This window comes from Spirillospora sp. NPDC052242 (genome assembly GCF_040679555.1).
GTDB lineage: Bacteria > Actinomycetota > Actinomycetes > Streptosporangiales > Streptosporangiaceae > Spirillospora.
Genome location: NZ_JBFAUZ010000031.1, coordinates 1 through 57,546, shown reverse-complemented (window position 1 = coordinate 57,546; position 57,546 = coordinate 1). Strand labels below are relative to the sequence as shown.

Below are 57,546 nucleotides of genomic sequence, written 5' to 3'. Positions count from 1 at the left end.
GAATCGGTCGGCCATGAACTCTGCGTGCTTGATGCTGACGCAGAAGCCCACCGCTTTCATGCTGTCTAGCTCGCCGAGCTTTTCCTGCAGTGCTTGGACGATTACGTCGACGCGGGTATCAAGCCCAGTGTACAGGTTTTCTAGCTCTTTCATGTCGTAGCCGGTGCGGCGATTCCAAGTCACGGAGGATACATCGACGCCATCATGAATGCCGAAATAGTGGAACGGTGTGAGCATGCCGCGTTCAAGAGCTTCCCACAGCCGAAGTTCTGCCGTTGGGCGCTGATTATCGAACCAGTGCAAGATATCTGCACCGTCGGTTCGTTCGGGCGTGGCGGTAAGTCCTAGCAGTGCGACAGGTTCGATGTGATCCAGAAGTGCGCTATAAGACTTGGCCGCTGCGTGGTGGAATTCGTCGATGATGACCATGTCGAAATGGTCAGGATTCAGGTGAGGCAACTTGAGGGACTGGACGGAAGCAAACACGTGCCGCCAGGTAGCGGGTCGCTGGCCGTCCACGAGGAGGTCACCGAACGTGCGGTCCTTTAGCGCGAGACGGAACGTTGCCAAGCTCTGCGTCAGGATATCTTTCCGGTGTGCGACGAAAAGAAGCGATTCGACCTTTCCTGCCTCACGCAGGCGCTTGTAGTCGAGTGCTGCGACGATCGTCTTTCCAGTGCCAGTGGCCATCACCACCAGGTTGCGCCAATGGTTATGGTTATCTCGGGCGACCTGCAGCGTTTCGAGTACTTCCTGCTGATACGGCCACGGGATAATATCGACATTCGCGATTTCGATGGGCAGGGCCGTGGCGCCGGTGCGCTCAGACGTGAGCGCCTTCTCTAGGCGCTCACGATCACGTTCCGGAACGTAGCGTTCGAAGCTGGGGTCATTCCAGTAGTCTTCAAAAGTTGCAGCGATCGTATCCACGAGATGTGGCTGCTCCGCTCGCGCCAGCCGCACGTTCCATTCAACGCCGTCGAGCATGGCAGTCCGGGACAGGTTCGACGACCCAACGTAGGCCGTGTCCAGCCCAGAGCGGCGATGAAACAGCCAAGCCTTGGCGTGCAGTCGAGTTCGGTAGGTGTCGTACGAGATCGCAACTTCAGCGCCAAGACTCACGAGCCGATCGACGGCCCGCAGGTCCGTTGCGCCCATGTAGGTCGTCGTAATGACGCGTAGGGTTCCGCCGCGGTGGATGAAGTCCGCCAGGGCGGGCTCAATCAACCGAAGGCCATGCCACTTCACGAAGGCGATCAGCAGATCGACCCGGTCTGCGGAGTGCAACTCCTTGATGACTTCGGGACCGATCTGCGGCTGGTCGCGCCCATTGACGAGCAGTGCACTTGACGACAGCGGGATGTCGGGACGCTGGGGGAAGGTGACCGTCCCATCAGGCAGGCGTCCGGCGGCCAGGCTGAGGAGTACGTCCTGATGCTCACCGATCAGGTCGTCGTTGTCCGCAGCATCTTGGGAGATCTGAGCGATTGTCTTGCTGATCTCGTCCGCTACGGCCACCTGCGCGGCAACGCTACCGGAACTACCTGCCGCGATTTTAAGAGCACGGCGAGTGAGGGACGTTACATGCTGGACGAGGAGCTCGGTGGTGTCGGCCTTCTCGAGCTCAACACGTTGGACGAGGTCGTCGTCCACTCCCTGGAGACGGCGGTGGAGTGCTGCAGTTACGAGGTTCTCGTAGACCCCAGGCGGAAGCTCAGGCTCGGGCACGGAGCAACCATATGGCTCACCTCTGACAGGCGGAAGGTAAAGCTGCGCATCCCTGTGTTGAGAGCGTTGGCGGAGGCCGCTGAGCACCTACAGCTGTCCACTACGAGCAGCAGGTTGATACTGCCTGTAGTGGTGACTCGGCTTACGGAAGGTCGAGTCTGCCGGCCTTGATGTCGTCGAACAGCCTCGCCCACTCGGCCCGGGCGAAGGCGAGCACAGGCCCGTCTGGATCCCTGGAGTCCCGAGCGAGACTCGTGGCCCCGAGGGGGGCAACTTCTATGCAGCTTCCGCCGTTGTTGCTTCGGCTGCTCTTGCGCCAGCGTGCGGCTGGTGCGGTCGGATGCTGTGAGGAGGTCATGTGGTCTCCCGAAGTATCCGCGTGATCAGGCCGCGTGACTCGTCGGGGTCGAGGGCCTTCGCGCGCAGTTGGTCAAAGATCGCGGTGTAGCGAGCGACTTGGGGCTTTTCTTCCAGGTACAGTGCGCCAGTCTGAGACTCAAGGTAGACCACGTCAAGGTCTAGGGACTCGGGGAACCCGAGGATCTCGAACGGACCGTCCATCGCTGGGTGCATACCCGCAGTGAATGGGAGCACCTGGACGGTTACGTTTGGAAGCTCCATCCGTTCAATAACGTACTCGAGTTGGGTTCGCTTCATCTCCATATTGGAAGGCATTCGACGCAGGACCGCCTCGTTCATGATTGTCCAGTAACTTGGTGCATTAGGGCTTTCGATCCGTGCCTGCCGCTTGGCGCGTACCGCGATCTTGTGCTCGATGTCCTTGTCAATGCTGATTGCCGTGGACTTACTGACGAAACATCGGTAATAGTCGGCTGTCTGAAGCAAGCCGTGGACGAGTTCTGCCTGATAGGTACGGATGTTGGTGGCTTCTGTTTCCAAGCCCAAGAAGGGCTCAAACCAAGCGGGCACAGCGTCTCCGTAGCTGTGCCACCAGCCCTTCTGTCGGGCGTCGCGGGCGAGTTGCAGGATCGCGTCGGCCTCCTCCTTTCTGTCTGGTAGGAGAACCCCGTAGTGAGCGAGTAGCGCGCGTACGTCGGGCACCCGTACGGGGATGTTGCCCCTTTCGATCTTGATCTGCTTGGACTCGGACCAGTCCATATCGCGGGCGACCTCGGCTTGGGTGAAGCCTGCTTCCTCGCGCAGGCGACGGAGCTTCTGCACGAGCAAGCGATGTCGCACGGTGGCTGGGCTTGGTGCCGTCATCTATCCGCCCTTCATGCCTGATTTGTCGGTCAATGTGCCACGCAACTTGCGACTCGCGACAACTTTCCACCTGGAAAAGATTGCGATCATGAAGTCTCTGGGGTGAAAGTGTCTCGTGACGCAGAGGTACATGCCGAACTCTAACCGTGATCGTTGTCGAGCTTGAGGTGGATGGCGAAGACGGTCCGGGCTCAGTGCGGACCTTCGGCAAGGGTGGCAAGGCGCCGAGACAATCAACGATCCACAGAAGGGGCCAATCAGTGAGAACAAACCGGACTCTCTGCTCCGCGGGGGAGTGGTTGTGGAGCTCAGAGCCGATGCGCTGGCGTCGAGTCTTCTCCGGACGCGTCGATCAGGTACACGCAGCGCGAACCTTCGCGGCGTTCATGTTCGCAGGGACCGATCGGGAGGACGACGTGGCCGTCGTGGTTGCCGAACTAGCGACCAATGCCGTCCTGCACTCGAAGTCGGGGGAGCCTCACGGCTGGTTCGGCCTGGAACTGACCCTGGCCGACGTCTCGTACGTTGCCGTCACCGACCAAGGGGGAGGTGCTGTCCCCACGGTGCGGTTTGCACGCTTCGAGGACGAACCTGCCGAGGGCGGACGTGGGCTGTTCATGGTCTCGGAACTCGCGATCGCCACGGGCATCTACGGGAGTCGCCAGGTCGGTCACACGGTCTGGGCTGACATGGACCTCCGCAGCAGTAGCAACGCCAGCAACGTGAGGCGGAGCGCAACACTGGTGAGTTGAGGAGGGCCCAGCCTGCCTGTAACAGGCTGGCCCCTCGCGAGCACAGGGTAGACGACCCGCCTGCTGCCGATCCGTCCGGAGTTCCCCTCGGCGAACTCCGGACGGATCGCTTCAAAGCTCGAGCGGAAGAGACAACCTGGTGAACGCTGCGGGAGACTCAGTGAGAGCCGAGCGCGGCCGCAACCTTCTCCGGGTCGGCGGGGTCGGTGATGTGCCAGTGACGGCGAGCCGCGTTGATCTTTGCGGTGAGGGTGTCGACGAGCTGCTCTTCGGGATACGGGTAGGGGCCGCCCTGGGCGAAGAGCTGCGAGTATCGGACCGAGTCGACGATCGCGGATTTGATCTGTTCGTGGACGAGGTAGGCCTCCAGGTCGCGCTCCCAACCGGTCAGGTGGGTCGGCGGCATGGTGCTGGCCCATCGGGCCTTGACGGTGTCCTGCTCCAGCGGCAGGTAGCCCATTTTGTGGAAGTGGACGGCGAGGTCGTAGACGGGGTCGCCCCAGAGCGCGAGCTCCCAGTCCAGGAAGATCGTCCTCTCGGCATCGACGATCATGTTGCGGCGGTGGACGTCCGCGTGGACGCAGGCAAACGGGCGAGAAGCGAGGCCGCGCCACAGGTCGTCCACCGGTGCCAGCGGATCCTCGGGGATCGCCAGCTCGGTGAACAGGTCACCGTACTCATCACGAAAGGTGTCGTAGACCCGCTGCGTGAGCGTGGAGAGGAGGCCCGCGAAGGCTGGGGTGTCACCGTCAGCAGGCCAGGATGCAGGGACGTCCGGGAGCCGCGGCACATTCGTGAGCTGGACGAACAGGCTTGGGACGTCCTCGAGGACATGCGTGGGGACCGGGACGCCGCGCGGTGCAACCTCATTGAGGACGGCGCCCGTCACGAACTCGTGTACCTGGAAAGCCGGAGCGGTGGACGTGTGCAGCACGCGCGGGGCGTTCAGGACGTGCGGGGCTATTGCGGTGAGGACGCGTTCCTCGCGCCAAGGGCGCAAGTCCATCATGTCGGCGCCGTGTATTGGGATCCGGATGTTGACGGGGCCGTCGGGCGTGTCGATGCGGATGTTGTCGTTGTAGTACCCGGTGGCGGGTTCGCCGTGCGCACGCGCCTGCTCGTAGAGGTCCAACCAGTTCATGCGCCCTCCAGCAGCGATGTAACGAGTGCTCGCGCCCGATCGTCGATCGTGGGCATGAGGTGCGTTGGTCGGATCTGTGCACGGGCTTGCGCCGCTACAGCAGCGATGCGGTCATCACCGGCGCCGAGGGCGTCCAGGAGGTGGGTGGCGACCATGATGAGTGTCGGGTAAACGTCAGCGCCGAGCAGTTCCGCGATGGCCCATTGTGCGCACCCAACGGACTGAGCGTGGTGGCCGGCTTGAGCGTAGAGGAACGCGCGGAAGAGTTCGGCGCGGGCGCGGCCTGACCGGTAGCGAGCTCGTTCGAGTGCTTCGGCGGCATTCTGGAATGAGGCGGCCGCGGGGTCGTGCCGGGCAAGGCGAAGCTGAGCAATCGCTAGTGCGGTGAACGCTTTGCCGATCTCGTGGTGAGCGCCGAGCCTGGTCTGCGTCTCGATTGCCTCCGTGGCCGAGGCGAGGGCGCGTAGCGGGTCGGACCAGGCAAGCAGCTCCGCGCGGTTCGTGAGAATGTTGGCCTGCTCGACGATCGCGCCAGCCCGCGCGTAGAGCGAGGCTGCGACCTCCAGCGCCTGGCCGGAGGCTTCCAGGTCAAACGCGAACCGGTGCCCGAGGTGCTGGAGCCGGACGGCGTCACCCCGTAGTACGAGGTCGCTCTCGGGAGCGTCTGTGAGGATCTGTTCCGTTGTAGCCAGTGCGTCGTCGAATCGCCCCTGGCACATGTCAAGGTCGGCCATGCAGAATCCGGCCCGGAGCCGGACAGGGCCGGAATGGCGGTCCCAGATCTGGCGGAAGATGTCCTGTGCCTCGCTGGTAGCCCCGGCAATGCGACGGCCGTGCGCGCCCGCGAGCGCCAGCCGCGCACCTGGTGTGTCGTGCAGGGGCCAGTCGATATGTGGGGTGAGTCGTGTCGCCGCCTCCGCATCCCCGAGCAGGACGGCGGACTCGGCGTCCAGGCAGCGGGCGGTCTGCGCCAGGTCGTAGTCTCCGGAGCCAGCGTCCAGGTAAGCGCGGAGGTCTTGGGCGACGCCGTCGACACCTTGCTTACCGCCGTACCGCATTGCACGGTCGGCGTACTCAAGGACGTCCTCGCCATGCAGCGCACCGCTGTGCAGGCCGCAGAATGCCGCCTCCCGCACTGCCCGGACCCTGGTGGCGAGCCCGTTCTCGGTCTCGTGCTCCCGCGCCGCGCGTTCGTCCCATACCTGTCTGAGCAGGACTTGGACGTCCCAGATGGTCTCCTGCGACAAGCGCTGGTGCAGGGCGGCACGCATGAGTTGATGCAGGCGGCGCCCGTGCAGTCCAGCGGGGTAGACGAACGAGTACGCCGTGAGCGACTCCCACGCGGGACGGTGCCTCGGCAGGTCGAACGCGTCCGCGATCGCCTGGAAGATCTCGAAATCGAAGATGCGGGCGATACTGAGCAGTTCGAGGCTGCGGATCTCGTCGGGGGCAACGTGATTCAGGAAGCGTTCAAGGATCTCCTCGGACGACACGGCAGCTGCCTGGCGCGCGGTCGTTCGAGTGTCAACGGCCAGGTGCAGGTAGAAGGGGAGCCCTTGGCTGGCGATCGCGATGGCGTTCCGGACGGCACCGTCGTCGATCCCGCCGCCGGCGAGGAGTTCCAACCGGGCCTGCATCGGCAATCCGTCCACCTGCTGGTGGCGGATGACCTCCGCCCATCCGGGATCGTGCGTGGCCCAGGTGAGGGATTCGCGGCTGGCAACGACGACCACGCCGCGGTCGAGTTGGGCGATGAGGTCGCGCAGCCATACATCCTGTGCGTGCCCGGACCGTCCCCCTGCCGGGACGAGCGCCTCGTAGGCATCGACGAAGATCGAGTAGGGGCGGTCGGAGCCGTCCCGTAGGTCTTCGGCGAACAGATAGGTGACGGCGTCAGCGAGTTCGGCGTTCGTGAGGTCGTCGAGTCGGCTCAGCGTGTCGTCGTTCTTGATGCGCTGCCGCTGACGTATGCCGATCGTCGCCTTACCGAGGAGGCGCATCAGCCCGACTCCGGTGCCGAACACAGGGACACCGGACGCGCCGTCGAGGATCTGGGTGAGGGTCTCGCTCTCGTTGACGAACGGCAGTTCTTTGGACGACAGCCGCAGATGTGGGTGCAGGCGCTGCCAAAGCACCGCGTAGGCGATGTCGAACCGGTCGAACCGAACGCCTTGCCGTCCAAGTTCGACGCGGAGCACCGCAAGGGCGTCCTCCTGCTGTCGCATGGCAGGGACCTGGAGATCCAGGACGGCCGTTCGGTGGGTGCGCGAGCTACGCCGCCGCAGTTCCTGCAACAGCCGTGACTTGCCGATGCCGCCGACTCCGACGAGGCTGAACACGCGCGGCGAGCCCAGTGGCGCGTCCAGAATTTCGGTGAATGCGGCGATTACCGACTCCCGGTCCACGAACGGCCGGTGTAGTGCGGCCACCCGTCGGTAGCGGGGTTCGAGGGGCATCTCATCTCCGGGCGCGATGGTTACTGGCGTCCGGTGGGGACGCGACGGCAACGTGTTACACACCGACGATAGAGGTGCCGTCCGGTGGCGTAAGGGTTCCGGCCCAAATCGGCCTGAGGGCGGAGGTCACTGCGGTGGCTTGGGGCGCTTCAGTGGAGCGGCCTTCCCCTCTGCGACGAACCGCTCGTGCTGTTGCCAGCCTTGGAGCCATTTCCATCCGGACCCGAGCGCTGCCGTGGTCGCGGCCACCATGAACGTGGTCACCTGCGCTTCATCGAGGTCGGCGCCAGGGACGAGTTGGGCGACGACACCCGCGAGCCATCCTGCGAACACGGCGAACACCGGCGTGAAAAGCGCTACGCCACGCCCGAGCCAGGACGCTTCGCTTTCGGACCCTTGTTCCTGCGCGGCCTCGTGGGTCTCTGACACGGCCAATCACCCCAACCTGTAGATCGGTTGCTTCCGTCTCTGGACTACAGGTTGGTTCCGCCGCTCGCTGCCGGGCTGGTGGTGGCCCATATCGGCCACTTTGAGGGGGCGTGGGGAGGGGAGGGTCGGTACGCTCGCGGCATGAACGAGCCGCCTTATGGGTCGCCGGTTCCGGGGCAGGTGCCGCCTGGGGGGACTTATCGGGGTGGGCCTACGCCAGGTGGGCAGCCCTATGGGGGTGGAGTGCCGCCTGGGGCGGGGTACTGGGCGGGGTTGCCGCCTTATCGGCCGCGGCGGCGGAAGAGTGCTGTGGTCGTGCCGCTGGTGCTGGTGGGGCTTGTGGTGCTGTTGGTGAGTGGCGTTGGTGGTGCGTACTACTTCAGCGAGTACCGGCCTCGGCAGTACCTTGAGGACTGGAGTTGGGAGCCGGGTTACGCGGACACGCTTGTGCGTACGCAGGGGTTCGCGAACAGCGACGAGGCTTACGTGCGTCTTGAGCAGGCGTGTGCTCCCGGGTACGGCGGGTGTGCGGTGTCACCGGCCGAGGACATCGTGAACTGGCTGGGGCGCGGTGTGGGGAGCATGACCGAGAGGGAGGCCGCCGAGTGCTTCCGGGACGGGTGCGAGCGGATCTTCTATCGGGAAGGGCACAAGGCTGTTGTTCGGTTCCAGCAGGTGACCAGCGCCGGTTGGAATTTTGTGGTCGAGGTTCATTTTTACTGGTGACGGCGCAGGCCGGTGTTACTTGGTGGTGGCTTGGCGCATTAGGGCGAGGACGCCGGATTCGCGGTCTTGGGCGGTGGCGCCGTAGTCGAAGCTGTAGGTGAATTCGGCGTTCGGGAATCGCTTGAGCCACATCGCGCAGTAGTTGCCGGGCATGAAGCAGGGTTCGAGTTCGGTGTAGACGCGGGTGATCTGTTCCGGACGGACGCCTTCGGCCTGCAGGCGGTCCCAGAGCAGGTGCTCGGGGTGCTGGACGCCGACGCGGGTGGGTTCGGTCTCGATGCGGCGGCGGCCGCCGATGCCTTCGACCTCGAAGGCGACGGACGCGGGGAAGCTGAGTGCGTGCCGGATGAGTTCGAGGACGCGCGACCACCAGGACTCGTCGTCGTCGAGGGCGGCGGCGTCGATCTGGAGGAGGCGGGCGCGGAGTTCGCGGAAGACGTCGACGGGGTCCTTGCGGCCGGGGGAGCGGAGGACGGGGAGCGCGCGGTCGAGGGCGATGAGGGAGTCGAGGAAGGCTTCGACGGTGTCGTTGACGTGCAGGGGGGCGGCGTCGGTGACGATGAAGATCGCCTGGACGGCGCCGGAGGGGCCGACGCAGAGTTCGGCGCCCTGGTCGGTGCCGAGGCGGCACCAGGTGGAGAGCGTGGGGGAGAGGCGGCGGGCGCCGGTGGCGGCGGCGTGGTCGCCGAGGGCGAGCGTCTCCCCGTCGGTCGCGGTGAAGTACGGGCCGACCTGGAGGGGGACGCCCGCGGCGAGGGGCGCGGCGGCGGCGGGCGGGGCGGCCGTGCCGGCGAGGGACTGCGGGGTGAGGGGCCGCAGGCCCTTCGGGCCGAACTGCTTCTGCAAACGGGGTCCCAGGTCTTCCGTCATGCCGCCAGTCTCTCAGTTCGCGGGGACGGTCGCGGCGGGACGTCCGCGGAGCGCGACGACGCCGAAGGCGCCGCCGGTGTAGAGCGTCCCGTCGGGGTCCAGGGCGAGGGTGCGGACGGGGCGCCCGAAGGGGGTGAGCAGCATCTCCTCCTGGGACGAGCGCCAGAACCAGATCCAGCCGTCGACCCATGCGGCGGCGAAGGCGGGGCCGTCGGGGAGGAGCGCGGAGGTCACGGCGGAGACGGCCGTGGGGCGCCGGGCGGCCGGCTGGTCGAGGAGGTCGGCGCCGATGTTCCACATGCGGACGGCGCCGTCCGAGCCGGCGAACACGGCGAGGCGGGCGCCGGGGGTGGTGAGGCAGGTGACGGCCTGGATGGGGCCGAACGGGGTGTCGCACCGGTCGGCGGGCTCGTCGGTGCCGGGGCGGACGGCGTGCAGGGCGCCGGAGCGGTCGCCGAGGACGATCGTGGAGGCGGCGGGGTCGGCGCCGAGGGCGCTGAGGGGCGCGTTCCCGGTGAGGCGGGCGAGGAGGCCGTCGTCCGGGTCCGGGCCGAGCCGGGTGAGGGCGCCGGACGAGTCGAGGCGGAGGAGGGTGCCGTCGGGGAGGGGGACGAGGCCGCGCGCGGTCCCGGCGTTCGCGGGCGTCCGGCCGAGGACGGCGCCGTCCGTGGTGGAGAACGTGTGGACGGGGCCGTCGATGCTCGCGCCGTGGAGGACGCCCGGCTCGGTGCCGAGGGCGAGGCAGGCGACGGCGCCCGGCCAGGTGTCGCCGGGACGGACGTTGCCCCATGCGGGCATCCATGTGGCGTTCCGGCCGTAGTAGGCGAGGTGGGAGGCGAGGGTGCCGTCCTGGAGGGACAGGGCGCCGAGCCGGAGGACGGCCGCGCGTTCGGCGGGCGAGTCCGCGGAGATCAGGCCGCCGCCGACCGACAGCCAGGCGTCGGTGACGGGGCCGGGGACCGCTTCGAGCGCGCCGGTCACCCCGATGGGTTCGGCGTGGACGAGGAAGCCCGCGTCGGCGAGGAGCCGCCGGGCGACGCCGGACTCGACGGCGTGGCGGGCGAGGTGCCGCACGATGTAGCCGGACGCGCGGGACCAGTCGGGCCTGCCGCCGGCCTGCGGGACGGACGCGTACAGGCTCGCGCCCAGCGCCCGGTCGATGTGGGCGGTGATCTGGGGGGTGCGGACGCGCCGGACGGCCTCGACGGCGGGCCGGCAGCCGAGGAGGTACCCGTCGCCGACGCGCTGGACGAGCGGGACGACCGCGGTGACGGCGGCGCGGGCGCGCTGCGGGTCGCCGGTGAGCGCGGTCGTCCAGCGGTACCAGGTGTCGGCGTCGAGTTCCTCGTAGGCGGACGCGAGCGCCTCCACGGCCGGCCAGGCCTGCGGGTGGACGAGGCGGAGCCAGCGGCCCACGACGTCGTCGCCGGGGCCCGCGCGGAGGACCAGCTCGGCGAGGCCGGCGTTCGGGTAGTACCGCGCGGCGGCCGCGGCGAGGCGGGGGTCGGCCCGCATGGCGGCGGCGGTGCGCCGGAGCCATTCGGTGAACGCGGCCCGGTCGGTGTACCGGGGGTCGTCCAGGTCGACGACGTCGGCGTGCGCGGGGAACGCCGCGAGGTGTTCGGGACGTGCCTCGACGAGGAGGCGGACGTGGCGGAGTTCGGTCAGCGGCCGCAGGAGCGACTCGACGATCTTCTTCGCTTCCGCGCCGTCGCAGAGGACGCCGCTCTCGTCGAGGGACGGGGTGACGATCGTGGTGCGCCGGGCGTCCGCGGCGAGGACGGCGAGCAGCCCTTCGGGCGTCTCGCCGGGGAGGCTGAGCTGTTCGGCGAGGGCCCAGGTGGCCGACGCGAGGGTCATGCCGCGGAGCGGGACGAACGCGTGGAAGCGCGCGGCGAACGCGTCGTCCGCCATCAGTTCGGCGATCAGGCGGGTTTTCCCGGAGGAGGGGGAGCCCGTCACCAGGCACAGGGCGGGGCGCAGGAGGTCCTGTGCCCAGCGGCGGAGGGTCGCCATGGCCGGGAGCCGGCCCGCGCCCACGTTGAGAGGCGCCTGGTTCGTCACGCTTTCCTTCCGAGATGGTGACCGGTCTCAGCCGCCGGCCGGTTCGGTACCGTACCGCCAAGACGTTCCTAGGCGGACCATCCTCCCTCGGAGATGTCTCGGAAGATCCACGCCCAGGGTCCCTCGCCGTCGTCTTCCCAGGCCTCGTCGGTTCCGTTGACGAACGGGGTGGGGTCGACGTCGTGGAGTTCGGTCGCGAGCGCGCGGGCCGTGTCGAGGTAGACGTCGAATTCGTCGCGGGGGTCGTCGGCGTCCCGTTCGATCGCGAGGGCGAATTCGCGGCTGTAGCGTTCGCGGTCCCGTTCGATCGCGTACATGTAGTAGGCGAGCGTGTCGACACCGCTGTGGATCGGCGTCAGGTCTCCCTCGTCGCTCTCCGGGATGATCCACACCTGGCCGGTTTCCCCGTTCAGGACGAGGAGCCCCAGGCCGAAGATCCCGCCCAGGGAGAACCAGTGTTCGGGATTCTCCGGCATCGTCCAGGTCCAGCCGTGGGGGCGGATTTCCTCCCACAGGGCGGTGAGGGTCTGCCAGCCGCGGCCGGTGAGGTCGTCGATGTCGACCGCGCCGTTCCGCAGTGTCCGGGGCAGGCCCGTGCCCGAAAGGAAGTCCCGGGTCGCCTGATGGGTGATCTCGCCGGGGAGCGACTCCGCGGAGGGCCGCACGATGTCGGTTTCCGTAAAGGTGTCGCGCAGTGTTTCAAAAGTCAGTTCCGGTGCCATGCCGATCCTCGGTGTCCAATGCTACAGCCGCCACGGGGAATTCGGGGCGAATACGCTGTCCACCCACTGTTTCACATCCTTCGTGGCCTGTCGATTGTTGTTGAGATTGCTGCCCGCCTGGTAGTCCGCCACATGGGCGACGTTCGCGGGGTTATGGTAGGCCCCGTTGCCGTCCTGGTCCGCGGTGTTGCGCAGCACCCATTGTGAGCATGCGGGATTCTTGACGCACGGGCCTCGTTCCGTCACCAGATCTTTAATATCCTCCTTGCGGACATTGTCGTCGAGTAGAAAGTTCGTGGCGAATCGTTCGGAGTGCACGCCGTCGCTCCGCGAGACGAGAATGCGCTCCTCGCCGTTTCCGTCGATGTACCGGATGGCATTGTAGTTCACCCCGGGGTTGTCGTCGCCGGCGTGCAGGCGCGCCTTGGCGATGGCGTCGAGCATTTCGCGGTCGCGGTCGTCTAGGTTGGGGTCGTTCGGATCCAGTTTCCGGCTCTGGACGGTCTCGCCGCCCCCGCCCTTCCGTTCGCGGCGCCACCGGGCGCGCGTGTCGCTGTCGATCGATTTCGGATCGAGAACGACGACTTTCCCTTTGCGGTTGGGGACGACGAACAGTTTTCCGGCGACCTTTCCGAATACACCGGCGGCTCTGCCGGTGCCGACGCCGAGGTTGTCGTTCCCTTTTCTGGGGGGACTCATCCGCGGTCGCCTCGGGCGGTCGTGAGCCCGTGGAAGCGCACGTGCCGCTGCGGGAGCGAAGGGCGGAGCGGGGCGGCTTCGCGGTGCCCGAGGCGGGTGCACGGAAGGCCGGGACGCGGTCGCGGTACGGTACGGGTTTTCCGCCGGCTCAGTGGGATCCCCCCTCGAGCTTGAGTTGTTCGCACGGGAGTATAAACGTGCGGTCTCCCGGGCCCGTGACGTGCGGCTTCGCGCGGAGACCCGCGGCGCTGTTCCGGTGATCGGGGGACGCGTATTCTGTGCGTACGTCGTGAACGGTGCCGGATCGCGGGATCGGGGCAGAGGATGACAGTAAACGGGTACGAGGTCCGTCCGGAGACGCTGCGCAGCGCGGCGAAGGCCCTGTCGGCGGCGGGCGATCGGCTCAACCAGGAGTGGTCGGGCCTGAAGTCGACCGTGCAGGGCATGGGGCAGCCCTGGGGCGCCGACGACATCGGCATGCTGATCGGCGAGTCCTATACGGCCATTGAGGCGCAGGCGGACGAGTCGTTCGCCGGGTCGGCCGAGGAACTGTCGGGGTACGGCGAGAAGTTGATCGCGATGGCCGACAACCACGAGAAGGCCGAACAGCAGATGGTCGGCGAGGTCACGTCGATCTCGGCGGCGCTGAACGGGACCGGTGTGCAGCAGGTGTGACCGTCCGGGTTCGGGCGGGACGCCGAAAGGCTCGGCGGGCGGGACGCCGAAAGGCGCGGCGGCCGTGACTGGCGGCATGACCGGCCGTTGCGGTGATTGACCGTCATATGTCGCGTATGGGGCCTACGGTGGTTAGGATCCTGCTCGATGGGTCGATCAAGGAAGGTGCGGTTTCGTGGACTCTGCGAGCAACGACCTCGACCGCATGCTGACCGAGGCCCGCAAGGCGCTGGAGTCGATGCGGCAGGGCAAGACCGCACCCGGGACGGGCGACGCCGAGACCGTCGAGGGCGTCGGCGAGGCGGGCGACGGCCGGGTCAAGGTCACCGCGGTGTCCGGCGGCCGGCTGAAGAAGGTCGAGATCAACCCGCGCGCGATGCGGCTGTCGGCGGAGGAACTGGGCGAGCACCTGGTGACGGCCGCGAACGCCGCGCTGGACGACCTGCGGAGCAACGCCGCCGACGCGGCGGGCCAGGCGGTGGACGTCGACCGGCTGAACAAGCAGGTCGAGGAGATCCAGAACGAGAGCCTGCGCCAGATGACGATGATCAGCCAGGCGTTCAACGACGCCATTTCCAAGGTTCGCGGCGGCGGCAAGTGACCGTTGAGCGGCACGACCCGGTGAGGTGACATGGGACTGCAGCTTCCGGGCGAGCTGATCTCGCTGCTGGGCATGCTGGGCTATACCTGGCCGGAGGCGGACGAGACGAAGCTGTTCGACCTCGGGTCCACCTGGATGGAGTTCTCCGGGAAGGTCCGGGGCGTGGTGTCCGAGGCGGACGGCGCGGCGCAGCAGGTGATGTCGGCGAACAAGGGCGACGACATCGAGGCGTTCCGCAAGGCGTGGGGCGAGGAGGACTCGCCGAAGTCGGTCCTGGAGGACGCCGCGACGGGCGCGACGCTCGTCGGCGCGGCGTTCTTCCTGTGCGCGGGCATCGTGCTCGCCTTGAAGATCAACGTCATCATCCAGCTGATCATGCTGGCGATCGCGATCGCGCAGGCGATCGCGACGGCCGTCGTGACGTTCGGGGCCTCGCTGGCGCAGATCCCGATCTTCAAGGAGATCGTCCGGTTCGCGATCGAGCTGCTGATCGACCAGGCGATCAACGCCTTGCTGGGCTGATCCCGGTGCCGTCCCGGCGGCCGGACCGGGGGCGGCGGTGGTCGGCCGTGACGCACAGGGCGACGACGGTCGCGGCGGCGAGGCCCATGCCGAGGACCGCGCCGCCCACGCCGGTCTCCGGGGCGGCGAACCCCAGCGCGACGACGGCGGCGGCCCCGGCGAGGAAGGCCAGCCGATGGACGGCCGCGCCCGCCCGGACGAGGTGCTGCAGCGGCATCAGGACCAGCAGGAACACCGCGACCGGCACCGCGACGGCGAGCGCGACGGCCCGCACGGACACGTGCGCGTGGTGCTCGGTGACGTCCAGCGCCGCCTCCAGGCCCGCGCCGATCGCGGCGATCGACGCGAACACCAGGTAGTGCCCGTATCCCCAGGCGAGCGCGACGCGCAGCGACGGGAGCGCCTCCACCTCGCCGCCGAAGTAGAGCCACCAGAGCGCGAACACGAGCAGCAGGCCGCCGGCCGCGATCATCACGACGGGGGCGGAGAAGCCGTGTTCGGACGCCACCGCCCGCACGCCGTTGAGGGTCGCGAGGATGACCTCGCCGAGCACGATGATCGTGAGCAGCCCGTACCGTTCGGCGATGTGCCCGGGGTGCCAGCTCGTCATCCGGCCGCGGGCCTCCGCCCACGACGGCACCGCCAGCTCCGCGACCACCAGCACCGCGAAGCCGATCATGGCGACGTCGTCCGGGAGCCAGAGTCGTCCGACCCAGCCGGCCTGGACGAGCGCGATCCCGGCGGCGTAGCGGAGGGTGGCGGACCGGCCGGCGGGGTGCTCGGCGGCGGCGCGCAGCCACTGCGCGATCATCGCGAGCCGCATGACGACGTAGCCGACGGTGACGAGCGTGAAGTCGTAGTCGGTCAGGGCCTCCTCGACCCCGGCGGCGAGGACGAGGACGCCGCCCATCTGCAGCAGCGTCAGCACCCGGTAGAGGGCGTCGTCGGTGTCGTAGGCGGAGGCGAACCAGGTGAAGTTCATCCAGGCCCACCAGATCGCGAAGAACACCGCGACGTAGCCGAGCAGGCCGGAGCCGAGGCGGCCCTCGGCGAGTTCGTGGTGCAGCCCGGCGGCGGCCTGCGCGACCGCGACGACGAACGTCAGGTCGAACAGCAGCTCCAGCGGGGTCGCGGCGCGGTGCTCCTCGCCGGGGTCGCGCGCCCGCATCGCCTGCCGCAGCCCGCCGCCGTCCGCGCTCACCGGACCCCCGCCCTCGTCACCGTTGCCACGAGGCGCATTCTATTCGTTACCGTAAGTGCCTCACGTTAGTAGAACGTGTTATTGCTTAATCCGTGCGGGGCGAGCAGGCTGTGCGCATGGATTTGGTCGCGCTGGAAGAGATCCGCCGGTTGAAGCACCGCTACCTGCGCTGCGTCGACCTCAAGCTGTGGGACGAGTTCGCCGAGGTCTTCACCCCGGACGCCGTCGCCGAGTACGACACCCCGGTGCTGGGCCGCACGCTGCGGCTCGAGGGGCGGGACGCCATCGTCGCGTACATGCGCAAGAACCTCGGGCCCGGGAGCATCACCACGCACACGGCCGGGCAGCCCGAGATCGACGTGGACGGCGACCGGGCCACCGGCATCTGGTCGCTGGACGACTCGATCATCATCCCCGAGGCGCGGCTGCTGATCCGCGGCGCGGCGCACTACACCGACGCCTACGTGCGCGGGGAGGACGGCCGGTGGCGGGTCGAGCGCACCGGGCACCGGCGCACCTACGAGTACACGGTGTCGCTGGACGACGTGCCGAGCCTGAAGTTCACCACCCCGGTGCCGGGCGCCGCGTGACGCCGCCGTGCGGCCGGGCCGCGCGGACCCGTTGACCTGAGGTAGAACGCGTTCTAGTATCCCGCCCACAGTCGATGATCCGCCGTGCGCCGGCGCGGGCCGTGCCGCCAACCCGAGGAGCCCGGTGACCACCGAACCGACCCGGTCAGTCGAACCGCCCGAGACCGTCCCGCCCGAGACCGTCCCGTCCGACGCCGATCCGTCCGACGCAGACTCGTCCGACGCCGACCCGGACACCGCCGCCACGCGCGGGTTCGCCGCGGCGATCGCCGAGGCGGAGCGGGTGATCCGCGCCGCCCCGCACGTCCGGACCGAGCAGGACCTCGCCGAGGGGCTGGACTACCTCGCCGGCAGCATCAAGGCGTCCCTGCACATGGTGGGCGCCTACCAGAAGGACTTCCCGTACTTCGCCGCGTCGACCGGCCCCTACAGCAAGCTGGGCCTCGACAACCCCGACACCCTCTACTTCCACGCCTACATCCGCGACGACGCCGAGTACGTGGTGACCGGCCGCCGCGGAACCACCGCCGACCTGAGCTTCCAGGTGATGAACGGCGACTACTCGCCGACCGCGTCGCCCGACAGCCTCACCGCGTTCGACGACCGCGAGCTGGACATCGGCCCGGACGGCGAGTACCGGGTGCGGTTCGGCCCGCCGCGCCCGGACGCGGGCCCGGGGTACTTCGCGCTCGCGCCCGGCTCGGCGATGCTGATCGTCCGCGAGGTGTTCAGCGACTGGGCGACCGAGCGGCCCGGCGAGATCCGCATCCACCGCGCCGACACGCTCGGGACGTCCCCGCCCCCGGTGTCGGCGGACGCGATGGCCCGGCGGTTCGACGTGGCGGGGCGGATGCTCGTGGCCCGGATCCGCACGTTCCTGGCGTTCCCCGAGTGGCACTACCTGCGGCTGCCGGTCAACACGCTGACCGAGCCGCGCCTCACCCCGGGCGGGCTCGCCACCCAGTACTCGTCCGTCGGCCACTACGACCTGGCGGACGACGAGGTCATGGTGATCACCGTGCCCGCCGCCGACAAGGCGGTCGCGCCCTACCAGGGCTTCCAGCTCGGGAGCATGTGGTACGTGTCGCTCGACTACATCAACCACCAGACGAGCCTCACCGCCGACCAGGCCCGCGTCGACCCCGACGGCATGATCCGGTACGTCGTCGGCGAGCGCGATCCCGGCCTCGCGAACTGGATCGAGACCACCGGCCACCGGCGCGGCTACCTGCAGTTCCGCTGGCAGCGGCTCGCCCGCGACCTCACCCCGGCCGACGGCCCGTCCGTCGAGGTGATGCCGTTCGACGCGCTGCCCGACCGGCTGCCGCACCACGGGCACCAGCGCGTCGGCCCGGACGAGTGGCGCGACCGGATCGCGGCCCGGCAGGTCGCCGTCGCCCGAAGGATGCTCGGCTGATGGCGGATCCGCTGCTCGCGGCGCCGCTCGCCGACCGGGTCGTCGTGGTGTCGGGCGTCGGCCCCGGTCTCGGCCGCGCGCTCGCCGTCCGCTGCGCGGCGGCGGGCGCCGACCTGGTGCTGGCCGCGCGGAACGAGGAACGGCTCGCGGAGGTCGCCGCGGACGTGAAGGAGCTCGGGCGCCGCGCGCTGGCCGTCCCGACCGACATCACCGACGCGGCGGCGTGCGCCCGGCTCGCCGACACCGCCCTGGAGACGTTCGGGCGGGTCGACGGGCTGGTGAACAACGCGTTCGCGACCCCGCCGCTGGAGGACCTCGCGACGGTCGACCTGGACGCCGTCCGCGCGGGCTTCGAGACGAACGTGCTGGCCGCGCTGCGGCTCACCCGGCTGCTGGCGCCCGCGCTCGCCGACCGGGACGGCTCCGTCGTGATGATCAACTCGGCGGTGCTGCGGCACTCCCGCCGCACCTACGGCGCCTACAAGATGGCCAAGTCGGCGCTGCTGTCGATGGCGCAGAGCCTCGCCACCGAGCTCGGGCCGCAGGGCGTCCGCGTCAACACCGTCGCCCCCGGCTACATCTGGGCGCCCAACCTGAAGTGGTACTTCAAGCAGCTCGCCCGGGCGCGGGACGTCCCGACGCGGACGGTCTACGAGGAGGCCGCCGCGACCACCGACCTCGGCAGGCTGCCCGAGCCCGACGAGATCGCCGACACCGTGATGTTCCTGCTGTCCCCGCTCGCCCGCGCCGTCACCGGGCAGTGCCTCGACGTCAACTGCGGCGAGTGGCACCACTGAAAGGAGCACCGATGGCGTCCGGACGCGCGACCCTCGGCACCGTCGAGGACCTGCACGCCTCCGCCCGCAAGATCACCCACCTGGACGACTTCGGCGCCGACGACTACACCGACGGCCTCGAGGCGCTGCTCGACTCCTACGCCCGGGAGGCGGCGCTCACCCCCGCCGGGAACAAGGCGCAGCGCGCCATCCTGCGCGGCGCCCTCGTGGCCCGGCTGTGGTCGGAGGCCGCCTGGCGGCGGCACCCCGGGCACGCGGACGCGCCCCTCGAACGTCCGATCTTCGTCACCGGGCTGCCGCGCACCGGCACCACCGCGCTGCACCGGCTGCTCACCGCCGACCCCGCCCACCAGGGCCTCGAGGTGTGGCTGGCGGAGGTGCCGCAGCCGCGCCCGCCCCGCGACACCTGGGCGGACGACCCGGTCTACCGGGCGATCGACGCGGGCTACCGGCGGCACCACGTCGAGAACCCCGAGTTCATGGGCGTCCACTACATCGCGGCGGACACCGTCGAGGAGTGCTGGCAGCTCCTCCGGCAGAGCATGCGGTCGATCTCGTTCGAAAGCCTCGCGCACGTCCCGTCCTACTCGGCCTGGCTCGCCGGGCAGGACTGGACGCCCGCGTACCGCAGGCACCGCCGCAACCTGGAGCTGATCGGGATGAACGACCCCGGGCGGCGCTGGGTGCTGAAGAACCCGAGCCACCTGTTCGCCCTCGACGCGCTCCTCGAGGTCTACCCGGACGCGCTGATCGTGCAGACGCACCGGGAGCCGCGCACCGCCATGGCGTCGATGTGCAGCCTCGCCGCGCACGCCACCGCCGGCTGGTCGGACGTCTTCACCGGCGCGACGCTCGGCCGCGACCAGCTCGACCTGTGGAGCCGGGGCCTCGCCGCGTTCCGCGCCGAGCGGGCCCGGCACGATCCCGCGCGGTTCGCCGACGTCCACTACGACGACTTCGTCCGCGACCCGATCGGGACGGTCGCGTCGGTCTACGCGCGCTTCGGGCTGCCGTTCGGCGACGACGCGCGCGCGGCGATGGAGCGCCTGCAGGCCGAGAGCACGAGCGGCGCCGCCCGTCCGTCGCACCGCTACTCCCTCGCGGACTTCGGCCTCACGCCGGAGGAGGTCGACGAACGCTTCGCGGGCCTGCTGCCGTGACCGTCCGGGGGCGCCGGTGCGGCCGTGGACACGCAGCCGCAGCCGGCGTCGGTCTTGGCCTGGTGGGCGGTGACGCCGGGGGCTTGGGGCCGCTCGGCGTCGGTGCAGCAGGCGTTCACTCCGCAGCAACCGTCCTGGGTGTTCATCGGTTCGCTCCTTCGTGCTCCGGATGCTGATTAGATGCTCCTCTAAACAACTTCGAGTCTGCCTCGCTGAATAGACGTGTGTCAAATTAGATGCTCGTCTAAATCAGGTGTTCCCGTGGACGCCGCCGCGCCGGACCGCCGCATCGCCGCGCGCACCAGGATGATCATTTGAGCGGTGTTGGCCCGTCCGTCACCTGCGCCACCATCCGGCGCCGCGCGGGCGGGCTTGGCTTGGGCGGCCAGTCGCCGGGACGTTCCCGCCCTGGGCCTCGAGGAGGGGCACGTGACACCGCACCTGCACCGACGCCGCCGCGCGCACCCCGCGCGGCGCCGACCACCGTCCGCGACGCCGTACGCCGCACGGCCGATCGCCGTGCTCACGGCCGCCGCCGCGCTTCTCGCGGGCACGGCCGCGCCGTCGCTCGCCGCACCGCCGGGGCCGCCGCCCCGGCTCGGCGCGCCGCCCGACCCGTCCTCGCCCGTCGTCCGGGAGGTGGACCGCCTGCTGCTGCCGGACGGCCGCGCCGCCGCGGCCGCCGGCGAGGCGCTGGAGACCGAGCGGATGCAGCGCCCGGTCGCGCCCGGCACCGTCCTGACCTCGTTCGACCGGCTGGACGCCAAGGGCTGGCTGCGCGCCGACCAGATCGACGTTGACCTCGGCGCGCCCGTCCGGGCGGACTACCTGTCCCCGGGCCCGGTCGCCGCCACCGCGCCGCTGTCCGAGCAGGCCGCGAAGGCCGGCGCCATCGCCGGCGTGAACGGCGACTTCTTCGACATCAACAACACCGGCGCGGCCAACGGCGCGGCCGTCAACGACGGGAAGCTCGTCAAGTCGGCGAACCCCGGCTCGTCCACCAAGACCGCCGGGGTCGGCGTCGACGGGCTCGGGCAGATCGCCGACATGCTGCTGGAGGGCGAACTCACCCTGCCCGGCGGCCGCAAGGCGCCCCTCGGCCAGTTCAACGCGTCCCGCGTGCAGAAGGACGGCATCGGCGCGTTCACCTCCATGTGGGGGACCGCCACCCGCGGCCGGTCCCTCGCCGACGGCGCCCAGCGGGTCGCCGAGGTCCTGGTCATGGACGGCAAGGTCGTGTCGGTGAGCGACGCCCCCGGCGAGGGCACGATCCCCGACGACGGGTTCGTCATGCTCGGCCGGGAGGCGGGCGGCGACCTGCTGCGCACGCTGAAGCCGGGCGACCCGGTGACGATGGCCTACAAGGCCCGCTCGTCCGCGAAGGACGCGGAGTTCGCCATCGGCGGCAACCAGGTCCTCGTCCGGGACGGCGCGGTCCCCGCGATCACCGACCCCGCGGTCCACCCCCGCACCGCCGTGGGCTTCAGCGCGGACGGCCGCCGCATGATCCTCATGACCGTGGACGGCCGCCAGATCGACAGCCGCGGCGTGACGCTCGCCGAGATGGGCGCGCTGATGAAGGAGGCCGGCGCCCACAACGCCGTCAACCTCGACGGCGGCGGCTCCTCCACGCTGCTGGCACGCGAGCCCGGCCAGGCCCGCGGCCAGGTGGAGAACCAGCCGTCCGACGGCGCCGAGCGCCACACCCCGAACGGCATCGGGCTGTTCGCCGAGGGCAGCGGGAAGCTGCGGGGCTTCTGGGTGGAGCCCGCCGCCGACCCCGCCGACGCGCCCGGCGTGGGCCCGACCCGCGGCGGCCGTCCCGACCGGGTGTTCCCCGGGCTGACCCGCAAGCTCGTCGCGCGCGGCCACGACGAGGCGCAGGGCCCCGCCGAGGGCGACCCGCGCTGGATCGCGACCGGGCCGCAGGGCCGCGTCACCCGCGACGGCGTGTTCCGCGCCCGCCGCGCCGGCGCCGTCACCGTGCACGCCGTCGACGGACGCGCCCGCGGCAAGGTCACGCTCACCGTGCTCGGCGAACTGGCCCGCGTCGGCGCCACCACCGACCGGGTGACGATCTCCGGGCAGGACGGCACCGGCGCCTTCGGCGTCGTCGGCTTCGACGGGCAGGGCTTCACCGCCCCTATCGAACCGTCCGACACGAAGCTCACCTACGACACGTCCCTGCTGGACATCGAGCCCGGCGCGGGCGGCGCGTTCACGGTGACGCCGCGCAAGGCGTCCGGCTCCACGCTCGTCACCATCGAGGTCAAGGGCCACCGGACGACCGTGCCGATCAGCGTCGGCCTCGACCAGCGGACGATCGCGACGTTCGACGACGCCGCCCGGTGGCGGTTCGGAACCGCGCGCGGCTCGGGCGCGGTCGAACCGGTCGGCGAGGGCCGCACCGGCGGCGGGCTGCGGCTGTCGTACGACTTCACCAAGTCGACCGCGACCCGCACCGCGTACGCGTACCCGCCGGAGCCCATCGAGATCGAGGGGCAGCCGCAGGCGCTCGGCGCCTGGGTGTACGGCCACGGCAAGGGCGAGTGGACGGCGTTCACCGTCACCGACGCGAACGACCAGACGTACTCGCTGTACGGCCCGTACATCACCTGGGAGGGGTGGCGCTACCTGGAGATGCAGGTGCCCGCCTCCGTCGCGTACCCGATCAGGGTGAACCGCTTCTACACCATCGAGACGTCCGCGAACCGCCAGTACACCGGCGAGGTCCTCATCGACGACTTCGTCGCGAAGGTGCCGCCGTCGGTGGAGACGCCGCCCGCGCAGCGCGCCCCCGCCGACCCGATGGTGATCCGCGACGGCACCGTCGACGGCAGGCGCTGGCGGTTCGCGGTGCTGTCGGACGCCCAGTTCGTCGCGGCGAACCCCGACAGCGTCTACGTGCAGCGCGCCCGCCGCACCCTCCGCGAGGCGCTCGCCGCCGAGCCCGACTTCCTCGTCATCAACGGCGACTTCGTCGACACCGGCACCGAGGCCGACTTCGCGCTCGCCAAACGGATCCTCGACGAGGAACTCGGCGGGAAACTGCCGTACTACTACGTCCCGGGCAACCACGAGATCTACGGCCCCGGCACCATCGACAACTTCCGCAAGGCGTTCGGCGAGCCGTCCCGGACGTTCGATCACAAGGGCACCCGGTTCGTCCTGCTGGACTCGTCCACCGGCACGTACCGCACCAGTTCGTTCGACCAGATCCGCATGCTGCGGACCGCCCTGGACGGCGCCCGCCGCGACTCCTCGATCGGCTCCGTCGTCGTGTTCGGCCACCACCCGTCCCGCGACCCGCTGCCGTCCAAGAACAGCCAGCTCGGCGACCGCAAGGAGGCGGCGATGCTGGAGGAGTGGCTCGCGGAGTTCCGGGCCGAGTCGGGCAAGGGCGCGGCCGTGGTCAACGCCCACGTCGGCGTGTTCCACGCGTCCCGCGTGGACGGCGTCCCGTCGTTCATCAACGGCAACTCGGGCAAGAACGCCGCGGCGTCCCCCGCCGACGGCGGCTTCTCCGGCTGGACGATGTTCGGCGTGACCCCGCCGTCCCGGCTCGACATCGCCCGCACCCGCCGCAACCCGTACACCGCCGGCCCGCAGTGGCTCCAGGCCGAGGTGCGCCCGCACGTGGACGAGCTGACGCTCGCGGCGCCCCGCACCGTCCCGGACGGCTCGACCGGCGACGTCACGGTCACCCTGCGGCAGAACGACCGCGACATGCCGCTGACGTACCCGATGAGCGCCGACTGGACCGGTTCGCCGACCCTGCACATCGGTGACCCGGACGACGCCCGCCGGTGGCACGTCGCCGCGTTCGACCCGTCCACCGGGAAGCTGACGGGGCTGCGCCCCGGCACGGTGAAGATCGCGGTCGAGGTCAACGGCGTCACCCGCGAAACCACCCTCACCATCGCGAGGTCCGCCGGCAAGGCGGCCTGACCCGCACCGGGAACCCGGGCGGGGCGATCGCGAAACGATCGCCCCGCCCGGGCCTACCCGGCGGCGGGCACGAGCAGGCCGAAGAGCCGCACCGCGACCGGCCCGTCCGGCAGCGGCGCGGGGGTCGCCGCGACCACGGCCTCCCCAGCGGGCCAGCGCTCGCCGTCCAGCAGCACCTCGTTGGTCTGCAACCGCCCGTCATGGTGGGCGACGAAACAGCACAGTCCGTGCGCCTTCCGGTTCAGCGGTTCCGCGCGCAGCGCGTCCAGCAGCCGGTCGAGAAGCGGACCGGCGGACGGCACCGGCCGGTCGGCGAACAGGTTGAGCTGGGCGCCCAGCACCAGGTCGAACGCGCCGCCCGGGTGCGCGTAGCGGTCCCGCTCCACCTGGTCGGGCGCGGTTCCGGGCCGCAGCAGGCCGTCGACAAGCGGATGCAGCGAGCAGCGCTCGAACTTGTGCAGCGCCCCGCCGATCGCCTCGCGCCAGGTGGCGCCGTGCCCGGCGAAGCTCTCCACCAGCCACGGCACGGCCAGCGCCGGGTGCGCCACGCCGAAGTCGACCTGGACCATCACCGCACCGGCCGGGGCGGGATGCACGAACAGCCGCGCGTCCACCTTCGTCCCGCCGCCGAGCGGCACCCCGTGCGCCCGCAGGAGCGCCTCGAACGCGTCCCGCGTCGAGGGGACGCCGCCGTCGCCGGGCCCGACCGGCACCAGATCCCCGCCCAGCACGGTCTCGCCGGGCGTGAGGTCGGTCAGTTGCGCCCCGTCGTGCAGCGCGTCGTTGATCGCCCCGAACTCGGCGCTGCGCAGCGCGACCCGCTCGAACTCGCCGCGGTCGGCCTGCTCCGCGCGCGCGAGGGCCGCCGCGAACACCGGTTCGTCCGCGAGCCGGATCCGACCGCCCGGCGCGACCGCCTCGCCGGAGAACCGGACGTCCGGGAACAGCCGCCGCGTGAACGCCATCGGCAGGAAGATCATCAGGCGCTGGGCGAGCCACGGCTCGACACCGCCCCCGGCCAGCCGCTCCCACACCTCGTCGTCGCTCGGCGGCTCGGCACCGGCGCAGAACGCGGCGATCCCCACCTCGACGGCCTCGCTGAACCCTACAGATTCGATCACCGCGGCACACTACCGCCGCGTCCCTACCGATTTCGTCCGCTTTTCGGCCGCTCGCCTGTGGAGCGGGGGCCAAGGGGGTGTGCACGCAGCGTCAAGAGCGGCGCGCGCGGGCGTCCGTCCCTTTCGGAAGCGGGATCGCATGGACGGCCCGGACGCGCGGCCCGCGCGAGGCCGCCTCCTCGAACGCGTACTCCAGCACGGGCGCGTCCCCATCGAGGCTCACCCCGACCGCCACCTCACCACGCCCGCGGCGCCGAACGGAAGGGAATGTCGTACGGCCATATCTCGGACACATAGACCAGCCGCAGCTACGCGGCCGTCCTCGACGGCGCCGCCGCCCACTTTTCAGGGCCGCATCATGCGGGTTCCATGAGGACGAGGTACAGGGCGTTGGGCTTGAGGTCGATCGTCTCGCTGTGGCGCGTGCCGGGCCTGACGATCTTTTCGGAGACCTGCTGGAGGTCGGCCCCGGCCGGGTCGGTGAAGTAGTTGCTCGTGGTCTGATCGATCCTGAACATGCGCCGGCGCACCGGCCCGTGCGCGAGGTGCCGCGGCAGCCGGGACATGTCGAGGGTCGCCCGATGGCTCTGGTCGTTGGTGTGCTGCCAGTTCCAGACCATGAGCGACGCCCCCGTGCGGTCCTTCGAGGCGATCGCGTAGACGCCGTTGTCGTCCTTGCGGCCGCCCGAGACGGTGGCGGACACTTCGACGTCCTTCATCTTGGACTGCATCAGCATCATGTTGCCGTAGGGCGTGAAGATCCCGGTGGGAACAGGCACGTTGCCGACCCGTGTCACCAGCTGGTCCTTGCGTCCCTCGGCGTAGTGCCGGACGACCCAGTTGAACATGTAGGTGTCGGGCTGCCGGGAGTACAGGTAGCTGTAGGTGGCCATGCCGGCCGCCTGCCGGAGATAGTCGGTCGTGCCGGTCCGGTCGTCGTAGGCCGGGCCGGGGTAGATGCCGGTCTCGGTGATGAAGCTGGGGATGCGCCCCCGGATGCGGCGTTCTCTCAGCCACTTCAGGATGTCGCCGCGTTCCGTGGATACCTGGCGCAGGTCGGACTTGTAGAAGGTCGGAACCTGGTAGTCGTCGTCCCACTTCAGATAGGCGTGGTAGCTGATGAAGTCGAGGCGCTTGCGCGGGTCGCGGTCGGCGGCGTAGTCGTCCAGGAACGGCTTCATCCACTTGGGGTCCATGACGCTGAGCGCCGGACCGCCCACCTGGAGACGGTCGGCCGGCCTCGTGCCCTTGCCGACCCGGTCGGCCGCCTTGTAGAACGGCACGTAGAAGCGGTACAGGTCGCCCGGTCGCAGGGTGACCTCGTCCGCCGGACGGCCGTCGTGGCGTTCATGCCCGTGGTACTGCCAGTCCGGCTCGTTGAACACCTCGACGTATTTCACGGCCGGGTATTTCTTCTTGAGGTCTCCGAGCATCACCTCGAGCAGGGGTTGCAGGTCCTCGTAGAGCCGTTCGCCGCGGACGAACTCGCTCGGGTTGAGGTTCACGAGCACCGCGTCCGACAGCTTGCCGGCATCGGTGAGGTAGGCGTCCGTGTTCTCGGAGAAGTCGCACGTGCCCGTCTCGATGCTGCATTGCTCGAACGCATGGTCGAGCCACACCCGGTGCACCTTCTGATGCAGGCCCTGCTCGTTGAGGAATCGGACGTCGGCGGAGCGCTGTTCGATGAACGCGTTCTCGTTGGCGTAGTTGTTGTAGCGCTCGGACCGCAGCAGCCTACCCTTCTGATCGCCGAAGTCGACCGAGACGGTCGCCGGGCCGAGCGCGTTGGGCTGCGCGTGGACATCGGACGGCCCGGCGGCGGAGAGGGCGATGAGCATCGCGAGCGTCGTCGTGACGACGGCCTGCACGATACGAGTGGGGGCGAGTTCCACGGCCATTCTCCTTCTTGAGGATTTGCCCTGCCTGATCCTGATCGCCCCTGGACGACCGGAACGGGCCGCCGTCATGAGATGCCGAATGCGCGGACGGTGTTGAAAAGGTTGGATCCGTCGCCGAGGAATTCGACCCCATCGGCGGTGACCCAATTGCGCCCGCTGTAGAAGATCGGCGCGTACCAGGCGTTCTCCACCAGGAACGCGTTGATCCGCTTGTACAGCGCGGCCGCCTGCGCGGGATCGCCCGTGGCGTTCGCCTGGTCCAGCATCTTCGTGAGCTCGGGGTCCCGAGTGCCGAACACGTTGCGCGGACCGTCCGGGTCCAGCGAGTTCTTCACCTCGATCGACGCGTCGTTGAGCCCTTCGACCTGGAGGAGCATGCCGTACTTCTGGGAACTGATCGACGACGCGCTGTTCTGGGGCGGTGTCGGTTCCCACGTCACCTTGATGCCGATCTCCGCCAGCGACTGGGTGACCGTCGGCTCGAACGGCTTGGTGAAGAACAGGCTCGGCATGCGAACCGCGAACCCGTCCGGATAGCCGGCCTGCGCGAGCAGCTTCTTCGCGGCCGCCGGATCGTAGGCGTACCTCTGCTCCAGCGCGGGGTCGTATGCCTCGCCCTGGGGGTTGAACACCTGCCGCGTCGGCTTGCCCGCTCCACGCAGCAGCTGATCGACGATCTTCCCCCGGTCGAAGGCCATGTTGATCGCCCGGCGCACCCGCACGTCCGCCAGCGGCTTCACCACCTTCCCGCCACGGTCGGAGAGGCTCAGCATCCCCACCACGACCGCCTCGACGAACTTCACGTCGAAGCCGCCGGACTTGAACTGGTCGATCTGCGCGGCCTCCACGCTGGCCGCGTTCAGCCTCCCGGATCGCAACGCGTTGACGATCGCCGTGCGGTCCTTCATCACCTGCATCCTGACGGTCTCGAACGGGTACGCCTTCGCGTTCCAGTAGTCGTCCCGCTTCTTCAGGACGTACTCCGAGCCGTTGACCGTCGACGCGTCCAGGACGTACGGGCCCGAACCGACCGGGTTCAGCGCCGTCCGCTCGGTGTCCAGCGTCTTCGGGTCCCCGATCACGCCGACCGCGCCCGCCAGCGAGCGCAGCAGCGCACCGTCCGGCCCCTTCAGGTGGAGGACGACCGTTCGCGCGTCCGGCGCGTCGACCGACTCGACCGAGGCCACCGTGAAGCTGTTCGGTCCCGGAGTCGACAGCGTCCGCTCCAGCGTCGCCTTCACCGCCGCGGCCGTCACGGGGGCTCCGCTGCTGAACGTCATGCCGTCCCGCAGCTTCAGGGTGAGCGTCTTGCGATCACCGGAGTACGCCCAGCTCTCGGCGGCGTTCGGCTGCAGTTCGCCCTTGTTGTCGACGGAGAGGAGCGTGTCGTAGATCGCGCTCCAGACGTAGGCCTGCGTCCCGCTCAGGAGCTGCGCGGGGTCGAACGAGTTCGGGGTGTTCTGGACGGCCAAGGAGAGCGTCTCGGTATCCGTGGACGACTGTTCGCCCGAAGCGGCGCAGGACGCCGTCGCCAGCAACGCGGCCGCGGCCGCCACCGCCGTGGAGAGCCGTAGGGGCAGCCGCCGGCCCGTGGATCGAATGAGCATCGCACACGTTCCTTCGCTCTGGACGCACCGTTCCACCGCGGCGCCGTCCCGCCGGGGTCACAGAGCATCAGACGTGCGGCCCGTGATGAGCGGCAAGTGGTTGCCATCGGTTGTCGCGGTGCTCGCTGCTCGCTCTCCGGGCCGGCCGGACGCGACCGTTCGGCCCGTCGCCGAGACGGCCGGGGCGTCTCCGCCGTCATGGCAACAGGTGGCAAGCAGTTGCCGGACGATTCCTCGGACCGCTGTGATGAACCGGCGATCAGCATGGCGCCCGCGCGTGCGGCCCCCAGCTATTGGAGGTAGGCCACTATGACGCAGTCTCCGCATTCCGTGGAGCCGGATCACCGGAACCGCAGTATTCGCTCGGTGCTCTCAACGGTCATGTTCGAACCGGACCAGATGGAGCAGCTGCGCCGGGCGTTCGCCCCGGCGGAGTTCGTCCACGTCGCCCCGTGGGACGACGCCGGCATCGGCCGTGCGCTCGAGAAGGCGGACGTCGCGGTCATCGGGGGCGACCTCGACGACCGGTATCTCAGCGCGCCGCACCTGGCGTGGGTGCACTGCGACCATTCCGGTCTCAACAGGTCCGCGAGCCCCGCGCTTTTCGAGCGAGGACTGGTCGTCACCGGGTCCGCCGGCCGTTCCGCCCCTGCTCTGGCCCAGCACGGATTCTATTTCGCGCTCGCCCTCACTTTCGACGCCCGGGGGCTGCTCGCAATGCAGGACGCGCACCTCTGGCGCTTCATCGACGGCTACGAGAAGAAGCTGTCGTTGTGGGGGAAAACGCTGGGCATCGTTGGCTTCGGCCACACGGCCCGGGAGATGGCGCGCCTCGGCAAGGCGTTCGGCATGCGCGTGGTCGTGTACCGGCGCCGCCCCGCGGAAGAGGCCCCGGACGTGGACGTCATGCTGTCCTCGGACGACGGAGACCCCCTGGGGCGGCTCCTCGACGAGGCCGACGTCATCATGATCGCGGCACAGCTGACCGACGCCACCCGCCACCTCTTCTCGACCGGCGAGTTCGCGCGGATGAAGGACACCTCGTTCGTCATCAACATGGCGCGCGGGGAGATCATCGACCAGGACGCCCTCATCGAGGCCCTCCGGGCGGGAGAGATCGCGGGCGCCGGACTCGACGTGGCCACTCCCGAGCCGCTCCCTCCGGAGTCCCCGCTCTGGGACTTCCCCAACGTCATGATCACGCCCCACGTGACCCCGGCCGTCCCGGACCGCACCCAGCGCTCGATCGACATCATCGTCGAGAACGTCGGGCGCTACCGCGCCGGCGAGCCCCTCCTCAACGCGCTGACCGAGCGCGACGTCTATACGGGCGATCGGCGCGTCTGAAAACCGCCGGGCACCGACACGACTCCGCTCTTCCGACAGTCAGGACGTTCCATGTCAGCAGGCGACGCAACACAGATCGACCCCCGCGGTGCCGCGGGCCCGCGCATCATCCTCGACCGAGCGACCGGGCCGCGGGGCGCCGCCGGCACGATGGTCCTGCTGAACTCGCTGGGCACCACCACCGCTCTGTGGGACGGCGTCGTGCCGTCCTTGACCGGCGCGTTCGACGTGGCGCGGTTCGACCAGCGCGGTCACGGTGACGCCACGGAGTGCGCGGCGCCGCGGGGGCTCGACGACCTCGTCGACGACGTGCTGCGCGTCATCGACCGCCTCGGCGCGGGACCGGTCCATCTCGCGGGCATCTCGATCGGCGGCATGATCGCGCTTCGCGCCGCGCGGCGGGCTCCGGACCGCGTCTCGTCCCTCGCCGTCATGTGCTGCGCGGCGGTGCTCGACCGGCGGAGCTGGGTCGGACGGGCGAGCCTCGTCCGGCGGCGGGGAACGGCGGCGATCGTCCCTGCCGTGCTGGACCGCTGGTTCGCGCCGGAGTTCCGCCGCGACCGGCCCGAGGTCGTGCGGGCCTACGGCGACATGCTGGGCTCGACGGATCCGGAGGGGTACGCGATCGGCTGCGACGTCCTCGCCGACGCGGACGTGCGCGACGACCTCGGCCGGATCGACGCCCGCACGCTGGTTCTGGGCGGCGCGGAGGACCCGGCCACCCCTCCGGACGAGCAGCGCGCCATCGCGCGCGCGATGCGGCGGGCACGGCTCGTGATCCTTCCGGGTGTCGCCCACCTCGCCCCGGCGGCGGCCCCGGAGGAGGTCGCGGAGGCCCTGAAGGCGCACGCCCTGGACCGTCCGGGCGACGAGGCCCGGACACGACCATCGAACACCTGAGGAGACGGAAATGGACATCGGCTTCATCGGTCTGGGCGTGATGGGACGGCCGATGGCCGCCAACCTCATCGCGGCCGGTCACCGGCTCACCGTCCATCGCGACAGTGCGGCGGCCCGGGAGGCGCTCGGGGATCGAGCACGGTTCGCGGAATCCGCGGCGGAAGTGACGCGGAGCAGCGAAACCGTCATCCTCATGCTCCCGGACACCCCCGACGTCGAAGCGGTGATGCGCGGCGAGGACGGCGTGCTCGCCGCGCTGCGGCCGGGCACCCTCGTCATCGACATGAGCTCGATCTCGCCTTCCGCGGAACGCGAACTCGCGGGCGAGGTCGCCGAGGCCGGTGGCAGCTACCTGGACGCCCCGGTGTCCGGCGGAGAGGTCGGGGCACGCGACGGAACACTGTCGATCATGGTCGGCGGCGACCCCGCGGCCGTCGAGAGGGCCGCGCCGATCTTCGAGGTTCTCGGGGGGCGCGTCTCCCACATCGGCGCGGCCGGTGCCGGTCAGGTGGCGAAGGTGGCGAACCAGATCGTGGTCGGCGTGACGATCGAGGCGGTCGCCGAGGCGCTGCGCCTGGCCGAGGCCGCCGGCGTGGATCCCGGCGCCGTCCGCGAGGCCCTGCTGGGCGGGTTCGCGTCGTCGCGCGTGCTCGAGGTGCACGGGGAGCGAATGATCAAGGGCGAGTTCGAGCCGGGCTTCCGCATCGCGCTCCACCGCAAGGATCTGGGGCTCGCGGTGGAGGCGTCGGCCCGGCTCGATGTGCCGTTGCCCGCCGCCGGGCTGGTGCACCGGCTGATGAACGCGGCGATGGCCACCGGTCTGGGCGATCACGACCACTCGGCTCTCGCGCTGCTCCCGAACGGGCGGACGGGCTGACGGGCCGATCCGGCACCAGGCGGTCCGCGCCTCCCGCGGCCCTTCGACAGGAAGAGAAACACCCCGCATGCCGAGCAGATGGCAGAGGCCGTTCACGGTCTTCCAAACGAATCTCCAGGAAATCGACGCCACCATGGACGTCGAGGCCGCACTCGACGTCGTCGAGGACCACGGCGCGGACACCTGGCTGGTCAACGCCGGCGGGATCGTCGCGTTCTATCCGACCGACCTGCCGTTCCACGCACGGAACCCCTTCCTCGCCGACCGCCCCTCCGGGGACCTGCTGGGCGACGCCGTGGCCGCCGCCGGGCGGCGGGGCGTCCGGGTGATCGCGCGGCTGGACCTCTCCAAGGTGACCGCCGCGGTCGCCGCGGAGCGTCCCGAGTGGCTGTTCAGTTCGGCCGCCGGCGAGCCGCAGATCTACAACGCGCTCTACAGCACATGCCCGTCCGGGGATTACTACCGGCAGCGCGCACTGGAGATCCTGGACGAGATCCTCGACCGGTACGCCGTCGGCGGCTTCTTCGTCAACTGGTTCAATTTCAACGAGCGCGACTACAGCGAAGTCGTCCACGGCGTCTGCCACTGCGCGTCGTGCATCGCGCGGTTCGCCGAGTTCAGCGACGGTCGCGCGCTCCCCGGCATCCACGAGACCGCCGACCTTCCCTTGTGGCTGCGCTATACCGCCGCCACGCTGGAGGAGCTCGGGCGGAAGTACACCGCCCACCTGGCGTCGCGCGACCGCGACCTCGCGCTCGTCCTCTCCAAGGGCGCCCCGGTCGTCTACCGGGAGGGCAACAACGCCTTCCGGCACATGCCCGGCAAGGAGTTGTGGCCCCACGCGACCGCCGAGGCGGTGAGCGCCCACGTGTCGGCCCGGCCGGAGGCGCCGCTCGTCCTCAACGTGCCGGCGCACGTCGACTCGACGTACCGCATGGGGGCGGAGCAGCCCGAGCACGTCGCCCAGCACCTGATCCAGGCGATCGCGCGCGGCGGTAATCCCTCGACCTACATTCTCGGCGCGCCGGGACGGTTGCCGATGGCGAGCGTGTCGCTGGCCCGGCGCGTGACCCGGTTCCACCGGGAGCGGCACGATCTCTACGCGACGTTGCGGCCGGCCGCGACGATCGCCCTGGTGCGGTCCGGGGACGGGCGCGGCGGCCATGCCGGCCTCGGCGGGGCGCTCGAGGAGTTCCGCGGGACGTACCGGGCGTTGCAGGAGAGGCACCTGCCGTTCGACGTGGTCGGGCTCCGCGACCTGGCGGCGATGGGGGCCGGCCGTCGGCTGGACCGGTACCGGCTCGTCGTGCTGCCCGACGTCGGGCCCCTCGGGGCCGAAACGGCCGAGGCGCTGGACGCGTTCGTCGAACGCGGCGGGAACCTGCTCACCACCGGCGGCAGCGGCATCACCGCCGAAGGCGGCGTGGAACTGGCGGCGAGCCCGGCGGCCCGCCGCATCGGCGGCATCGTGTCCGGCGAGGAGGTGTGGTCGACGTACGCCACCCTGGACGAGCAGCCGCACGCCGACGAGAACCGGTTCGCGGGGTCGGTCGTCCCGGTGTACGGAACCAACGCCCGTTACGTCTGGAAGCCGGGCACCGAGAAGGCGGGGTCCGTCCTCGCCCAGGCCCCGTGGGGGCCGCCGGAGCTGAGCTACGGTCACACCCCCGGCGGCGATCCGGCGGTCGCCTCGATCCGGTACGGATCCGGTGCGTCGTCCATGATCACGTGGACCGTCGGCCGCACGTACCGGGAGTTCGCCAAGACCGAGATCCGCGAGCACCTGCTGCGCGTGGTGGAGCCCCTGGCGGACGTCCGGGTCGGCGCGTCCCTGCCCGAGCAGGTCGAACTCATTTTGGGGCGGGACGATGAGGGCTACGTGGTGCACCTGCTCAACCAGACGGGAGCACGGCGGCGCTCGTTCGGTCCGCACGTGCCCGTCGGCGACGGCCGCCTGGTGCTGCACCGTGCGACCGGCGACGAGTCGGCCGTCTCGCTCGTGACCCGTCAGGAGCTCGGCACGCGGATGGACGGGGGCGCCCTCGTCATCGACCTCCCCGTCATCGACCTGTTCGAAGTCGTCCGCATTCGCTCGGCCACGGTGCGGGAGGACGTGAGACGGGCCGCCGCCTCCTGACGGGCGTCACGTGCGGGCCGGACCGGTGCGGCCCGCGGCGAGGTGCGTGCGGCGGCGCCGGGCGGTCGAGCCGCGCACGATGAGGCGCACGGGGAGCGGCATCGGCCGCACGGGAGGGCTCGCGGGCTCGCCGCGGTGCGCGAGGACGGCGTGGACGGCCGCCCTGCCCTGGGCGCGCAGCGGGGCGGCCACGGTGGTCAGTCCCGGAGAGACGATCCGGGCGGGGAAGATGTCGTCGAAGCCGATCACGCTGACCTCCTCCGGCACCCGGATCCCGGTGCTCTGGAGGGCGAGCATCAGGCCGATCGCGAGCTGGTCGTTGTAGGTCACGACGGCCGTCGGCGGGTCGGCGTGCAGCCGGGCGGCCGCCGCGCGGCCGCCCGCGACCGTGGGCGCGAACGGGCCGATGCGCTGCGCCCGGCGGCCGAGGTCCGCGGCCGACTCGCGGAGCGTGCGCCACCGCATCCCGTCCGCCCACGACGCCTCCGGCCCGGCGACGTAGGTCAGCGCCCGATGCCCCAGCCCGGCGAGATGTTCGGCGGCCCGGCGCATGCCGCACGCGTCGTCGAGGACGATGCTCGGGACGTCCGCGACGTCGCGGTTGAGGACGACCGTGGGGCGCTGCCCGGCGACCACGCGGATGGCGGAGTCGGGCAGGCGGGTGCCCGCGAGGACGATGCCCTCCACCCCGGGCAGCGCGCGACGGAGGCTGTCGCGCTCGAGCGTGTCGGACTCCTGCGCGTCGATGAGCAGCAGGACGTAGCCCGCCTCGGCGGCGGCGGACTCGGCGCCGCGGATGATCTCGGCGTAGAAGGAGTTGGTCACGTCGGACACGACGAGGGCGAGCATCGACGTGCGCGTGCCCGCGGCCGCCGGCGACGCCGGCGCCGTGCGGTAGCCGAGTTCGGTCGCCACCCGCCGGATGCGCTCGGCGGTCTCGGCGTTGACCCGCCCCGGCCGGGAGAAGGCCCGCGACACCGTGGAGGCCGCGACCCCCGCCGCCTGCGCCACATCGTAGATCGTCGGTGGTCTGCCGGAACGGTTCGCGGTGCCGGTCATCGTTCCTCACCCCCACTCGATGAGAATGACGCTCTCAAGTGATGGAGACAACATATGGCAACTGCTTGCCGCCGCGCACGAGGCGATCGTCTGATGGGGCGCGTAACCCAGGCGCAACATCCCGTCCACCCGACGGTTCTCCAGACGAAGGACCCCCACATGCGCATTCGATCCACCGGCCGGAGACGGGCCCTGACCGCGCTGGCCGCGGCCGCGGTGGTGGCGACGGCGTCCTGCGGCGCCCCCGGCGGACGGTCGTCGGCGGACGCCGCGACGCTGTCCCTCGCCGTCCAGGGAGCCCCCAACTCGTTCGACCCCGCGCAACTCGTCGACGGCACGCAGTCCTACGTCTGGAGCGCGGTCTACGACTCCCTGCTCATGGTCGACAACGAGGGCGAACTCAAGCCGAACGCCGCCGAGAGCTGGAACCACTCCGACGACGGGAAGACGCTCACCCTGAAACTGCGGCAGGGCATGACCTTCAGCAGCGGCGACCCGGTGACCTCCGCCGCGGTGAAGGCGACCCTGGAGCGGACGATGGCGACGCCGGGTCCGAACCGGTTCAGGCTGGCCGCGGTCGAGACGGTCGAGACGCCGGACGAACGCACGATCGTCCTCCGGCTGAAGGAACCGGACGGGGCGCTGACGCACGCGCTCGCCACGACGGTCGGGGTGATCGGCGACCCGAAGACCCTGGACACCGAGCGGACGGCGCTCGACCCGGTCGGGTCGGGCCCGTACGTCCTGGACGACTCGACGGTCAACGGCTCGAAGTACGTCCTGAAGAAGCGGGACGACCACTGGAACGCGAAGGCGTACCCGTTCGAGACCGTCGAGATCCGCGTGATCAAGGACCGCACGGCCACCGTCAACGCGCTGCAGTCGGGTGCGCTGAACGCGGCGAGCGTCGAGGTCGCGCACGTCGACCGGCTGAGGTCCGCGGGGTTCGACACGAAGTTCATCGAGGCCGAGGCCGTGGGAACGCTGTCCCTCGCCGACCGGGACGGTGAGGTGCTCAAGCCCCTCGGGGACGAGCGGGTGCGCCGCGCGATCAACATGGCGTTCGACCGCGACAAGATCGTCCAGCAGTTGCTGCACGGGGCCGGCGAGCCGACGCGGCAGCTCTTCAACCCCAAGGGCGACGCGTACGATCCCGCTCTCGAGAAGGCGTACTCCTACGACCCCGCGACCGCGAAGAAGCTCCTGGCCGAGGCCGGATACGCGGACGGGTTCGCCGTCCACATGCCGAGCCTGTTCTTCACCAAGCCGTTCGAGCCCACGATCACCCAGTCGCTCGGGGAGATCGGGATCGAGGTCACCTGGGACCCGACGCCCCCGCAGAACAGCGTCTCGGCGATCGCGTCGGAGAAGTACGGGATGTTCGTCATGGTCGAGGGGTTCAACGCCACCCCCGTCGAGGTGCAGGACTACCTCGCCCCGGACGGCCCCAAGAACGTCTTCGACTCCACGGACCCCGAGCTCGAGGAGCTGCTCGACCGGGTGAACGCCGAGCAGGACCCCGCGAAGGCGGCGGAGCTGTACAGGCGGATCAACGCCTTCACGGTCGAGAACGCCTGGTCCGCGCCGATCTTCTACAGCGGGCGTCACTGGGTGACCGGCGACGGCGTCGAGTTCCTCGGCGACGGCTCGAACACGTTCCCCACCGTCCGGGCGTTCGGCGTCTCCGGCTAGCCCCGGACGCCGCGGGCGGCGTCCGGCCGCACGCGGGGTCCGCCCACCCCCGAAGGAGACCCCATGTTCCTGTACGCACTGCGGCGGGCGGCCACCGGCCTGGTGCTCGCGGTGCTGGTCACGCTGATCACGTACCTGCTGCTGAGCCTGTCCTTCGACGACATCGTCCGGGGCAGGCTCGGTCCCGCCGCCACCCCCGAGTCCGTCCGGGCGATGAAGACGGACCTGGGCCTGGACCGCCCGGTGCTCGTCCAGTACTTCGACTGGCTGTCCCACGCCGTTCGCGGCGACTTCGGCATCTCCTACTTCACGAGCGAGCCGGTCGGGCCCGCGGTGGCCTCCCGGCTCGGCGTGACGATGTCGATCGTGGTCGTCGCGCTGATCGCCACGATCGTCGTCGGCGTCGCGCTCGGGGTGCTCGCGGCGACGCGCGGCGGCGCCGTGGACCGGCTGGCCCAGAGCGCCTCGCTCACCGGCTACCTGCTGCCGAACCTGCTGATCGCGATCGTGCTCGTCGTCGTCCTGGCGATCAACCTGAAGCTGCTGCCGGCCACCGGGTACACGCCCGTCACCGAGAACCCGGCGCGCTGGGCGGCGTCGATCGCCATCCCGGTGATCGCGCTGGTGGTGTCCGCCGTGGCGTCGCTGACCGCGCAGGTCCGCGGGTCGATGATCGACGAGCTGCGCCGCGACTACGTCCGGACGCTGCGAACGCGCGGCATCCGCACCCGCTCGGTCGTCCTGCGGCACGCGCTGCGCAACGCCGCGGGACCCGCGCTGACCGTGCTGTCGTTCGAGTTCATCGGGATGCTGGGCGGTGCGCTCGTCATCGAGACGGTGTTCGCGTTGCCGGGCTTCGGCACGTACGCGTTCGACGCGTCGCTGCAGGGCGACGTCCCGATCATCATGGGCGTCACCGTGTTCGCCGTCCTCATGGTGGTGAGCGTGAACCTCGCCGTCGACCTCGTGAACGGCTGGCTCAACCCGAAGGCGAGGGTCCATTGAGCACGGACGCACCGAACCCGACCGAGGAGACCTGCGAGACCGGCGCGGCGCCGTCCCGCCGCAGCTCGGCGGCGCGGCGGCTGCTGCGGGACCCGCAGGCCGTCGTCACCGCCGGGCTGCTGCTGGTCATCGTCGTCCTCGGCCTGCTGGCCCCGCTGCTGGCCGGGCACGGCCCGAACGAGGCGTCGCTCGACGCGATCAACGCCGATCCCGGGACGCCCGGGTATCCGCTGGGCGGCGACGGCAGCGGCCGCGACATCTTCGCCCGGCTGCTCCACTCGATCAACACGAGCGTCGTGTCGGCGCTCATCGCGGCGAGCATCGCGCTCGCCATCGGCGTCACCGCCGGGCTCGTCGGCGGGTACTTCGAGCGGCGCGTCCGGGGGCTCACCGAGTGGGCGTTCAGCCTCATCATGACGCTGCCGGGCCTGCTGCTGCTCATCGTGCTGATGCCGGTGACCGGCGGCGACTACCGGACGACCATGGCGATCTTCGGGGTGCTGCTGTCGCCGGGCATCTACCGGCTGGTGCGCAACCTGGTCGTCGGGGTGAAGAACGAGACGTACGTGGACGCCGCGCGCGTCTCGGGGCTGACGACCCCGCGCATTCTCGGACGGCACGTGCTGGTCGCCGTCCGGGGACCGGTCGTCATCGCGACCGCGTTCCTGGCGGGCCAGGCGATCACCCTGCAGTCCGGGCTGGCGTTCCTCGGCGTCGGATCGAGCGCCGCCCCGAGCTTCGGGGCGATGATCTCCGAGGGCTTCCTGAACCTGTACGAGGAGCCGCTCCAGTTCGTCTGGCCGAGCGCGCTGCTCGGGATCATCAACGCCGCGCTGGTCCTGTTCGGCAACGCCCTGCGCGACACGCTCCAGGGTGCGCAGCCGAAGCCTGCCAAGATCGTCCGAACCGGGCCGGAGGCGGCGGCGCCCGCGGACGCGGGCCCGGCGGCCGGGCTGCTGACGGTCGAGGACCTCGCGATCGCCTACCCCGCGCCGTCGGGCGAACTGCAGGAGGTCGTCTCCGGGGTGACGCTGAGCCTGTCGTCCGGGGAGACGCTCGGGCTGGTCGGCGAGTCGGGTTCGGGGAAGACGCAGACGGCGTTCGCGGTCCTCGGCGTGCTCCCCGCGGAGGCCGTCGTCACCCGCGGCTCGATCCGGCTGGACGGACGGGAGCTGCTGGGCCTCGGCGAGGGAGAGCTGCGCGACGTCCGCGGCCGGTCGATCGCGTACGTCCCGCAGGAGCCGATGTCGAACCTCGACCCGTCGTTCACCGTGGGCGCCCAGCTCGTGGAGGGCGTCCGCGCGGCGGCGACGTCCCGGATCTCGCGGCGGGACGCCCGCGCGCGGGTGCTCGCACTGCTGAAGAGGGTCGGCATCCCCGACCCCGAGCGGACGTTCCGGTCGTACCCGCACCAGATCTCGGGCGGGATGGCGCAGCGGGTGCTGATCGCGGGCGCGGTCGCGAGCCGCCCGGTCCTGCTGATCGCGGACGAGCCGACGACCGCGCTGGACGTGACCGTGCAGGCGGAGATCCTCGACCTGCTGCGCGACCTCGAGAAGGAGCTGAACATGGCCGTGCTGCTGGTCACCCACGACTTCGGGGTGGTCGCCGACATCTGCGACCGGGTCGCGGTGATGCGGCACGGCGAGATCGTCGAGACCGGGACCACCGCCGAGCTCTTCGGCGACCCGCGGCACGCCTACACGCGGATGCTGCTCGACTCCATCCCGGGCGACGCCGTGCGGTCCGATCCGCCGCCCGGCGACGCCGCCGGACGCGGCCCGGGCCCGTCCGGGGAGACCGTCGCGAAGGAGGCCCGATGACGGCGCCGCTCCTCGACGTGGACGGCCTGCGCGTCGCCTACCCCGGACGCGGCTTCCGGGCGCGCCCGGTGGAGGTGCTGCACGGCGTGTCCCTGACGGTCGGCGAGGGCGAGACGCTCGGCGTCGTCGGCGAGTCCGGGTCCGGGAAGACGACCATCGGACGCGCCGTCCTCGGCCTCGTGAAGCCGAGCGGCGGCCGCGTCCGGTTCCAGGGCCGGGACATCACGCACGCGCCGGCACGCGCGCGCCGCGCGCTCGCCCGCGACCTGCAGGTCGTGTTCCAGGACCCGTACGGCTCGCTGAACCCGAACCTGACGGTCGGCGACATCCTGAGCGAACCGCTGGTGGTGCAGGGCGCCTCCCTCAAGGACGCGCGGGCGCGGATGCGGGCACTGCTGGACCAGGTGGGCCTCCCGGCGAACGCGCCGGAGCGGCTCCCCCGCGAGTTCAGCGGCGGGCAGCGCCAGCGCGTCGCCATCGCCCGCGCCCTCGCCCCGGAGCCGCGGCTGATCGTCTGCGACGAGCCGGTGTCGGCGCTGGACCTGTCGACGCAGGCCCGCGTGCTCGATCTGTTCATCGACATCCAGCGGCGCACCGGCGTCGCCTACCTGTTCGTGTCGCACGACCTCGCGGTCGTCCGGCACGTGAGCCACCGGGTGAGCGTGGTGTACCGGGGCGACATCGTCGAGACCGGACCGGCGGGCGCGGTCACCTCGGAACCCGAGCACCCCTACACCCGCCGGCTCCTGCTGGCCGCGCCCGTCGCCGACCCGGACGAGCAGGCACGGCGACGCGCGGAACGGCGACGCCTCCAGGACGCCGAGATCGGACAAGGAGCCCACGGATGACCCGCCCATCCGGACTTCGCGTGGAACTGGCTGGGCCGGTTCGCGTTCTTCTTCGGCCAGGCGTCGTGCACGACGTACCTCACGTTCCTGATCGCGCAGCGTCCGCGGGCGGGAGGCGGACCGGGACAACTCATGGCAACCCGTTGCCACCCCTTCGCCGCGCCGCCGACGATTCTCATCGGTCGCGCACCGAGACCGCCGGGAGGATCTGTGAAGCGGACGCCGTTCGACTCGGGCTGGGTTCGAGAGCGTCCGGGCGCCCGAGGCGGGCGGCTCGTCCGGGTTCTACCCGGGCGGCGTGTACGAGTACCGCAAGACGTTCACGGTCCCCGAGGAGTGCCGGGCGCACCGCGATTCCCTGTGGTACTCGGGCGCCGGAGCCCACCGGAGCGTCCACCTCGTCGTCGGCGATCCCGTGTACATCGCCCTCGACGGCGTACGGATCACGACACCGGACGCCGACGCCGTTCGTCAAGTACCACGCCCGCGGCGTGAGCACCGGAACGCCGGCGCGGCTGCTGGAACGTCACGGGCTCGCCGGAAGCGGGCGCGAGTGAGCTTCCCCCCTCATCACCCGGACGGCCCGGTGGCCGAGTCCGCGACAGGAGCAGCCCCATGCTGAAACCACGATCCACTCCCACCCGCGAGCAGGTGAACCTGGACGGCCTCTGGCGGTTCGCCCTCGACGGCGCCGCCGGGCCCGAACCATGGAACGGTCCGCTCGACACGCCGCTGGAGGCGGCCGTCCCGGCGAGCTACAACGACCTGTTCACCGACCCCGCGATCCGCGACCATGTCGGGTGGGTCTGGTACCAGCGGACGGCCCGCGTGCCGCGCGGCTGGACGGACGAGCGCGTCCTGCTCCGGGTCGACGCGGCCACCCACGAGGGCCGCGTCTACGTCGACGGCGTGCTCGTCGCCGAGCACGTCGGCGGCTACACGCCGTTCGAGGCCGACATCACCGGGCAGGTGCGCCCCGGCGACGAGTTCCGCCTGACGATCGGCGTGAACAACGAGCTGACGAACGTGACGATCCCGCCCGGCACGGTCACCGTGTCGCGGAGCGGCCGCCGCGAGCAGCAGTACAAGCACGACTTCTACAACTACGCCGGGCTGGCGCGCTCGGTCTGGCTGCACAGCGTGCCGCCGGTGCACGTCACGGACGTCACGATCACGACCGGCCTCGACGGCACGGTCGGGACGGTCGGATACTCGGTCGCGACGAGCGCGGGCGCGCCCGTCCGCGTGCGGGCGCTCGACGCGGACGGCGCTGAGGTCGCGGCGGCCGCCGGCGCGGACGGCGTCCTGCGGATCGACGGCGTGACGCCGTGGCGGCCGGGCGCCGCGTACCTGTACGAGCTGGTCGTGGAGGTGCTCGACGAGGACGGGGACGGCGTCCTCGACGTCTACCGGGAGCCGTTCGGCGTCCGCACGGTCGAGGTGCGCGGCACCGAGTTCCTGATCAACGGCGAGCCGTTCTACTTCACCGGGTTCGGCAAGCACGAGGACACCCCCGTGCGCGGCAAGGGGCACGACGACGCCTATCTCGTGCACGACTTCCAGCTCATGGACTGGATCGGCGCGAACTCCTTCCGCACCTCCCACTACCCGTACGCGGAAGAGGTGCTGGAGTTCGCCGACCGGCACGGCGTCGTCGTCATCGACGAGACCGCGGCCGTCGGGCTCAACCTGGCCGTCCAGGGCGGGCTCACCGGGCGTCCGCACGACCCCACCTGGGCGCCGGAGGCGTTCGGCGCGGCCACCCGCGCGGCTCACGCCCGCCACCTCCGGGAGCTGATCGCCCGCGACAAGAACCACCCGAGCGTCGTGATGTGGTGCCTGGCCAACGAGTCCTCCTCCGCCGAGGAAGGGGCGCGGGAGTACTTCGAGCCGCTGGTGGAGCTGACCCGCGAGCTCGACCCGACCCGCCCGATCACCCACACCGCCTGGCTGGGCGCGACCGGCGACAACGACCTCATCGCCGACCTCTTCGACGTCGTCACCGTCAACCGCTACTACGGCTGGTACATCGCCAACGGCGACCTCGAGGCGGCCGAGCGGTACCTGGAGCACGACCTGCGCGGCTGGGTGGAGAAGTTCGGCAAGCCCGTCATGATGGGCGAGTACGGCGCCGACACCATGCCCGGCCTGCACTCGGTATGGGACGTCCCCTGGACGGAGGAGTACCAGCGGGCCTACTTCGAGATGAACCACCGGGTGTTCGACCGGTTCGAGGCGTTCGTCGGCGAGCACGTCTGGAACTTCGCCGACTTCGCCACGTCCAACGGCATCCACCGCGTGGACGGCAACAAGAAGGGCGTGTTCACCCGCGACCGGCGGCCGAAGAGCGCCGCGCACGCCCTCCGGGCGCGCTGGAAGGGCCTGAACGGCCGGAAACCGACCGCGAGGTGATCACGATGCCGCCCCTGCTGACCGGGGAGGACGCGCGGGACGCCGACCGCGCGGGCGCGCTGCTGCGCACGTCCGGACGGCTCGCCGTGGCGTTCTCCGGCGGCGTGGACTCCTCGGTCCTGCTCGCGATCGCCGTCCGGGAGCTGGGCGCGGACCGGGTGCTGGCCGTGCTCGGCGTCTCCCCCAGCCTCGCGGCGGACGAGCGGCGCGCGGCGCACGAGGTCGCCGCGCACGTCGGCGCGACCGTGGTGGAGGTCGAGACCCGCGAAGGCGATGCGCCCGCCTACCGCGCCAACGGCCCCGACCGGTGCTTCCACTGCAAGGACGAGCTGTTCACGCGGATCTCGGCGGAGGTCGCGGCGGCGCACGGCGTCACCGCCGTCGCCTACGGGGAGAACGCCGACGACGCGCGCCGCCCCGACCGTCCCGGCTCCCGGGCCGCGGCGGAGCACCGGGTGCTGCGCCCGCTCGCCGACGCGGGCCTCGGCAAGGCGGCGGTCCGGCGGATCGCCGCCGCGTTCGGCCTGCCGTCGGCGGACAAGCCGGCCGCGCCGTGCCTGGCGTCCCGGATCCCGCACTTCGCGGAGGTCACCCCGGAGAAGCTGGCGCAGGTGGAGGAGGCCGAGCGGGCGCTGCGGCGGCTGGGGCTGCGCGACTGCCGGGTCCGGCACCACGGCGAGGTCGCCCGCATCGAGGTCCCGGTCGCCGACATCGCGCGGCTGGCGGGCGGGCTGCGCGCGGACGTCCTGGCGGCGGTGCGGCGGGCGGGGTTCCGCATGGTCGCCGTCGACCTGGCCGGCATCCAGTCGGGCGCGTTCACGCTGCCGCTGGTGGAGGTGCGGCATGGCTGACGCGTGGCGCCCTCCGGCGTTGTTCGCCCGGCTCGACCACGACCGGACGGCGCGCCGCGGCTACCCGGAGGCGGTGTACTGCGAGGGCAAGACCCCGGAGCAGGTGCGCGCCATCGCCGCGCGGCTGCGCGAACGCGGAACCGGGGGCGGCGCCGCGCTGTTCACGCGCGCCGGGCCCGAGCACGCGCGGGCGGTGACCACCGAGCTGCCGGACGCGCGCCACGAGCCCGGCGCACGGCTGCTGGCGTGGCCGCCCGAGCCGCCGGAGCCGTCCGGCGGGCACGTGGTCGTGCTGGCCGCGGGCACGTCCGACCTGCCGGTGGCGCGCGAGGCCGAGCTGACCGCGCGTCACCTCGGGCGTCCGTGCGAGCTGGCCGTGGACGTGGGCGTCGCGGGCCTGCACCGCGTCCTCGGTCTGCTCGGCACGCTTCGTGCGGCCCGCGCGATCGTCGTGGCGGCGGGCATGGACGGGGCGCTGGCGAGCGTGGTCGCGGGCCTGGTGCCCGCGCCCGTCGTCGCGGTGCCGACGTCGGTGGGGTACGGCGCGGCGTTCGGCGGGCTGGCGCCGCTGCTGTCGATGCTCAACGCGTGCGCCCCGGGCGTCGCGGTGGTCAACATCGACAACGGGTACGGCGCCGGGCACCTGGCCGCGCAGATCGCGGCACCGCACTGAACCGACCGCACTGAACCGACCGCACTGAACCGACCGCACTCGGCCGACCGCACTCGGCCGACCGCACTCGGCCGACCGCCCTCGGCCGACCGCCCGAGTCACGCGGGCGGGGCCGCCTCCAGGCCGGGCGGTGCCGGCTCGCCGTGCGCGAGCCCGGCGGCGTGCGCGGCGGCGACGGCGGCGTCGAGGACCGCGCGGACGGGGACGCCGCGTGCGGCGGCGAGGCGGGCGGCGTCCTCGAACTCGGGGGCCGCCTGCACGATGCGGCCGTCCCGGTGCCCCACCTTGACCGGCAGCCGCGCGCCGAGGACGTCCACCCGCGCCCAGCCGCGCCGCAGCATCGTCTTGCGGACGGTCCGCTCCCGGACGCCGAGCGTGCTGGTCAGCCGGAACATCGCCGTCCGCAGCCCGTCCGCCCGCCCCGGCGGGCCCAGCACGCACAGCGTGTGCGCCGGGCGGCCCTTCTTCATCAGGACGGGGACGAGCCACGCGTCGGACGCCCCCGCCTCCAGCAGGGCCGCCAGGACGCCCGGCCACACGCGCGGGTCGAGGTCGTCGACGTTGGCCTCCAGGACGACCGCCTCGGCCGCGCTCCCCCCGTCCACCGGCCTTTCCCCGGCGGCGCCGAGGAGGACGCGCACGACGTTGGGCCGTCCGGGAGTGTCGCGGGAACCGGCGCCGACGCCCGTCGCCTCCAGCCGCATGGGCGGCAGGCCGCGCTCCTCGCGGGCGAGCACGGCGAGCAGCGCCATGCCGGTGGGCGTGGCCAGCTCGCCGTCGCCGCCGGCGAGGACGCGCCGTCCGGCCGCCAGCTCGGCGACGGCGGGCACGGGCACCGGCATGTCGCCGTGCGCGGTCGCGACGCGTCCCGCGCCGACGGCGACCGGGCCCGCGGCCACGTCGGTCACCGCCAGGTCGTGCAGGGCCGCGCAGACCCCGACGACGTCCGCGATGGAGTCCCACGCGCCGACCTCGTGGAAGGCGACGTCGTCGGCGGCGACGCCGTGCACGCGCCCCTCGGCCGCGGCGAGCCGCCCGAACACCGCCAGCGCGTCCTCGCGCACCCGGGCGGGCAGGTCGGCACCCGCGAGCAGCCGCCGGACGTCGCGCCACGTCCGGTGCGGGTGGCCGTCCCCGCCCGGGACGACCCGGACGCGCGCCGCCCGCATCCCCGCTCGCGTCACCTCCTCGCGCACGAGCCGGACCTCGCCCGGGACCACCGCCTCCACCGCCGCCCGGACGGACGACGGCGCGGCGCCCGCGTCGAGCAGCGCGGCCAGCAGCATGTCCCCCGCGACGCCCGCCGAGGCGTCGATCCACGCGGTCCGCATCCGCTCAGCCGCGCAGCCGGTACAGCACCTCGCCCGCCTGCGGCACGACGAGCGCGTCCGGGTCGGCGGCGAACGCGTCGACGTCGACGGCGGCCGGGTCGAGGTGGTCGAGATTCGCGCGGCGCACGACGTCCTCCGGGATGCCCGTCGCCAGCGTGACGGTGACCCGGCACCGCTCGCCGCGCTCCGGGTCGTAGGTGCCCGCGCCGCGCAGGTGGGTGGAATGGGCGAGAACGCCCCAGTGCAGATGCCGGAAGCGGTCCCACTGCTTCGTGAAGTAGTCGCGGCAGTGGTAGCCGATCTCCTCGATCTCGGGGTGCATCGCCGAGATCGTCCGGACGTGCGGCGCGTACAGGACGACCTGGCCGCCGTCCGCGACGACCGGCTCGACCTTGTAGAAGCCCTTCGCCGCCGTCCACATGTCGTCGTACTTGCCGGGAATCACCGACAGCACCCGCCGCACCGGCGCGTCCAGGTAACGGACATGGACGCCGGTCGACACCTCGGCCGCCGCCGCCCACGCCTCCTCCGGGGAGCCGAACGCCAGCGAGTGCAGCTCCCCGGAACCGGACGCGACCACCGCGCACAGCGCGAGCCTGCGGCCCGGGATCAGCGCGGCCGCCTCGTCGATGAGGGCGCGGACGGGCGTGACACCGCGCGTGCCGATGATGTCCGCACTGGTGATCAGGGCGCCCAGCCAGTGCGAGAGGTCGATCACGTCGGCGTGCGCGACGCCCGGGAAGAAGTACTTGTTGCCGCCGGAGAACCCCACGACCTCGTGCGGGAACACCGGCCCGACGACGAGCGCGACATCGTGCTCCACGACGGCCCGGTTGATCCGCACGTCCACCCCGTGGTGCAGCAGCCCGCCGGACAGCTCGCCCACCCGCGCCGCGCCGATCGCGCCGAGCGAGACGAACGTCGACGGCTCCCACCACGCGTGGTTGAGCACGGTCATCCCGGGGAGCGCGGGGACGTGCGCCGCCAGTTCCGCGTCGCTCATCGGCGCGTGCGTCCCCAGCGCCACGAGGACGGTCAGCCGGGAGACGCGGCCGTGCAGCGCGGCGTGGACGGCGCGCAGCAGCATCGGCAGCGGGCAGCTCCGGGTGCCGTCGGGCACGACCAGGCACACGCTGCGGCCGTCCAGATCCTCCGCCGCGAGCCCTTCGGCGACGAAGTCCGCCGCCTGCTCGTCGGAGAGAACGCCGTGCGGGCCGCCGATCCGGTGCGTCATGGCGCCAGCGGATCACGCCCGCCGTCCCACGGGCAACCGCGCACGGCAACATGTGGCAACCGATTGCCCGGCGCGCCGGACGCCGACGACCATTCGGCACATGCCGATCCATCTGCATCCCGACCGGCTGCTGCCCGCCGATCCCGGCGTGCGCGCGCTGGCGCGGCGGCTCTACGACTCCGTCCGGGGACTCGCGATCCTGTCGCCGCACGGTCACGTCGACGCGCGGCTGCTGGTCGAGGACGAACCGTTCGGCGACCCGGCGAGCCTGCTGATCTCCCCGGACCACTACGTCACCCGGCTGCTGCACGCCGACGGCGTCCCGCTGCACGAGCTCGGCGTGGGACGCGGCTTGCTGTCCGAGACCGCCGCCCGGACGGCGTGGCGGCGGCTGTGCGAGCACTGGCCGGTCTTCCGCGGAACGCCCGTCCGGTACTGGCTGGAGGCCGAACTCGGCGAGGTCTTCGGCGTCGAGGACCGTCCCGCACCGGACACCGCCGACCGGATCTACGACCGGATCGCCGAGCGGCTCGCGGAACCGTCCTTCCGCCCGCGCGCACTGTTCGAGCGCTTCGGCATCGACGTGCTCGCCACGACCGACGATCCCTGCGACGATCTCACCGCGCACCGCGCCCTCGCCGAGGACGCCGCCTGGCGGGCGCGGGTCGTCCCCACGTTCCGTCCCGACCGCTACCTGGAGCCGGACCAGGCCGGCTGGGCCGAGGCGGTCAGGCGGCTGGGCGAGGCCGCCGACACCGACACGTCCGGCTATGACGGATACATCCGGGCGCTGGAAGCGCGGCGCCGCCACTTCGTCGCGCACGGCGCGACGTCCGCCGACCACAGCCACGCGGACGTCCGCACGGACCCGCTGCCGTCCCGCGACGCCGCCCGCATCTACCGCGCCGCCCTCGCCGGCGACGCGACGGAGGCGGAGACGCTCGCGTTCCGGCGGCACATGCTGCTGGAGATGGCCCGCATGTCGTGCGAGGACGGTCTCGTGATGACGCTGCACCCGGCGGTGCGCCGCAACCATCACGCGCCGACCCTGCACCGCTACGGCCCCGACACCGGCCACGACATCCCCCTGCGCGCCGAGTTCACCGACGCGCTCCGGCCGCTGCTGGAGCGGTACGGAACCGCGGACGGCTTCCGGCTCGTCCTGTTCACCATCGACGAGACGGCGTTCTCCCGGGAGATCGCGCCGCTCGCCGGCTTCTACCCGTCGGTGTACGCGGGGGCGCCCTGGTGGTTCCTCGACGCGCCCGACGCGATCCGCCGGTTCCAGCGGTCCGTCACCGAGACGGCGGGACTCTCCCGCACCACCGGATTCGTCGACGACACCCGCGCCTTCTGCTCCATCCCGGCCCGGCACGACATGTCCCGCCGCCTGGACAGCGGCTTCCTCGCCGAACTGGTGGCCGAGCACCGGCTGACCGAGGAAGAGGCATTCGAGACGGCCGCGGAACTGGTCACCGTCAATCCGCGCCGGGCGTTCAAGCTGTGATGCCCCCGCTGACCCGTGCCCGCGACGGCCGTCCGTCCGCCCCGGTGCGGATCCTCCACCTCGGCCTCGGCGGTTTCTTCCGCGCCCACCAGGCCTGGTACACCGAGAACTCGCCGGACGCCCCGCAGTGGGGCATCGCCGCGTTCACCGGCCGCAGCACGCGGACCGCGGACCGCCTGAACGCCCAGGACGGGATGTACACGCTGGTCGCGCGCGGCCCCGGCGGCGACCGCTTCGAGCGGATCGGCTCCGTCTCCGCGGCGCACCCCGGCGGCGACCACGCGGCCTGGCTGGAGTACTGGCGCGACCCCCGCCTGGCGGTCGTCACGCTGACGGTGACCGAAGCCGGGTACGCCCGAACGCCCGGCGGCGGCCTCGACACCGGCCTCCCGGACGTCCGCGCCGACATCGCGACGCTCCGCGCCTCCCCGCACGCCCCCGTCGGCACCGCGGCGGCCAGGCTGCTGGCCGGGCTGGCCGCACGCCGGCGGGCCGGCGGCGGGCCGGTGGCGATCGTGCCGTGCGACAACCTCCCCGGCAATGGCCGGACGGTCGCCCGGATCGTCCGGGAACTCGCCGACGCGATCGGCCCGGCCTGGGCGCGGGCGGCGGCGCACGCCTCCTACGTGGACACCGTCGCGGACCGCATCACCCCCTGGCCGACGGACGAGACCGCGGCGGCGGTGGCCGCCGCCACCGGCCGGACCGACGCCGCCCCCGTCATGGCGGAACCGTTCGCCGAATGGGCGCTGTGCGGGGACTTCCCCGCGGGACGTCCGCGCTGGGAAGCCGCCGGCGCCCGTTTCGTCCCCGACATCGCCCCCTACGAGCGCCGCAAGCTCCGGCTTCTCAACGGCGGCCACTCGCTCCTCGCCTACGCCGGCTCCCTGCGCGGCCACACCACCGTCGCCGACGCCATGACCGACCCGCTCTGCCGGACGTGGCTCGACGCGTGGTGGGACGAGGCGTCCGCCGGACTGGACGCCGACCCCGGCCTGCCCGCCTACCGCGCCGCGCTCGTCGAACGCTTCTCCAACCCGCGGATCGCCCACGCCCTCGCCAAGATCGCGGAGAACGGCGCCGACAAGCTCCTCGACCGCGTCGTTCCCACCGTCCGCAGTGCACGCCGAAACGGGGCGACCCCCGTCGCCGCGGTCCGGATCATCGCGGCATGGCTGCTGTACCAACGCGGCGACGCCGCCGGATCCGCGTCCGGCTCGCTCCGGGACGCGGCATCCGGCGTCCTGCACCGGCTCGACCCGGCCCTGGCCCTCGATCCCGATCTGGTGGACGCCGTCGCCTCGCAGGCCGACGAGCTGCTCCTGAAGTGACGACGGAACGCCCTTCGCAACCCGGCGCCGTCCCGCACATCGGAGCGGCGCGGGGCGGGAACGTCCGACCTCCACGCTATGGTCCGTCCTCATGAACACACTCCACACCAGCCTCGCCGAGAAGGCCCGGGCGTGAGCCGCTACAGAGGACCCGCCACTCTGATCAGCAGCGACGGAGCCGAAGTCGAGGTCTACGTCGATCTGCGCTCCAAGCAGCGGGAGTGGTCGGGAACGGCGACCATCGCCGACTTCGACGCCGGCGACACTCATGACCGGACGTTGAGGCTTCCCGACGGCCGCGAGGGGCAGGTCACGCTCGGCGATTCGGAAGCCTGGTCGGACATCCTCACGCTGGTCGGAAGCGGTCCGCCGCCGTTCGCCTGAACAGATCGTCCGACCGACGAACGCACACGCCACCGCACCTGGGTAGACGATCGCCGCCGGGCCCTACCGGCCAGGCCGCGTTGCGGGAACTGCAGAACGCGGCGCCGGCGGCGCCGTGCCCGGAACTGCTGGACCGCATCCCGACCGGGGCGGTCGATCTCGACCGGCTACCCGGGACGGTCCTGCGGCGGTTGCTGGATGCGTTCGCCGTGCAGATGCGTCACGATGGGGACGCCAACCGGGTGGACGTCCAGGTCACGATCACGCCCGGGACGTTCGACACGCAGGCGGGCGCCGCGAGAGCGGCGATCGCTGGTGTTTGGACGGACGGCGATGGCGATCTTGCAGCCATGCGCGTGGTACCCCCTACCGGATTCGAACCGGCGCTACCGCCTTGAAAGGGCGGCGTCCTAGGCCGCTAGACGAAGGGGGCCCGGTGTCGTGGCGCGTGCGCCACTCGACCGTGACAAGTGTAGGGGACAACGTGGCCGCCCGCACAAACGGTTATCCCCCTTCGGACGCGGACGTGCGGGGCGAGGCGCCGAACGGGGACGGCGAGGGCGGCGGGGACGGGGTGCGGGACGGCCAGTCGGACGGCCACTCGGACGGGAACGGGGAGGTCGGGGAGGACGGCGGCGCGATCGCGGGCGGGCGCGGCCGGATCGCCCGGTCCGGTTCGGGTTCGAGCTGGCGCTCGATGTTGGCCGAGGTGAGGCCGAGGCCGCCGAGGCGCAGGTCGTCCCAGCCCTGCAGGCGCTTGCTGGAACGGTTGAAGTACAGGACGGACAGTTCGAACGGCGTCGGCTCCTCCTGCTCGAGGCCGCGCAGCCCGGCGGCGCCGGTGGAGCCCTGGACGAACAGGCGGGTGCCGGTCGGGAGGAGTTCGGTCTTGCGCGTGTGGGTGTGCCCGGACAGGACGAGCGGGGTCAGCCCGGAGAACGCCTTGCCCTCGGTGGGGTCGTGGACGACGGCGATGTCGGGGTTGGCGCGGGTCTCGCGGAGCTGCTCGGCGAGGACGGTGCCCTGCGCGTAGAGCTGCTCGGCGCCGACGTTGTCGTCGCGGGTGGACTTGTCGGGGGTGAAGCGGGGGTCGCCGACGCCGTAGACGCGCAGGCCCTCGATCTCGCGGGTCTCGTCGTCCAGGACGATCGCGTTGTCCTGCTCGGCGACGGCCTCGGCGGTGGCCTCGGAGTCGTGGTTGCCGCGGATGTAGACGTAGGGGACGTCGAGGTCCCCGATGGAGTTCGCGAACTCGTTCTCGGCCTCGCTGCCGTGGTCCATGAGGTCGCCGCTGTCGATGATGAACTTGACCTGGAACTGCGTGGCGACCGAGTCGATCACGCTCCACGCGGCCGGGTTGAGGTGGATGTCGGAGACGTGCAGGACCCGGATCGTGGACGGGTCGGGTTCGTAGACGGGGAGGGTGGACGTCGTCGCGTACAGCTCGGAGACGTTGCCGACGAGCTTGGCGAGCTGCTCGCGGTAGGCGGAGAACCGGTCGACGAGGTTCTGCGCGTCGCCGACGACCTGCGGCGCGTTCGCGAGCAGGCCGGTGTAGCGCGGCTCGCTGATCGCGCGCGGGTTGAACGTCGTCCACGTCAGCACGAGGACGGCGGCGATGCCGGTGGCGGCCGAGCCCATGCCGAGGAGGGCGCGCCGCCACGACCGGAACAGGACGAGCGTCGCGGCGAAGCTCGCGGCGAGCGCGAGGACGGCGGCGCGGACGAGGAGGTCCTTGACGCCGTCGCGGAGCTGGTCGGCGATCCGGTCGGTGAGCCGGGTCAGTTCGACGTCGTCCTCGATGAGCCGCTGGGCCTCGTCGGGGCGCACCTCGGTGAGCTTCGCCTCGAGGGCGAGCGGCCCCCAGTGGGTGTCGAGCCGCAGCGCCCCGATCGGCGGCAGTTCGAGGGCCGTCCCGCCGTGCAGGGACGGCTGGAGGCTGAGCTGCACGTTGGTGGGGCCGACGGGGGTGACGACGCGGCCGCCGAGGAGCAGGCCGATGTAACCGGCGGCGAGGCCGGCGAGGACGACGTACAGGACGCGGGACGGGCGGCTGCGCAGCACGCGCCCGGTGCGGCGGGCGCCCGCGGCGGTGCGGCGGGCGGCGGGGGCGAGTGCGGTGCGGGCACGGCGGGCGGCGGGGGAGCCGCCGAGGCGGCGGAGGCCGGCGCCGAGCCGGGAACGGGTCTGGGCCGTCGAGGCGCGGACCTTGGGCACGGGTTCCCTTCCAGTCGAGCAGAATGGCCGGTGTGATCGAGTTGACGCGCGAGGCGTTCGAGGACCTGGTGGGCGAGGCCCTCGACAGCATCCCGCCCGAGCTGACCGCCCACATGCGCAACGTCGTCATCGTCGTCGAGGATGACGCGCCCGAGGACGGCCTGCTCGGTCTTTACCAAGGCGTACCCCTAACCGAACGCGGGGACTGGTACGGCGGTGTACTGCCCGATCACATTTCGATCTACCGTCGGGAGATCCTCCGGATCTGCGAGACGGAGGAGGATGTGGTCGATGAAGTGCGGATCACCGTGGTCCATGAGATCGCCCACCATTTCGGAATCGACGATGACAGACTGCACGAGCTGGGCTACTGATCGCGAATAAGTCACGGCAATCGGGCACTGTAGGTCACATAACTGCCACGCAGCGTGAGTTAATAGGAGTGTCGCCCAACCCGGGGCGGCCCGACCTGGAGCGCGCGTGGCGGGTAGGCAGAGACGGACCGGCAGGCACCGGCGTCCGCCGGAGGCGCAGGCGACCTACCGCGAGGTGTTCGCGGTGCGGGAGTTCCGCGCGCTCTGGCTGGCGCAGGCGCTGTCGTTCATCGGCGACCAGCTCGCGCAGGTGGCGCTGGCCGTCCTGGTGTACGAGCGCACCGGCAACGCCCTGCTCACCGCCGCCACCTACGCGCTGACGTACCTGCCGCCGATCGTCGGCGGCCCCCTGCTGTCGGGCCTCGCCGACGTGTTCCCGCGCCGCACCGTGATGATCGTCTGCGATGTCGTGCGGGCGGTGCTGGTCGCGCTGATGGCCGTGCTGGCGCTGCCGTTAGGGGCGCTGTGCGTCCTGGTGTTCCTCACGGTGCTGCTGGGGACGCCGTTCACGGCGGCGCGCGCGGCGGTGCTCCCGGACGTCCTGGAGGGCGACCGGTTCGTCGCCGGGACGGCGATCAACAACATCACCCACCAGGTCACGCAGATGCTGGGGTTCCTGGCTGGCGGCGCGATCGTCGCGGCGGTCGGCGCCCGGGAGGCGCTCGCCCTCAACGCCCTGACGTTCGGCGCGTCCGCGGTGATCCTGGTCGGGGGGCTGCGGCGCCGCCCGGCGCCCAAGGACCGGGACGCCCAGTCGCTCGGCCTGTGGCGCGGCATGCGGGACGGCGCCCGCCTCGTGTTCGGGGACCCGACCCTGCGGTCCCTCGTGTCGTTCGCGTGGCTGTGCGCCTTCTACACGATCCCGGAGGGCCTCGCCGCCCCGTACGCGGCGACGTTCGACGACAGCGCGGTGACGGTGGGGCTGCTGATGTCGGCGATGCCGACGGGCATGGTGGTCGGCGCGTTCCTGTACAGCCGGTTCGTCCGTCCGGCGAGCCGGCTGCGGTCGATGGGCTGGATGGCGATGCTGGCGTGCGTGCCGCTCGTCGGTTCGGGGCTGCAGCCGCCGCTGTGGACGGTGCTGCTGCTGTGGGCGCTGTCGGGCGTGGGCAGCGCGTACCAGCTCGCGGCCAACGCGGCGTTCGTCGCCGCGGTGCCGCCGAGCGGACGCGGCCAGGCGTTCGGCCTCGCGCAGTCGGGCATCCTCGCGGGCCAGGGCCTCGGCATCCTGGTCGGCGGGGCCGCCGCCGAGGTGCTCGGCCCGCAGACGGTGGTGGCGCTCGCGGGCGCCGTCGGGCTGTCGGCCGCCGCGATGCTCACCCTGTCGTGGAACCAGATCCGCGGCACGGCGATCACGCACGCCGCGTCCGTCGTCGTCGCCAAGGCGGGCGACGACGCCCGCAGATCGGCCCCCGCCTCCTAGACGGTGGTCTTGTGCCGCTTGGTGTTGACGGCGTCCTTCGCCTTCCGGACGGCGTCCTGGAACGCCGGGGAGTCGCCGGCCTTCTTCGCGAGGTCCTCGGCGATCGACTTCGGCGCGCCCTCGTCGGGCATCAGCAGCCAGCCGATCACGTAGAGGGCGATCCCGGCGCCGCCGAACAGCGTGAAGAGGGCGAGCCCGAGCCGGACGATGTTGGGGTCCACGCCCAGGAACCGTCCGACGCCCGCGCAGACGCCCGCGACCAGGCGCCCCTCGTGGGTCCGTCTCAGCGACTTGCTTGCGGTGCTCTTCTCCATGTCCATGCCTCGATCATGCCCACCGGGGCGGCGCCTGACATCCGGGATTCGCCCTGATTCACCCCTGAGACGCCCCTGGTCCGGTAGGGGGAGACGAAACCGGCCCGAACGACCGGCTTGAAAAGCGCTTGGCGGCGTTGCGTAGGGTGAACGACTGAGACGCAGGTCAAGCGATCGTAGGGAGTCGCATGAGAATCGGGATCGTCGGGGCCACCGGCCAGGTCGGCAGCGTGATGCGGGAGATCCTCGCGGAACGCGCCTTCCCGGTCGACGAGCTGCGCCTGTTCGCGTCCGCGCGGTCCGCGGGACGCAAGCTGCCGTGGGGGGACGGCGAGATCACCGTCGAGGACGCCGCCGCGGCCGACTACGCGGGCCTCGACGTCGTCCTGTTCTCCGCGGGCAAGGGCTCCTCGAAGGAACTCGCGCCGAAGGTCGCCGCCGCCGGGGCCGTCGTCGTCGACAACTCGTCCGCGTGGCGGCTGGACCCGGACGTCCCCCTGGTGGTGTCCGAGGTCAACCCGCACGCCGCCGCGAACCGGCCGAAGGGCATCATCGCCAACCCGAACTGCACGACGATGGCCGCGATGCCGGTGCTGCGGCCCCTGCACGCCGAGGCGGGCCTGGAGGCCCTGGTCGTCTCGACGTACCAGGCGGTGTCGGGCAGCGGCCTCGCGGGCGTGTCGGAGCTGCACGAGCAGAGCCGCAAGGTCGTCGAGAACGCCGATCGGCTCACCCGCGACGGCTCCGCGGTGCAGTTCCCCGAGCCGAACGTGTACGTCCGCCCGATCGCGTTCAACGTCCTGGCGATGGCCGGGTCGATCGTGGACGACGGGCTGAACGAGACCGACGAGGAGCAGAAGCTCCGCAACGAGAGCCGCAAGATCCTCGAGATCCCGGACCTCAAGGTCTCGGGCACCTGCGTCCGGGTGCCGGTCTTCACCGGCCACTCCCTGCAGGTCAACGCCCGTTTCGCGCGCCCGATCACGCCGGAGCGCGCCGCCGAGCTGCTGGCCGCCGCCCCGGGCGTCGAGCTGAGCGACGTCCCCACCCCGCTCCAGGCCGCCGGCCAGGACCCGACGTTCGTGGGCCGCATCCGCCGCGACGAGACGGTGGAGAACGGGCTGTCGCTGTTCTGCTCGGGCGACAACCTCCGCAAGGGCGCGGCCCTCAACACGATCCAGATCGCCGAGCTGATCGCCGCCGAGAAGAAGTAGACAGACGCGCCGACACGGCCCGTGCACGTCGCGTGCGCGGGCCGTCGGCGTCCCGTCAGGCGCTGCGCGCGCCCCGCACCTCCAGCGTCTCCAGGAGGCGGGCCGTGCTGGCGGCGATCTCCTCGACGGCCCGGTCGAACGCCTCGGCGTTGTGCGCGGCCGGAGCCCGGAACCCGGAGATCTTGCGGACGTACTGGAGCGCGGCCGCCCGGACGTCCTCGTCGGTCGCGTCCTCGGTGAACGGCGGGCGGAGCGTCTTGATACTGCGGCACATGTTCCCATTGTGACCCCGGCCTCCGACATTCCGTCAGGAGGAGCTGTACGGGACGGGCCGAGATGTCGTCCCGTACAGCTCTCCTGAGGCGAGCCCTGCACACGAGGGGCTCGCCGCGCGGCCGGGCGGGGGTCGGCCGCGCTCCGTGCACGTCCGGAGCGGGGGACGTGCGGTCGGACCCGCCCCGGGTCGTGGACGTCGTCGCGACGTGCGCCGGGACCGGGAAGGGCGTCCCAAAAAGGACATCGCGGGGACGTGTCCGGTGTCAACGAGTCCAGCCGGTGTTGGATTTTCAATCCTTGTGAAACAAGCTTCTGAAACTACTGAAACCCCGGGCCGACCTGCGGCTACCTGGTGAACGAGAGGTCGTCGACGCCCGCCTCCACCAGGCTCGCGGCGCCGGCGTCGGCGGCGGTGACGACGACGCGGACGGTCGTGCCCGCGTGCGCGGACACGTCGGCGGTGTGCGCGGTCCACGCGCCGGGGGCGTTCGCGGCCGTCCCGCGCCGGTCGAGGACGGTCGTGGACCCGTTCGGGCCGACGACGGCGACGCGCAGGTGATCGTCGGACGAGCCGTTGTCCAGGTGCGCGAGGTACCAGGAGAACGCGAGGGCGCGGGTGCCCGCGGGGAGCGCGATCGGGCCGGACCGGACGGTCGTGGTGCCGCCGTCGAGATCGTTCGCGCCCGCGCCGCTTCCGGCGGCGGCCCCGGTGACGAGGGCGTGGCCGCCGCTCGCGGCGCCGAGCTGGAGGTTCACGCCGGACCAGTTGGTCGGCTGCGGGGCGCCGCGCTCGAACGTGCCGGACGTCGCGGTGTCGGTGCCGTCCGGGTCGACGGTCCAGCCGCGGTCGGTCTCGAGGTCGTCGGCGTGGACGACCTCGCCGTCCGGCGGGCCGCCGGTTCCGGCGAGCGTCCAGACGGCGTGGGCGATCGCGTCGGCGTTGCGGTCGAGGGCGGTGTCGTCGATGTTCGCGGTGGTGTCGCAGTACGCGTGGTAGCAGCGGTCGTAGGGCGCGCCCGCCTGCCCGCCCCAGAGGCGGGCCTCCTCGGCGGTCTTGCGGCCCTCGGCGCCGGTGAACAGGCCGCCGGCGGGGATGCCGACGCGGATGAACGGCCCGTAGTCGGAGCGCCCGTCGAACGCGGTGTCGCGGACGGGGACGCCGAGCGCGGTGAAGTGCTCGCGGAGGACGGTCTCGATGCGGGCGGATCCGGCGGGGCCGCCGGGCCCGCTGGAGCCGTCGCCGTCGTAGGCGAAGTAGCCGGGGTTCGGCGAGCCGACCATGTCGAAGTTGAGGTAGCCGCCGATCTTCTGCCGTTCGGCGGACGGCAGGGTGTTCACGTAGTGGGTGGAGCCGAGGAGGCCGAGTTCTTCGGCGCCCCACCAGGCGAAACGCAGGTGCTTGCCGGGCCGCAGGTCGGCGCGGGCGACGGCGAGGGCGGTCTCCAGGATCGCGGCGGAGCCGGAGCCGTTGTCGTTGATGCCGGGCCCGGCCGCGACGCCGTCGAGGTGGGCGCCGATCATCAGGACGTCGTCCGGGTCGCCGCCGGGCCAGTCGGCGATCAGGTTGTACCCGGTGGCGCCGCGGGCGGTGAACGACTGGACGGTCGTGGCGAACCCGGCCGCGTCCAGCCGGGCTCTCACGTAGTCGAGGGACGCGCGGTAGCCGGACGTGCCGTGGGCGCGGTTGCCGCCGTTGGCGTCCGCGATGCCCTGGAACCGCGCCAGGTGCGCCTTGACGTCGGCGAGCGGGACGTCCGGGGCGGCGGTCGTGGACGGGGCGGCCGCGGCGGTCGCGGGCACGGCGAGGGGCGTGAGCGCCAGAGCGGCCGCGAAGGTCAATGCGGTGATCTTCATGGGGTGCCTCCAGGAAGGGGCTCGGGGTCGGGCAGGATCAGCTCGGCCATCTCGGCGAGCCGGTCGGCCATGCGGGAGTACGACGTGTACCCCATGCCCGCGTGCAGCAGCGCGC

General features: G+C 71.4%; 48 protein-coding genes and 1 tRNA gene (1 of these 49 only partly in view). 27 read left to right on the top strand and 22 right to left on the bottom strand.

Features of this window, described 5'->3' with window-relative positions:
- The 3 genes from AB0L25_RS24615 to AB0L25_RS24605 form a co-directional block, all read right to left on the bottom strand.
- Positions 1-1,728, bottom strand: partial view of a DEAD/DEAH box helicase gene (locus tag AB0L25_RS24615; protein WP_500175023.1) — the 5' portion only. Its footprint begins 1,374 nt before the window's first position; only the first 1,728 of its 3,102 coding nucleotides appear in the window; the start codon lies at positions 1,726-1,728; its stop codon lies off the left edge, out of view.
- A 142-nt stretch (positions 1,729-1,870) separates the two neighbouring features.
- Positions 1,871-2,086 carry a DUF397 domain-containing protein gene (locus tag AB0L25_RS24610; RefSeq protein ID WP_500175022.1) on the bottom strand — a complete coding sequence of 72 codons (216 nt, stop codon included), beginning with the start codon at positions 2,084-2,086 and terminating at the stop codon, positions 1,871-1,873.
- Positions 2,083-2,910 (bottom strand): helix-turn-helix domain-containing protein, encoded by an 828-nt coding sequence (locus AB0L25_RS24605; RefSeq protein ID WP_500175065.1) that lies wholly within the window; start codon positions 2,908-2,910, stop codon positions 2,083-2,085. Before AB0L25_RS24605 ends, AB0L25_RS24610 begins: the two co-directional genes overlap by 4 nt.
- 359 nt (positions 2,911-3,269) lie before the next feature.
- Between AB0L25_RS24605 and AB0L25_RS24600 the strand changes: the two genes are divergently transcribed.
- Positions 3,270-3,704, top strand: a complete 435-nt coding sequence (locus tag AB0L25_RS24600; protein WP_500175021.1) for an ATP-binding protein — start codon at positions 3,270-3,272, stop codon at positions 3,702-3,704.
- Between the two features lie 157 nt (positions 3,705-3,861).
- Here AB0L25_RS24600 and AB0L25_RS24595 read toward each other — a convergent pair whose 3' ends face one another.
- The 3 genes from AB0L25_RS24595 to AB0L25_RS24585 all read right to left on the bottom strand — a co-directional run bounded on the left by AB0L25_RS24595 (position 3,862) and on the right by AB0L25_RS24585 (position 7,730).
- Entirely contained in the window at positions 3,862-4,845 is a 984-nt protein-coding gene (locus AB0L25_RS24595) for an aminoglycoside phosphotransferase family protein (RefSeq protein WP_500175020.1), read from the bottom strand.
- The gene (locus AB0L25_RS24590) at positions 4,842-7,301 is read right to left on the bottom strand and encodes a hypothetical protein (RefSeq protein WP_500175019.1); all 2,460 of its coding nucleotides are present in this window, start codon (positions 7,299-7,301) and stop codon (positions 4,842-4,844) included. Before AB0L25_RS24590 ends, AB0L25_RS24595 begins: the two co-directional genes overlap by 4 nt.
- A gap of 126 nt (positions 7,302-7,427) precedes the next feature.
- Positions 7,428-7,730 carry a hypothetical protein gene (locus tag AB0L25_RS24585; protein WP_500175018.1) on the bottom strand — a complete coding sequence of 101 codons (303 nt, stop codon included), beginning with the start codon at positions 7,728-7,730 and terminating at the stop codon, positions 7,428-7,430.
- 315 nt (positions 7,731-8,045) lie between these two features.
- On the opposite strand from AB0L25_RS24585, the gene AB0L25_RS24580 reads away from it, so the two are divergent.
- Complete coding sequence (locus AB0L25_RS24580; RefSeq protein ID WP_500175016.1) at positions 8,046-8,456, top strand: hypothetical protein; 411 nt, start codon at positions 8,046-8,048, stop codon at positions 8,454-8,456.
- 15 nt (positions 8,457-8,471) lie between these two features.
- Here AB0L25_RS24580 and AB0L25_RS24575 read toward each other — a convergent pair whose 3' ends face one another.
- The 4 genes from AB0L25_RS24575 to AB0L25_RS24560 all read right to left on the bottom strand — a co-directional run bounded on the left by AB0L25_RS24575 (position 8,472) and on the right by AB0L25_RS24560 (position 12,811).
- A complete protein-coding gene (locus AB0L25_RS24575) occupies positions 8,472-9,326 on the bottom strand; it encodes a nucleic acid/nucleotide deaminase domain-containing protein (protein WP_500175015.1) in 855 nt (284 codons plus the stop codon).
- 12 nt (positions 9,327-9,338) lie between these two features.
- Complete coding sequence (locus AB0L25_RS24570) at positions 9,339-11,390, bottom strand: hypothetical protein (RefSeq protein ID WP_500175014.1); 2,052 nt, start codon at positions 11,388-11,390, stop codon at positions 9,339-9,341.
- Between the two features lie 68 nt (positions 11,391-11,458).
- Positions 11,459-12,112: an SUKH-4 family immunity protein gene (locus AB0L25_RS24565; protein WP_500175013.1), complete on the bottom strand. Its 654-nt coding sequence runs from the start codon at positions 12,110-12,112 to the stop codon at positions 11,459-11,461.
- Positions 12,113-12,133: 21 nt separating this feature from the next.
- Positions 12,134-12,811 (bottom strand): nucleic acid/nucleotide deaminase domain-containing protein, encoded by a 678-nt coding sequence (locus AB0L25_RS24560; protein WP_500175011.1) that lies wholly within the window; start codon positions 12,809-12,811, stop codon positions 12,134-12,136.
- A 324-nt stretch (positions 12,812-13,135) separates the two neighbouring features.
- Between AB0L25_RS24560 and AB0L25_RS24555 the strand changes: the two genes are divergently transcribed.
- From AB0L25_RS24555 to AB0L25_RS24545, 3 genes are all read left to right on the top strand, one after another.
- Complete coding sequence (locus tag AB0L25_RS24555) at positions 13,136-13,486, top strand: WXG100 family type VII secretion target (protein ID WP_500175010.1); 351 nt, start codon at positions 13,136-13,138, stop codon at positions 13,484-13,486.
- Positions 13,487-13,661: 175 nt separating this feature from the next.
- Complete coding sequence (locus AB0L25_RS24550) at positions 13,662-14,087, top strand: YbaB/EbfC family nucleoid-associated protein (protein WP_500175009.1); 426 nt, start codon at positions 13,662-13,664, stop codon at positions 14,085-14,087.
- Between the two features lie 30 nt (positions 14,088-14,117).
- Positions 14,118-14,609, top strand: a complete 492-nt coding sequence (locus AB0L25_RS24545) for a WXG100-like domain-containing protein (RefSeq protein ID WP_500175008.1) — start codon at positions 14,118-14,120, stop codon at positions 14,607-14,609.
- Here AB0L25_RS24545 and AB0L25_RS24540 read toward each other — a convergent pair.
- Complete coding sequence (locus AB0L25_RS24540) at positions 14,590-15,810, bottom strand: low temperature requirement protein A (RefSeq protein ID WP_500175007.1); 1,221 nt, start codon at positions 15,808-15,810, stop codon at positions 14,590-14,592. The two genes, AB0L25_RS24545 and AB0L25_RS24540, sit on opposite strands and share 20 nt — an antisense overlap.
- Positions 15,811-15,926: 116 nt before the next feature.
- On the opposite strand from AB0L25_RS24540, the gene AB0L25_RS24535 reads away from it, so the two are divergent.
- The 5 genes from AB0L25_RS24535 to AB0L25_RS24515 all read left to right on the top strand — a co-directional run bounded on the left by AB0L25_RS24535 (position 15,927) and on the right by AB0L25_RS24515 (position 23,722).
- A complete protein-coding gene (locus tag AB0L25_RS24535; RefSeq protein WP_500175006.1) occupies positions 15,927-16,400 on the top strand; it encodes a nuclear transport factor 2 family protein in 474 nt (157 codons plus the stop codon).
- A 124-nt stretch (positions 16,401-16,524) separates the two neighbouring features.
- Positions 16,525-17,817 carry a hypothetical protein gene (locus AB0L25_RS24530; protein ID WP_500175005.1) on the top strand — a complete coding sequence of 431 codons (1,293 nt, stop codon included), beginning with the start codon at positions 16,525-16,527 and terminating at the stop codon, positions 17,815-17,817.
- Positions 17,817-18,614: an SDR family oxidoreductase gene (locus tag AB0L25_RS24525; protein ID WP_500175004.1), complete on the top strand. Its 798-nt coding sequence runs from the start codon at positions 17,817-17,819 to the stop codon at positions 18,612-18,614. The genes AB0L25_RS24530 and AB0L25_RS24525 overlap by 1 nt, the downstream gene beginning before the upstream one ends.
- An 11-nt stretch (positions 18,615-18,625) precedes the next feature.
- Positions 18,626-19,774: a sulfotransferase family protein gene (locus tag AB0L25_RS24520; RefSeq protein ID WP_500175003.1), complete on the top strand. Its 1,149-nt coding sequence runs from the start codon at positions 18,626-18,628 to the stop codon at positions 19,772-19,774.
- Positions 19,775-20,203: 429 nt separating this feature from the next.
- Positions 20,204-23,722, top strand: coding sequence for a phosphodiester glycosidase family protein (locus tag AB0L25_RS24515; protein ID WP_500175002.1), 3,519 nt, complete (start codon positions 20,204-20,206; stop codon positions 23,720-23,722).
- Between the two features lie 53 nt (positions 23,723-23,775).
- On the opposite strand, the gene AB0L25_RS24510 is transcribed toward AB0L25_RS24515, so the two are convergent.
- From AB0L25_RS24510 to AB0L25_RS24500, 3 genes are all read right to left on the bottom strand, one after another.
- Positions 23,776-24,843, bottom strand: a complete 1,068-nt coding sequence (locus tag AB0L25_RS24510) for a DUF6348 family protein (RefSeq protein ID WP_500175001.1) — start codon at positions 24,841-24,843, stop codon at positions 23,776-23,778.
- 356 nt (positions 24,844-25,199) lie between these two features.
- Positions 25,200-26,735: a hypothetical protein gene (locus AB0L25_RS24505; RefSeq protein ID WP_500175000.1), complete on the bottom strand. Its 1,536-nt coding sequence runs from the start codon at positions 26,733-26,735 to the stop codon at positions 25,200-25,202.
- A 71-nt stretch (positions 26,736-26,806) separates the two neighbouring features.
- Positions 26,807-28,348, bottom strand: coding sequence for an ABC transporter substrate-binding protein (locus AB0L25_RS24500; RefSeq protein WP_500174999.1), 1,542 nt, complete (start codon positions 28,346-28,348; stop codon positions 26,807-26,809).
- A gap of 366 nt (positions 28,349-28,714) precedes the next feature.
- Here AB0L25_RS24500 and AB0L25_RS24495 point away from each other — a divergent pair, with 366 nt between their 5' ends.
- From AB0L25_RS24495 to AB0L25_RS24480, 4 genes are all read left to right on the top strand, one after another.
- Positions 28,715-29,695 (top strand): D-2-hydroxyacid dehydrogenase, encoded by a 981-nt coding sequence (locus AB0L25_RS24495; protein ID WP_500174998.1) that lies wholly within the window; start codon positions 28,715-28,717, stop codon positions 29,693-29,695.
- 51 nt (positions 29,696-29,746) lie between these two features.
- Positions 29,747-30,595, top strand: a complete 849-nt coding sequence (locus tag AB0L25_RS24490) for an alpha/beta fold hydrolase (RefSeq protein WP_500174997.1) — start codon at positions 29,747-29,749, stop codon at positions 30,593-30,595.
- 10 nt (positions 30,596-30,605) lie between these two features.
- The gene (locus tag AB0L25_RS24485) at positions 30,606-31,472 is read left to right on the top strand and encodes a 2-hydroxy-3-oxopropionate reductase (RefSeq protein ID WP_500174996.1); all 867 of its coding nucleotides are present in this window, start codon (positions 30,606-30,608) and stop codon (positions 31,470-31,472) included.
- A 133-nt stretch (positions 31,473-31,605) separates the two neighbouring features.
- A complete protein-coding gene (locus tag AB0L25_RS24480; RefSeq protein WP_500174995.1) occupies positions 31,606-33,609 on the top strand; it encodes a beta-galactosidase trimerization domain-containing protein in 2,004 nt (667 codons plus the stop codon).
- A 6-nt stretch (positions 33,610-33,615) separates the two neighbouring features.
- Here AB0L25_RS24480 and AB0L25_RS24475 read toward each other — a convergent pair whose 3' ends face one another.
- Positions 33,616-34,668 (bottom strand): LacI family DNA-binding transcriptional regulator, encoded by a 1,053-nt coding sequence (locus AB0L25_RS24475; protein ID WP_500174994.1) that lies wholly within the window; start codon positions 34,666-34,668, stop codon positions 33,616-33,618.
- Between the two features lie 159 nt (positions 34,669-34,827).
- Between AB0L25_RS24475 and AB0L25_RS24470 the strand changes: the two genes are divergently transcribed.
- The 7 genes from AB0L25_RS24470 (at position 34,828) to larB (ending at position 43,972) form a co-directional block, all read left to right on the top strand.
- Positions 34,828-36,360: an ABC transporter substrate-binding protein gene (locus AB0L25_RS24470; protein ID WP_500174993.1), complete on the top strand. Its 1,533-nt coding sequence runs from the start codon at positions 34,828-34,830 to the stop codon at positions 36,358-36,360.
- Between the two features lie 63 nt (positions 36,361-36,423).
- Entirely contained in the window at positions 36,424-37,365 is a 942-nt protein-coding gene (locus AB0L25_RS24465; protein ID WP_500174992.1) for an ABC transporter permease, read from the top strand.
- Positions 37,362-39,188 (top strand): ATP-binding cassette domain-containing protein, encoded by a 1,827-nt coding sequence (locus AB0L25_RS24460; protein ID WP_500174991.1) that lies wholly within the window; start codon positions 37,362-37,364, stop codon positions 39,186-39,188. Before AB0L25_RS24465 ends, AB0L25_RS24460 begins: the two co-directional genes overlap by 4 nt.
- Positions 39,185-40,036 (top strand): ATP-binding cassette domain-containing protein, encoded by an 852-nt coding sequence (locus AB0L25_RS24455; protein ID WP_500174990.1) that lies wholly within the window; start codon positions 39,185-39,187, stop codon positions 40,034-40,036. Before AB0L25_RS24460 ends, AB0L25_RS24455 begins: the two co-directional genes overlap by 4 nt.
- Before the next feature lie 615 nt (positions 40,037-40,651).
- Positions 40,652-42,448 (top strand): beta-glucuronidase, encoded by a 1,797-nt coding sequence (gene uidA, locus AB0L25_RS24450; RefSeq protein ID WP_500174989.1) that lies wholly within the window; start codon positions 40,652-40,654, stop codon positions 42,446-42,448.
- A gap of 5 nt (positions 42,449-42,453) precedes the next feature.
- Entirely contained in the window at positions 42,454-43,299 is an 846-nt protein-coding gene (larE, locus tag AB0L25_RS24445; protein ID WP_500174988.1) for an ATP-dependent sacrificial sulfur transferase LarE, read from the top strand.
- Positions 43,292-43,972 carry a nickel pincer cofactor biosynthesis protein LarB gene (gene larB, locus AB0L25_RS24440; protein ID WP_500174987.1) on the top strand — a complete coding sequence of 227 codons (681 nt, stop codon included), beginning with the start codon at positions 43,292-43,294 and terminating at the stop codon, positions 43,970-43,972. The genes larE and larB overlap by 8 nt, the downstream gene beginning before the upstream one ends.
- 98 nt (positions 43,973-44,070) lie before the next feature.
- Here larB and larC read toward each other — a convergent pair whose 3' ends face one another.
- Together larC and AB0L25_RS24430 are read right to left on the bottom strand one after the other, a co-directional pair.
- A complete protein-coding gene (gene larC, locus AB0L25_RS24435; protein WP_500174986.1) occupies positions 44,071-45,303 on the bottom strand; it encodes a nickel pincer cofactor biosynthesis protein LarC in 1,233 nt (410 codons plus the stop codon).
- A gap of 4 nt (positions 45,304-45,307) precedes the next feature.
- Positions 45,308-46,537 carry a lactate racemase domain-containing protein gene (locus AB0L25_RS24430; protein ID WP_500174985.1) on the bottom strand — a complete coding sequence of 410 codons (1,230 nt, stop codon included), beginning with the start codon at positions 46,535-46,537 and terminating at the stop codon, positions 45,308-45,310.
- Positions 46,538-46,637: 100 nt separating this feature from the next.
- Here AB0L25_RS24430 and uxaC point away from each other — a divergent pair, with 100 nt between their 5' ends.
- The 3 genes from uxaC to AB0L25_RS24415 all read left to right on the top strand — a co-directional run bounded on the left by uxaC (position 46,638) and on the right by AB0L25_RS24415 (position 49,759).
- The gene (uxaC, locus tag AB0L25_RS24425) at positions 46,638-48,044 is read left to right on the top strand and encodes a glucuronate isomerase (protein ID WP_500174984.1); all 1,407 of its coding nucleotides are present in this window, start codon (positions 46,638-46,640) and stop codon (positions 48,042-48,044) included.
- Complete coding sequence (locus tag AB0L25_RS24420) at positions 48,044-49,375, top strand: mannitol dehydrogenase family protein (RefSeq protein WP_500174983.1); 1,332 nt, start codon at positions 48,044-48,046, stop codon at positions 49,373-49,375. The genes uxaC and AB0L25_RS24420 overlap by 1 nt, the downstream gene beginning before the upstream one ends.
- Before the next feature lie 132 nt (positions 49,376-49,507).
- Positions 49,508-49,759 carry a DUF4873 domain-containing protein gene (locus AB0L25_RS24415; protein ID WP_500174982.1) on the top strand — a complete coding sequence of 84 codons (252 nt, stop codon included), beginning with the start codon at positions 49,508-49,510 and terminating at the stop codon, positions 49,757-49,759.
- A gap of 357 nt (positions 49,760-50,116) precedes the next feature.
- On the opposite strand, the gene AB0L25_RS24410 is transcribed toward AB0L25_RS24415, so the two are convergent.
- A tRNA-Glu gene (locus AB0L25_RS24410) sits at positions 50,117-50,192 on the bottom strand.
- A 71-nt stretch (positions 50,193-50,263) separates the two neighbouring features.
- Entirely contained in the window at positions 50,264-51,976 is a 1,713-nt protein-coding gene (locus tag AB0L25_RS24405; RefSeq protein WP_500174981.1) for a metallophosphoesterase family protein, read from the bottom strand.
- A gap of 32 nt (positions 51,977-52,008) precedes the next feature.
- On the opposite strand from AB0L25_RS24405, the gene AB0L25_RS24400 reads away from it, so the two are divergent.
- Together AB0L25_RS24400 and AB0L25_RS24395 are read left to right on the top strand one after the other, a co-directional pair.
- Positions 52,009-52,350 (top strand): metallopeptidase family protein, encoded by a 342-nt coding sequence (locus AB0L25_RS24400; protein WP_026403474.1) that lies wholly within the window; start codon positions 52,009-52,011, stop codon positions 52,348-52,350.
- Positions 52,351-52,456: 106 nt separating this feature from the next.
- A complete protein-coding gene (locus tag AB0L25_RS24395; RefSeq protein ID WP_500174980.1) occupies positions 52,457-53,773 on the top strand; it encodes an MFS transporter in 1,317 nt (438 codons plus the stop codon).
- On the opposite strand, the gene AB0L25_RS24390 is transcribed toward AB0L25_RS24395, so the two are convergent.
- Positions 53,770-54,093, bottom strand: a complete 324-nt coding sequence (locus AB0L25_RS24390) for a PspC domain-containing protein (RefSeq protein WP_500174979.1) — start codon at positions 54,091-54,093, stop codon at positions 53,770-53,772. The two genes, AB0L25_RS24395 and AB0L25_RS24390, sit on opposite strands and share 4 nt — an antisense overlap.
- Before the next feature lie 182 nt (positions 54,094-54,275).
- Between AB0L25_RS24390 and AB0L25_RS24385 the strand changes: the two genes are divergently transcribed.
- On the top strand, positions 54,276-55,301 hold the full coding sequence (locus AB0L25_RS24385) for an aspartate-semialdehyde dehydrogenase (protein ID WP_500174978.1): 1,026 nt from the start codon (positions 54,276-54,278) through the stop codon (positions 55,299-55,301).
- A gap of 55 nt (positions 55,302-55,356) precedes the next feature.
- On the opposite strand, the gene AB0L25_RS24380 is transcribed toward AB0L25_RS24385, so the two are convergent.
- Together AB0L25_RS24380 and AB0L25_RS24375 are read right to left on the bottom strand one after the other, a co-directional pair.
- Positions 55,357-55,575: a DUF2277 domain-containing protein gene (locus AB0L25_RS24380; protein WP_026403462.1), complete on the bottom strand. Its 219-nt coding sequence runs from the start codon at positions 55,573-55,575 to the stop codon at positions 55,357-55,359.
- Between the two features lie 347 nt (positions 55,576-55,922).
- Positions 55,923-57,431 carry a M28 family metallopeptidase gene (locus tag AB0L25_RS24375; RefSeq protein WP_500174977.1) on the bottom strand — a complete coding sequence of 503 codons (1,509 nt, stop codon included), beginning with the start codon at positions 57,429-57,431 and terminating at the stop codon, positions 55,923-55,925.
- Positions 57,432-57,546: the final 115 nt, after the last annotated feature.

Excerpts from the sequence above, each read along its gene's own strand:
- AB0L25_RS24610 (WP_500175022.1), bottom strand. The coding sequence starts at position 2,086 with ATGACCTCCTCACAGCATCCGACCGCACCAGCCGCACGCTGGCGCAAG.
- AB0L25_RS24600 (WP_500175021.1), top strand. The coding sequence starts at position 3,270 with ATGCGCTGGCGTCGAGTCTTCTCCGGACGCGTCGATCAGGTACACGCA.
- AB0L25_RS24595 (WP_500175020.1), bottom strand. The coding sequence starts at position 4,845 with ATGAACTGGTTGGACCTCTACGAGCAGGCGCGTGCGCACGGCGAACCC.
- AB0L25_RS24590 (WP_500175019.1), bottom strand. The coding sequence starts at position 7,301 with ATGCCCCTCGAACCCCGCTACCGACGGGTGGCCGCACTACACCGGCCG.
- AB0L25_RS24575 (WP_500175015.1), bottom strand. The coding sequence starts at position 9,326 with ATGACGGAAGACCTGGGACCCCGTTTGCAGAAGCAGTTCGGCCCGAAG.
- AB0L25_RS24565 (WP_500175013.1), bottom strand. The coding sequence starts at position 12,112 with ATGGCACCGGAACTGACTTTTGAAACACTGCGCGACACCTTTACGGAA.
- AB0L25_RS24560 (WP_500175011.1), bottom strand. The coding sequence starts at position 12,811 with ATGAGTCCCCCCAGAAAAGGGAACGACAACCTCGGCGTCGGCACCGGC.
- AB0L25_RS24555 (WP_500175010.1), top strand. The coding sequence starts at position 13,136 with ATGACAGTAAACGGGTACGAGGTCCGTCCGGAGACGCTGCGCAGCGCG.
- AB0L25_RS24545 (WP_500175008.1), top strand. The coding sequence starts at position 14,118 with ATGGGACTGCAGCTTCCGGGCGAGCTGATCTCGCTGCTGGGCATGCTG.
- AB0L25_RS24535 (WP_500175006.1), top strand. The coding sequence starts at position 15,927 with ATGGATTTGGTCGCGCTGGAAGAGATCCGCCGGTTGAAGCACCGCTAC.
- AB0L25_RS24525 (WP_500175004.1), top strand. The coding sequence starts at position 17,817 with ATGGCGGATCCGCTGCTCGCGGCGCCGCTCGCCGACCGGGTCGTCGTG.
- AB0L25_RS24520 (WP_500175003.1), top strand. The coding sequence starts at position 18,626 with ATGGCGTCCGGACGCGCGACCCTCGGCACCGTCGAGGACCTGCACGCC.
- AB0L25_RS24500 (WP_500174999.1), bottom strand. The coding sequence starts at position 28,348 with ATGCTCATTCGATCCACGGGCCGGCGGCTGCCCCTACGGCTCTCCACG.
- AB0L25_RS24490 (WP_500174997.1), top strand. The coding sequence starts at position 29,747 with ATGTCAGCAGGCGACGCAACACAGATCGACCCCCGCGGTGCCGCGGGC.
- AB0L25_RS24485 (WP_500174996.1), top strand. The coding sequence starts at position 30,606 with ATGGACATCGGCTTCATCGGTCTGGGCGTGATGGGACGGCCGATGGCC.
- AB0L25_RS24480 (WP_500174995.1), top strand. The coding sequence starts at position 31,606 with ATGGACGTCGAGGCCGCACTCGACGTCGTCGAGGACCACGGCGCGGAC.
- AB0L25_RS24475 (WP_500174994.1), bottom strand. The coding sequence starts at position 34,668 with ATGACCGGCACCGCGAACCGTTCCGGCAGACCACCGACGATCTACGAT.
- AB0L25_RS24470 (WP_500174993.1), top strand. The coding sequence starts at position 34,828 with ATGCGCATTCGATCCACCGGCCGGAGACGGGCCCTGACCGCGCTGGCC.
- AB0L25_RS24465 (WP_500174992.1), top strand. The coding sequence starts at position 36,424 with ATGTTCCTGTACGCACTGCGGCGGGCGGCCACCGGCCTGGTGCTCGCG.
- AB0L25_RS24455 (WP_500174990.1), top strand. The coding sequence starts at position 39,185 with ATGACGGCGCCGCTCCTCGACGTGGACGGCCTGCGCGTCGCCTACCCC.
- uidA (WP_500174989.1), top strand. The coding sequence starts at position 40,652 with ATGCTGAAACCACGATCCACTCCCACCCGCGAGCAGGTGAACCTGGAC.
- larE (WP_500174988.1), top strand. The coding sequence starts at position 42,454 with ATGCCGCCCCTGCTGACCGGGGAGGACGCGCGGGACGCCGACCGCGCG.
- larB (WP_500174987.1), top strand. The coding sequence starts at position 43,292 with ATGGCTGACGCGTGGCGCCCTCCGGCGTTGTTCGCCCGGCTCGACCAC.
- larC (WP_500174986.1), bottom strand. The coding sequence starts at position 45,303 with ATGCGGACCGCGTGGATCGACGCCTCGGCGGGCGTCGCGGGGGACATG.
- AB0L25_RS24430 (WP_500174985.1), bottom strand. The coding sequence starts at position 46,537 with ATGACGCACCGGATCGGCGGCCCGCACGGCGTTCTCTCCGACGAGCAG.
- uxaC (WP_500174984.1), top strand. The coding sequence starts at position 46,638 with ATGCCGATCCATCTGCATCCCGACCGGCTGCTGCCCGCCGATCCCGGC.
- AB0L25_RS24420 (WP_500174983.1), top strand. The coding sequence starts at position 48,044 with ATGCCCCCGCTGACCCGTGCCCGCGACGGCCGTCCGTCCGCCCCGGTG.
- AB0L25_RS24390 (WP_500174979.1), bottom strand. The coding sequence starts at position 54,093 with ATGGACATGGAGAAGAGCACCGCAAGCAAGTCGCTGAGACGGACCCAC.
- AB0L25_RS24385 (WP_500174978.1), top strand. The coding sequence starts at position 54,276 with ATGAGAATCGGGATCGTCGGGGCCACCGGCCAGGTCGGCAGCGTGATG.
- AB0L25_RS24380 (WP_026403462.1), bottom strand. The coding sequence starts at position 55,575 with ATGTGCCGCAGTATCAAGACGCTCCGCCCGCCGTTCACCGAGGACGCG.
- AB0L25_RS24375 (WP_500174977.1), bottom strand. The coding sequence starts at position 57,431 with ATGAAGATCACCGCATTGACCTTCGCGGCCGCTCTGGCGCTCACGCCC.